The 56,620-nt window shown below is 60.3% G+C and carries 54 protein-coding genes and 1 other RNA gene (1 of these 55 running past the window's edge); 32 read left to right on the top strand and 23 right to left on the bottom strand.

The features are described 5' to 3' along the window. The 4 genes in view from GIW57_RS07165 to GIW57_RS07150 are tightly spaced (at most 11 nt apart) and all read left to right on the top strand, a layout consistent with a single transcriptional unit that may run on beyond the window. Positions 1-2,418, top strand: the 3' portion of a protein-coding gene (locus GIW57_RS07165; RefSeq protein ID WP_236509701.1) for a TonB-dependent receptor. The gene continues 135 nt to the left of window position 1, outside the view; only the last 2,418 of its 2,553 coding nucleotides appear in the window; its start codon lies off the left edge, out of view; its stop codon occupies positions 2,416-2,418. Next, positions 2,418-3,536 (top strand): phytase, encoded by a 1,119-nt coding sequence (locus GIW57_RS07160; RefSeq protein WP_236509699.1) that lies wholly within the window; start codon positions 2,418-2,420, stop codon positions 3,534-3,536. Before GIW57_RS07165 ends, GIW57_RS07160 begins: the two co-directional genes overlap by 1 nt. Before the next feature lie 11 nt (positions 3,537-3,547). Next, positions 3,548-4,897 carry a metallophosphoesterase family protein gene (locus GIW57_RS07155; RefSeq protein WP_236509715.1) on the top strand — a complete coding sequence of 450 codons (1,350 nt, stop codon included), beginning with the start codon at positions 3,548-3,550 and terminating at the stop codon, positions 4,895-4,897. Between the two features lie 10 nt (positions 4,898-4,907). Further along, positions 4,908-5,060 carry a hypothetical protein gene (locus GIW57_RS07150; protein WP_236509698.1) on the top strand — a complete coding sequence of 51 codons (153 nt, stop codon included), beginning with the start codon at positions 4,908-4,910 and terminating at the stop codon, positions 5,058-5,060. A gap of 76 nt (positions 5,061-5,136) precedes the next feature. Here GIW57_RS07150 and GIW57_RS07145 read toward each other — a convergent pair whose 3' ends face one another. Continuing rightward, positions 5,137-5,718 carry a hypothetical protein gene (locus GIW57_RS07145; RefSeq protein WP_236509696.1) on the bottom strand — a complete coding sequence of 194 codons (582 nt, stop codon included), beginning with the start codon at positions 5,716-5,718 and terminating at the stop codon, positions 5,137-5,139. A 112-nt stretch (positions 5,719-5,830) separates the two neighbouring features. Here GIW57_RS07145 and GIW57_RS07140 point away from each other — a divergent pair, with 112 nt between their 5' ends. After that, entirely contained in the window at positions 5,831-7,246 is a 1,416-nt protein-coding gene (locus GIW57_RS07140) for a deoxyribodipyrimidine photo-lyase (RefSeq protein ID WP_236509694.1), read from the top strand. A 141-nt stretch (positions 7,247-7,387) separates the two neighbouring features. Beyond that, positions 7,388-8,083, top strand: coding sequence for an OmpA family protein (locus GIW57_RS07135; RefSeq protein WP_100464910.1), 696 nt, complete (start codon positions 7,388-7,390; stop codon positions 8,081-8,083). Between the two features lie 164 nt (positions 8,084-8,247). Here the strand turns inward: GIW57_RS07135 and GIW57_RS07130 are convergent, their stop codons facing one another. After that, positions 8,248-9,279, bottom strand: coding sequence for a LysR family transcriptional regulator (locus tag GIW57_RS07130; RefSeq protein ID WP_025878839.1), 1,032 nt, complete (start codon positions 9,277-9,279; stop codon positions 8,248-8,250). 147 nt (positions 9,280-9,426) lie between these two features. On the opposite strand from GIW57_RS07130, the gene GIW57_RS07125 reads away from it, so the two are divergent. The 6 genes from GIW57_RS07125 to GIW57_RS07100 all read left to right on the top strand — a co-directional run bounded on the left by GIW57_RS07125 (position 9,427) and on the right by GIW57_RS07100 (position 17,250). Continuing rightward, positions 9,427-9,654 (top strand): hypothetical protein, encoded by a 228-nt coding sequence (locus tag GIW57_RS07125; RefSeq protein ID WP_089240403.1) that lies wholly within the window; start codon positions 9,427-9,429, stop codon positions 9,652-9,654. After that, positions 9,651-10,421, top strand: coding sequence for an SDR family NAD(P)-dependent oxidoreductase (locus GIW57_RS07120; protein WP_191078093.1), 771 nt, complete (start codon positions 9,651-9,653; stop codon positions 10,419-10,421). Before GIW57_RS07125 ends, GIW57_RS07120 begins: the two co-directional genes overlap by 4 nt. Positions 10,422-10,512: 91 nt before the next feature. Further along, on the top strand, positions 10,513-11,736 hold the full coding sequence (locus GIW57_RS07115; RefSeq protein WP_100464915.1) for an efflux RND transporter periplasmic adaptor subunit: 1,224 nt from the start codon (positions 10,513-10,515) through the stop codon (positions 11,734-11,736). Between the two features lie 127 nt (positions 11,737-11,863). Continuing rightward, positions 11,864-15,034, top strand: coding sequence for a multidrug efflux RND transporter permease subunit (locus GIW57_RS07110; RefSeq protein ID WP_100464918.1), 3,171 nt, complete (start codon positions 11,864-11,866; stop codon positions 15,032-15,034). Between the two features lie 63 nt (positions 15,035-15,097). Beyond that, positions 15,098-15,835 carry an SDR family oxidoreductase gene (locus GIW57_RS07105; RefSeq protein WP_089240412.1) on the top strand — a complete coding sequence of 246 codons (738 nt, stop codon included), beginning with the start codon at positions 15,098-15,100 and terminating at the stop codon, positions 15,833-15,835. Further along, entirely contained in the window at positions 15,829-17,250 is a 1,422-nt protein-coding gene (locus tag GIW57_RS07100; protein WP_025878845.1) for an efflux transporter outer membrane subunit, read from the top strand. Before GIW57_RS07105 ends, GIW57_RS07100 begins: the two co-directional genes overlap by 7 nt. Before the next feature lie 43 nt (positions 17,251-17,293). Here GIW57_RS07100 and GIW57_RS07095 read toward each other — a convergent pair whose 3' ends face one another. Next, on the bottom strand, positions 17,294-17,671 hold the full coding sequence (locus GIW57_RS07095; RefSeq protein WP_236509692.1) for a VOC family protein: 378 nt from the start codon (positions 17,669-17,671) through the stop codon (positions 17,294-17,296). A 139-nt stretch (positions 17,672-17,810) separates the two neighbouring features. On the opposite strand from GIW57_RS07095, the gene GIW57_RS07090 reads away from it, so the two are divergent. Then, complete coding sequence (locus GIW57_RS07090) at positions 17,811-18,074, top strand: hypothetical protein (RefSeq protein ID WP_089240416.1); 264 nt, start codon at positions 17,811-17,813, stop codon at positions 18,072-18,074. A gap of 18 nt (positions 18,075-18,092) precedes the next feature. On the opposite strand, the gene GIW57_RS07085 is transcribed toward GIW57_RS07090, so the two are convergent. The 6 genes from GIW57_RS07085 to GIW57_RS07060 all read right to left on the bottom strand — a co-directional run bounded on the left by GIW57_RS07085 (position 18,093) and on the right by GIW57_RS07060 (position 23,386). Then, positions 18,093-18,947, bottom strand: a complete 855-nt coding sequence (locus tag GIW57_RS07085; protein ID WP_236509690.1) for an endonuclease/exonuclease/phosphatase family protein — start codon at positions 18,945-18,947, stop codon at positions 18,093-18,095. Between the two features lie 135 nt (positions 18,948-19,082). After that, positions 19,083-19,325 (bottom strand): hypothetical protein, encoded by a 243-nt coding sequence (locus tag GIW57_RS07080; RefSeq protein WP_100464926.1) that lies wholly within the window; start codon positions 19,323-19,325, stop codon positions 19,083-19,085. A 40-nt stretch (positions 19,326-19,365) separates the two neighbouring features. Continuing rightward, positions 19,366-19,596, bottom strand: coding sequence for a hypothetical protein (locus tag GIW57_RS07075; protein ID WP_236509689.1), 231 nt, complete (start codon positions 19,594-19,596; stop codon positions 19,366-19,368). Positions 19,597-19,682: 86 nt separating this feature from the next. Further along, the gene (locus GIW57_RS07070; protein ID WP_100464929.1) at positions 19,683-20,387 is read right to left on the bottom strand and encodes a PA1136 family autoinducer-binding transcriptional regulator; all 705 of its coding nucleotides are present in this window, start codon (positions 20,385-20,387) and stop codon (positions 19,683-19,685) included. A 5-nt stretch (positions 20,388-20,392) separates the two neighbouring features. Further along, positions 20,393-21,265 carry a glyoxalase III HchA gene (gene hchA, locus GIW57_RS07065; RefSeq protein ID WP_236509687.1) on the bottom strand — a complete coding sequence of 291 codons (873 nt, stop codon included), beginning with the start codon at positions 21,263-21,265 and terminating at the stop codon, positions 20,393-20,395. 114 nt (positions 21,266-21,379) lie between these two features. After that, on the bottom strand, positions 21,380-23,386 hold the full coding sequence (locus tag GIW57_RS07060; RefSeq protein WP_236509679.1) for an alpha/beta hydrolase: 2,007 nt from the start codon (positions 23,384-23,386) through the stop codon (positions 21,380-21,382). Positions 23,387-23,526: 140 nt separating this feature from the next. On the opposite strand from GIW57_RS07060, the gene GIW57_RS07055 reads away from it, so the two are divergent. Beyond that, the gene (locus GIW57_RS07055) at positions 23,527-23,982 is read left to right on the top strand and encodes an isoprenylcysteine carboxylmethyltransferase family protein (RefSeq protein WP_100464941.1); all 456 of its coding nucleotides are present in this window, start codon (positions 23,527-23,529) and stop codon (positions 23,980-23,982) included. A gap of 36 nt (positions 23,983-24,018) precedes the next feature. On the opposite strand, the gene GIW57_RS07050 is transcribed toward GIW57_RS07055, so the two are convergent. The 5 genes from GIW57_RS07050 to GIW57_RS07030 form a co-directional block, all read right to left on the bottom strand. After that, positions 24,019-24,462: a hypothetical protein gene (locus GIW57_RS07050; protein ID WP_100465720.1), complete on the bottom strand. Its 444-nt coding sequence runs from the start codon at positions 24,460-24,462 to the stop codon at positions 24,019-24,021. A 114-nt stretch (positions 24,463-24,576) separates the two neighbouring features. Further along, entirely contained in the window at positions 24,577-24,900 is a 324-nt protein-coding gene (locus GIW57_RS07045; protein WP_236509677.1) for a HEAT repeat domain-containing protein, read from the bottom strand. A gap of 23 nt (positions 24,901-24,923) precedes the next feature. After that, positions 24,924-25,280, bottom strand: a complete 357-nt coding sequence (locus GIW57_RS07040) for a TM2 domain-containing protein (RefSeq protein ID WP_100464947.1) — start codon at positions 25,278-25,280, stop codon at positions 24,924-24,926. A 303-nt stretch (positions 25,281-25,583) separates the two neighbouring features. After that, positions 25,584-27,263, bottom strand: coding sequence for an ATP-dependent helicase (locus tag GIW57_RS07035; RefSeq protein WP_236509675.1), 1,680 nt, complete (start codon positions 27,261-27,263; stop codon positions 25,584-25,586). A 26-nt stretch (positions 27,264-27,289) separates the two neighbouring features. Then, the gene (locus GIW57_RS07030) at positions 27,290-29,131 is read right to left on the bottom strand and encodes an AAA family ATPase (protein ID WP_236509674.1); all 1,842 of its coding nucleotides are present in this window, start codon (positions 29,129-29,131) and stop codon (positions 27,290-27,292) included. Positions 29,132-29,900: 769 nt separating this feature from the next. Here GIW57_RS07030 and GIW57_RS07025 point away from each other — a divergent pair. Beyond that, complete coding sequence (locus GIW57_RS07025; RefSeq protein ID WP_236509673.1) at positions 29,901-30,488, top strand: hypothetical protein; 588 nt, start codon at positions 29,901-29,903, stop codon at positions 30,486-30,488. Positions 30,489-30,637: 149 nt separating this feature from the next. Here the strand turns inward: GIW57_RS07025 and GIW57_RS07020 are convergent, their stop codons facing one another. The 3 genes from GIW57_RS07020 to GIW57_RS07010 form a co-directional block, all read right to left on the bottom strand. Next, the gene (locus tag GIW57_RS07020; RefSeq protein WP_236509671.1) at positions 30,638-31,408 is read right to left on the bottom strand and encodes an NYN domain-containing protein; all 771 of its coding nucleotides are present in this window, start codon (positions 31,406-31,408) and stop codon (positions 30,638-30,640) included. A gap of 80 nt (positions 31,409-31,488) precedes the next feature. Continuing rightward, positions 31,489-32,040 (bottom strand): hypothetical protein, encoded by a 552-nt coding sequence (locus GIW57_RS07015; protein WP_236509669.1) that lies wholly within the window; start codon positions 32,038-32,040, stop codon positions 31,489-31,491. A gap of 430 nt (positions 32,041-32,470) precedes the next feature. After that, on the bottom strand, positions 32,471-33,868 hold the full coding sequence (locus GIW57_RS07010; RefSeq protein ID WP_236509667.1) for a site-specific integrase: 1,398 nt from the start codon (positions 33,866-33,868) through the stop codon (positions 32,471-32,473). Positions 33,869-34,666: 798 nt separating this feature from the next. On the opposite strand from GIW57_RS07010, the gene GIW57_RS07005 reads away from it, so the two are divergent. Together GIW57_RS07005 and GIW57_RS07000 are read left to right on the top strand one after the other, a co-directional pair. Next, a complete protein-coding gene (locus GIW57_RS07005) occupies positions 34,667-34,999 on the top strand; it encodes a hypothetical protein (RefSeq protein WP_236509665.1) in 333 nt (110 codons plus the stop codon). Positions 35,000-35,141: 142 nt separating this feature from the next. Next, entirely contained in the window at positions 35,142-35,531 is a 390-nt protein-coding gene (locus tag GIW57_RS07000; RefSeq protein ID WP_071228008.1) for an H-NS family nucleoid-associated regulatory protein, read from the top strand. 71 nt (positions 35,532-35,602) lie between these two features. Here the strand turns inward: GIW57_RS07000 and GIW57_RS06995 are convergent, their stop codons facing one another. Continuing rightward, positions 35,603-37,804, bottom strand: coding sequence for a hypothetical protein (locus tag GIW57_RS06995; protein ID WP_236509663.1), 2,202 nt, complete (start codon positions 37,802-37,804; stop codon positions 35,603-35,605). 523 nt (positions 37,805-38,327) lie between these two features. After that, the gene (locus tag GIW57_RS06990) at positions 38,328-38,675 is read right to left on the bottom strand and encodes a helix-turn-helix transcriptional regulator (RefSeq protein ID WP_236509661.1); all 348 of its coding nucleotides are present in this window, start codon (positions 38,673-38,675) and stop codon (positions 38,328-38,330) included. A gap of 132 nt (positions 38,676-38,807) precedes the next feature. On the opposite strand from GIW57_RS06990, the gene GIW57_RS06985 reads away from it, so the two are divergent. From GIW57_RS06985 to GIW57_RS06975, 3 genes are read left to right on the top strand one after another with little or no spacing between them, the layout of a single operon-like run. Then, positions 38,808-39,251 carry a hypothetical protein gene (locus GIW57_RS06985; RefSeq protein ID WP_236509654.1) on the top strand — a complete coding sequence of 148 codons (444 nt, stop codon included), beginning with the start codon at positions 38,808-38,810 and terminating at the stop codon, positions 39,249-39,251. A gap of 10 nt (positions 39,252-39,261) precedes the next feature. Then, positions 39,262-39,561 (top strand): hypothetical protein, encoded by a 300-nt coding sequence (locus GIW57_RS06980; RefSeq protein ID WP_236509653.1) that lies wholly within the window; start codon positions 39,262-39,264, stop codon positions 39,559-39,561. 37 nt (positions 39,562-39,598) lie between these two features. Beyond that, entirely contained in the window at positions 39,599-40,123 is a 525-nt protein-coding gene (locus GIW57_RS06975) for a hypothetical protein (RefSeq protein ID WP_236509651.1), read from the top strand. Between the two features lie 1,367 nt (positions 40,124-41,490). Here GIW57_RS06975 and GIW57_RS06970 read toward each other — a convergent pair. Next, positions 41,491-43,038, bottom strand: coding sequence for an adenylate/guanylate cyclase domain-containing protein (locus GIW57_RS06970; RefSeq protein ID WP_236509649.1), 1,548 nt, complete (start codon positions 43,036-43,038; stop codon positions 41,491-41,493). A gap of 133 nt (positions 43,039-43,171) precedes the next feature. Here GIW57_RS06970 and GIW57_RS06965 point away from each other — a divergent pair, with 133 nt between their 5' ends. The 3 genes from GIW57_RS06965 to GIW57_RS06955 all read left to right on the top strand — a co-directional run bounded on the left by GIW57_RS06965 (position 43,172) and on the right by GIW57_RS06955 (position 46,557). Continuing rightward, positions 43,172-44,092 (top strand): TIR domain-containing protein, encoded by a 921-nt coding sequence (locus GIW57_RS06965; RefSeq protein ID WP_236509647.1) that lies wholly within the window; start codon positions 43,172-43,174, stop codon positions 44,090-44,092. 2 nt (positions 44,093-44,094) lie between these two features. After that, entirely contained in the window at positions 44,095-44,796 is a 702-nt protein-coding gene (locus GIW57_RS06960; RefSeq protein ID WP_236509640.1) for an adenylate/guanylate cyclase domain-containing protein, read from the top strand. A 192-nt stretch (positions 44,797-44,988) separates the two neighbouring features. Then, on the top strand, positions 44,989-46,557 hold the full coding sequence (locus GIW57_RS06955; protein ID WP_236509634.1) for a MobA/MobL family protein: 1,569 nt from the start codon (positions 44,989-44,991) through the stop codon (positions 46,555-46,557). Between the two features lie 457 nt (positions 46,558-47,014). On the opposite strand, the gene GIW57_RS06950 is transcribed toward GIW57_RS06955, so the two are convergent. Next, a complete protein-coding gene (locus tag GIW57_RS06950; RefSeq protein ID WP_236509632.1) occupies positions 47,015-47,455 on the bottom strand; it encodes a hypothetical protein in 441 nt (146 codons plus the stop codon). Positions 47,456-47,755: 300 nt separating this feature from the next. Continuing rightward, positions 47,756-48,148: a transfer-messenger RNA gene (gene ssrA / locus GIW57_RS06945) on the bottom strand. Positions 48,149-48,434: 286 nt separating this feature from the next. Between ssrA and GIW57_RS06940 the strand changes: the two genes are divergently transcribed. Further along, complete coding sequence (locus GIW57_RS06940) at positions 48,435-49,076, top strand: hypothetical protein (protein ID WP_229295571.1); 642 nt, start codon at positions 48,435-48,437, stop codon at positions 49,074-49,076. Then, positions 49,066-50,202, top strand: coding sequence for an XRE family transcriptional regulator (locus GIW57_RS06935; RefSeq protein ID WP_236509630.1), 1,137 nt, complete (start codon positions 49,066-49,068; stop codon positions 50,200-50,202). The genes GIW57_RS06940 and GIW57_RS06935 overlap by 11 nt, the downstream gene beginning before the upstream one ends. A 56-nt stretch (positions 50,203-50,258) precedes the next feature. On the opposite strand, the gene GIW57_RS06930 is transcribed toward GIW57_RS06935, so the two are convergent. Beyond that, positions 50,259-50,648, bottom strand: a complete 390-nt coding sequence (locus GIW57_RS06930) for a tyrosine-type recombinase/integrase (RefSeq protein ID WP_236509629.1) — start codon at positions 50,646-50,648, stop codon at positions 50,259-50,261. Between the two features lie 55 nt (positions 50,649-50,703). On the opposite strand from GIW57_RS06930, the gene GIW57_RS06925 reads away from it, so the two are divergent. From GIW57_RS06925 to GIW57_RS06895, 7 genes are all read left to right on the top strand, one after another. Further along, the gene (locus GIW57_RS06925; RefSeq protein ID WP_236509627.1) at positions 50,704-51,759 is read left to right on the top strand and encodes a PLxRFG domain-containing protein; all 1,056 of its coding nucleotides are present in this window, start codon (positions 50,704-50,706) and stop codon (positions 51,757-51,759) included. Between the two features lie 99 nt (positions 51,760-51,858). After that, entirely contained in the window at positions 51,859-52,212 is a 354-nt protein-coding gene (locus GIW57_RS06920; RefSeq protein ID WP_236509625.1) for a hypothetical protein, read from the top strand. Positions 52,213-53,190: 978 nt separating this feature from the next. After that, positions 53,191-53,961: a hypothetical protein gene (locus GIW57_RS06915; protein WP_236509623.1), complete on the top strand. Its 771-nt coding sequence runs from the start codon at positions 53,191-53,193 to the stop codon at positions 53,959-53,961. Positions 53,962-54,022: 61 nt separating this feature from the next. Then, entirely contained in the window at positions 54,023-54,271 is a 249-nt protein-coding gene (locus GIW57_RS06910) for a hypothetical protein (RefSeq protein WP_236509617.1), read from the top strand. 223 nt (positions 54,272-54,494) lie between these two features. Further along, positions 54,495-55,112 (top strand): hypothetical protein, encoded by a 618-nt coding sequence (locus GIW57_RS06905; RefSeq protein ID WP_236509615.1) that lies wholly within the window; start codon positions 54,495-54,497, stop codon positions 55,110-55,112. Positions 55,113-55,460: 348 nt separating this feature from the next. Further along, on the top strand, positions 55,461-55,892 hold the full coding sequence (locus tag GIW57_RS06900; RefSeq protein WP_100464950.1) for a GNAT family N-acetyltransferase: 432 nt from the start codon (positions 55,461-55,463) through the stop codon (positions 55,890-55,892). A gap of 141 nt (positions 55,893-56,033) precedes the next feature. After that, a complete protein-coding gene (locus tag GIW57_RS06895) occupies positions 56,034-56,606 on the top strand; it encodes a hypothetical protein (RefSeq protein ID WP_236509613.1) in 573 nt (190 codons plus the stop codon). The last annotated feature ends 14 nt before the right edge of the window (positions 56,607-56,620 follow it).

Raw genomic sequence — 56,620 nt, 5'->3', positions numbered from 1 at the left:
GTACGTGCGCAGCTGGAATCGCAGGTACGCGCGGTTGACCTCAAGCGCAGCAGTGATGCCATTGAAGACGCCGTGTCTTCCGACGCGCTGGGCCAATACCCGGACAAGAACGTGGCCGAGTCGCTGCAGCGCCTGCCGGGCATCAGCGTGACCCGCGACCAGGGCGAAGGCCGTTTCGTGGTGGTGCGTGGCCTGGACGCCAACCTCAACAGCGTCAGCGTCGACGGCATCGCCATCGGCACCCCGGAAGATTCCAGCCGTGCGGCGCCGCTGGATGTGATTCCGTCCGATTCGACCGAGCGCTTGCGCGTGGTCAAGTCGCCGACCCCGGACATGCCGGGCGACGCCATCGGCGGCGCGATCCTGGTTGAATCGGCCTCGGCCTTCGATCGTGACGGCCGCAGCCTGCGCGGCAAGATCGAAGCCAGCCACCAGCAGCTGTCCGGCGAAACCAGCCCGAAGGCCGCTTTCAACTACAGCGAAGTGTTCAACGACACCTTCGGCGTGGCGCTGGGCGTGAACTACCAGAAGCGCAAGTTCGAATCGGACAACACCGAAGTGGAGTACGACGGCGAAGACGATGCCGCGCCGGGCGATGTCACCGCGATCAACCTGCAGCACCGCAAGTATGAGATCGAGCGCAAGCGCATCGGCGCCAACCTCAACCTGGACTGGCACCCGAACGATGACAGCAAGTACTACCTGCGTGCGCTGTACAGCCAGTTCGATGATGCCGAAACCCGCCAGCGTGTGATCTTCAATTTTGACGACGCGAAAATGGTCAAGACCGCTACCGACCAGTATCGCCTGGATGGCATGCCGAAGGATTCCATCGACAAGCGCATGCGCTACCGCACCAAGGAAGAGAACACCTTCGCGGCCAGCCTGGGTGGCGAGAACAAGCTGACCAACGCGGTGGTAGATTACAAGCTCGGCTTCACCCGTACCGAAGAGCGGGTGAACGATGAAATGGAGGCGCGCTTCAAGCTCAACGGCAAGGCATTCAACGGCACGCTGGACCAGAGCAGCCGCCTGCCGAGTTACAGCTTCGACAATGCGCAGTGGCTGGACAATGCGAACTACGCGTTCGATCGCATCGTGCTCTCGCCCAAGCAGGTGAACGACAAGGAACACAGCGCGCAGGTGAACGTGCGCTTCGACGGCGACAACAGCAGCATCAAGTTCGGCCTGCTGGGGCGCTGGCGCGACCGCGACGTCAACGTCGACGAAAGCGAACTGCGCGTCGGCCCGAAGATTGCCCTGTCCAGCTGGACCACCGGCTCGCCCGATCACCGCCACGGCACCCTGGGTGACGGCATGGATTCGGATGCCATGCGCGCGTACTGGGCGGCCAACGGCGGCCAGTTCAGCGCCCGTCCGCAGGACGTCGGCGCCAATGCGATGACCTCGCTGGAAGAGGACTACACCGCCAGCGAAGACATCTTCGCCAGCTACGCCATGGGCACCTGGGATGTCGGTGCGCTGCGCATCATCGGCGGCGTGCGCGTGGAAAACACCCGCTTCAAGGCCGAGGGTAACCAGGTCGATGTGGCTGCCAACGGGCGCAGCTACACCGTGACCCCGCGCGTGGCCAACAGCAGCTACACCAACGTGCTGCCGGGCCTGCACCTGCGCTACGACGCGGCCGATGACTGGGTGCTGCGTGCCTCGGCCAACAAGACGGTTTCGCGCCCGTCCTTCGGCGATATCTCGCCGCGCGTCGGCTACAGCCGTGGCGACGAGGAAGTGCGCCTGGGCAACCCGGAGCTGGATCCGTACGAGTCGAAGAACATCGATCTGTCGGTGGAGAAGTACCTCGGCAGCACTGGCATCGTCTCGCTCGGTCTGTTCCACAAGTCCATCGACGGTTACATCGTCGAGACGGTACGCACCAACGATCCGGCGTACGGCGGTTTCGACGTGAGCCAGCCGATCAACGGCCGCAAGGCCACGGTGCGTGGTGCGGAGCTGAACTGGCAGCAGCAGCTGGCCTTCCTGCCCGCCGGCCTGGACGGCCTGCTGGTGGGCGCCAGCGGTACCTGGCTGGACACCGAATTCGATGCGGGCATCGAGGATCGCGTCGGTGAGGACTTCACCTTGCCGCGCGCCTCCAAGCACGTGTACAGCGCACACATCGGCTATGAAAAGTACGGGCTCAGCACGCGTCTGGCGGCGGTGTACCGCAGCGAGTACCTGGACACCATCGGCAAGGGCCGTGCGTTCGATATCTACGTGGCACCCAACACCCAGCTCGACTTCTCGCTGGACTACAAGTTCAACGCGAACGTGAGCCTGTACTTCGAAGCGCAGAACCTGCTGGACAAGCCGTTGGAGCTGTACCAGGGCACGCGCTCGCGCACCCTGCAGCTGGAAGAGTACGGCCGCACCTACGCCGTTGGCCTGAAGGTGGCACTGTGATGGTGCGCGGCATGACCCTGGTGGCCGCCTCGCTGGCAGCCGTTCTTGCCGCCGGCTGCACGCCGGCAGCGGACAAGGCGCCGGCAGCGGCTGCAGCGACGGGCGCCGTGGCACCCGTCGAGCGCAAGGTGGCGACCATCGCCGAGGCGTTCCTGACTCCGATGACCCCGGCCGACAACATCGATTCGCCGGCCTCCTGGCAGGCAACGGATGGCAAGACCTGGCTGATCGCCACGGCCAAGGCCACCGACAAGCTGGTGGTCTACGACGGCAGCAATGGCCAGCATCTGCGTGACGTCGGCAGCACCGGCACCGGTCTGGGCCAGTTCGATCGTCCCAATGGCATCGCAGTGACCGATGACCTGCTGTGGATCGTCGAGCGCGACAACCACCGTGTGCAGGTGCTTTCACTGCCGGACTTCGCTCCGTTGGCTACCTTCGGTGCCGACGACCTGCGCAAGCCCTACGGCCTGTGGGTCGACCGCCGAACCGACGGCTACAGCGTCTACGTCACCGACTCCTGGGACAACGGCGAGGACGCACAGGGCAAGGACATCCTGCCGCCGCTGGCGGAGCTGGACAAGCGCGTGCGCCAGTACCACGTGACCCGCGAAGGCTCGAAGATCAATGCAACGCTCACCGCCAGCATCGGAGATACCAGCGAAGCCGGCGCGCTGCGCGTGGTCGAATCGATCTGGGGTGATCCTGCCAATGATCGCCTGCTGATCGCCGAAGAGGACGAAAGCTACGCCAGCGAATTCAAGGTCTACACCCTGGCCGGGCGCTTCACCGGCACTACCTTCGGCCGCGACGTGTTCAAGGCGCAGGCCGAAGGCGTGATGCTGCGCACCTGCGGCAAGGACGGCTGGTGGATCACTACCGAGCAGGGCAAGCAGCGCAGCGTGTTCCATCTGTTCGACCGCCATACGCTGAAGCCGGTGGGCGCGTTCCAGGGCAATACCGTGGCCAACACCGATGGCATCTGGATGATGCAGCAGCCGACGCCGCGGTTCCCGCACGGTGCGTTGTATGCGGTGCACGATGACCAGGGCGTGGTGGCCTTCGACTGGGAGAGCATTGCCAAGCAGTTGGCCCTGCCGCTGGAGTGTGGTTCGTGAGCGCGCGTTCGATGCGCTTGCTTGCGATCGGCTTGTTGTTGGCATTGCCATCGCTGGCGATGGCGGCGGCCGAGCCCAACACCCAGGTGCCGTCGGGCAGCCGTTACTACGCAGCCGCATCGGTGCCGGACCGCATCGTCGCCTCTCCGTCGGTCGACCCCAGCCACGGTTTCGCGGTGGCCTGGCGCACCGATGGCAGCGTGCAGTCGCCGCTGCTGGAAATCGCACTGGCCGACGATTCGCCGGCCATCGAGGGCATCCGTCAGGTGCGCGCGAAGACCCAGGTGCTGCAGACCGAGAACGGCCTGTCGCATCATCATCGCGCCGATATCGATGGCCTGCAGCCGGACACCCTGTATGTCTACCGCGTACAGGGCAATGGCAGCTGGAGCGCGTGGAACCAGCTGCGCACCCTGGCCGCTGCCGACCAGCCGCTGACCCTGCTGTACTTCGGTGATACGCAGAACAAGAACGTCAGCCACGTCAGCCGCGTGGTGCGGGCCGCACAGAAGGCCGCACCGGATGCGCGGATCAGCCTGTTCGCCGGTGATCTGGTCAGTGGTGGCGACAACATGGACGACAGCGAATGGGGCGAATGGTTCGCCGCCACCAGCTGGCTGGCGCAGGAGACGCTGGTGGCGCCGGCGATCGGCAACCACGAGTATTTCGAGGAATTCGAGGACACCCCGCAGGAGCGCCGCGTACTGGGCCGTCATTGGCCGGTGACCTTCGCCCTGCCGGGCAACGGTGCCAATGCGGCGGCCGGTACCAGCTACTGGTTCGATGCGCAGGGTGTGCGCGTGGCCGTGGTCGACGGCACATCAGCGCTGGATCTGGGAACCGCCAAGGCGCAGGCGCAGTGGCTGGACAAGGTGCTGGCCGGCAACCGGCAGCCATGGACCATCGTGCTGCTGCACCAGCCGTTCTATTCACCGCGCGAAGGCCGCGAAAATGCAGCCCTGCGCAAGGTGCTGCTGCCGGTGGTGCGACGCCACAAGGTAGATCTGGTGCTGCAGGGGCATGACCACACTTACGGCCGTCGCGGTGAAGGGCAGGCGGCAACGCCGCAGTACGTGGTGACCGTGGCAGGGCCGAAGCAGTACCGGCTGTCGGACGAAGCACGAAGGACGATGGAACCTGTGGGCGAAGACACCCAGCTGTTCCAGGTGTTGCGTGTCGATCCGCAGCAGCTGCGTTACGAGGCGCGCACGGTCACCGGACGCCTGTACGACGCCTTCGAGCTGAAGCGAGATGGCAGTGGCAGCAAGCAACGGGTGGAATTGCAGGAAGGGCGGATTGCCCCGCGTGACTGCGCACGTGCGCAGACCGCCAAGGGCCGCACCGACCGCTGCTGGGAGTGAGGACAGACCGATGAGCACGCGCTCGCGCATCGTTCCGATAGCCGCCATTGCCGTTGCCCTGTTGCTGATGGGCAGCGCGGTGGCTGCTGCGGATTCGGTCCTGCACCCGTTCCTGACCGCACTGCTGAAGCAGGCGCCGCTGGAAAGAAAGACGGGCGGGTAATCAGGGAAGGCATGAAGTAGATCCACACCATGCGTGGATTGAACCTTCCCGTACACCATCCACGCATGGCGTGGATCTACTGCATCGCGTCCAGGAACCGTTCCGCTTCGTCCGTGCCGCCCAGCACCGCAGCGACAGCGCGCAGCGCCGCTTCGCGATGTTCGGGACGGATGCCGCCATCATCGTCATCGCTGTACAGATCCTCATCGGCCTCGAGGTAAACGCTGCCGGCCGCCGCCAGTGCGGCCATCAAGGTCGGTACGTCGGCGACGAACTCGTCGGTGTCCCAGTGGCCCGCGCCATGACGGGCGAACAACACGCGGCCATCGTTGATGTCGAGGATGAGGGGATCGGCGCCGCGGTCGGCGATCACCAGCCAGTGCGCCGGCCAGCCGCCGATCGGTTCGCCATCGATGCCGTTCCAGCGGTAGCCGGCCTGATAGGCCCACAGGCGATGCAGCGGCGGCAGCCACACCTCCAGCCCCGGAACGGTGATGCCGCTGGGGCCTTTGGCAGGATTGAACACCTCACCGAACGGGCCGACGCGTGCATAGAACGCTGCCAGAGCGCTGGGCAGCGGGAACGGCCCCTGCCACGCGTCGGCGGATTGCGCTTGCAGGGTGCCGAAGCGGGCAAACGTGGCGCGAAGATCATCCATGACGAGGGCAGGGCGGAGGCGGAAGAGCACGCAGCCTAGCAGAGCCGGTCGCACGCATCGCCTTCACCGTCACTGGCTATCATGGCTGCCCAGCAACAGAGAGGCAGTGCACGTGTCGGTAGCGTTGGTATGGTTCCGTCGGGACCTGCGGTTGCAGGACAATCCGGCGCTGCAGGCAGCGCTGGACGCGGGCCACGATGTGGTGCCGGTCTACATCCACGCCCCGCACGAAGAGGGCGACTGGGCGCCGGGCGCCGCGTCGAACGCGTGGCGCAACCGCTCGCTGGCGGCGCTGGATGCCGACCTGCGTGCACGCGGCTCCTCGCTGGTGCTGCGTGCCGGCGACAGCCTGCCGACCCTGCAGGCGCTGATTGATCAGACCGGCGCCGAGGCGGTGTACTGGAACCGCAAGTACGAACCGGCGACGCAACCGCGCGATGCCGCCGTCAAACGCACGCTGCGCGAGCAGGGCATCGACGCGCAGAGCTGCAACGGCAGCCTGCTGTTCGAGCCCTGGGAAATCGCTACCCAGCAAGGGCAGCCCTACAAGGTATTCACTCCGTACTGGCGCAACGTGCTCAGTCATTGGCGATTGCCTGCCCTGCTGGAAGCACCGCGCTTGTTTACCGCACACACGGTTGAAGGCCTGGCCCTGGACGCGTTGCAGCTGGCGCCGTCATTGCAGTGGGATTCCGGCTTCTGGGAGCACTGGCAGCCGGGCGAGGCCGGCGCGCTTGAGGCGCTGTCCGTATTCGAAGATGGTGCGCTGCGCGGCTATCGCGAGCAGCGCGATCTGCCGGACCGGGTAGGTACTTCGCGACTGTCGCCGCACCTGCATTTCGGCGAAATCGCCCCGTGGCGCATCGCACACGCGCTGGAGGGCCTGCGTAGCGCTGGCACCGATGCCGACATCGACGGCTACCTGCGTCAGCTGGGCTGGCGTGATTTCGCCTACCACCTGCTGCACCATTTCCCGAAAACGCCCACGGACAACCTCAATCCACGCTTCGATCGCTTTCCGTGGGCCAACCCCAGTGCCGCCCAGCTGCAGGACTGGCAGCGCGGCAACACCGGTGTGCCCATCGTCGATGCTGGCCTGCGCGAGCTCTGGCATACCGGCTACATGCACAACCGGGTGCGGATGATCGTCGCCAGCTACCTGTGCAAGCACCTGCGTGCGCATTGGCTGCACGGCGCGCACTGGTTCTGGGACACGCTGGTGGATGCGGACCTGGCCAACAACACGATGGGGTGGCAGTGGGTGGCCGGCACTGGCGCCGATGCGGCTCCCTATTTCCGGGTATTCAATCCCGTTACCCAGGCCGAGAAGTTCGATCCACAAGCGAGTTACATCAGTCGTTGGGTGCCGGAGCTGGCGGCGCTGCCGGTGAAGGCGCGGTTCGCTCCCTGGCAGCATCCGCAGCTGTTGGCCGAACGTGCGCCCGGGTATCCGCGCACGCCGCTGGTGGACCTGGCGGCAGGCCGGGATGCGGCACTGGCCGCCTACCGTCAGTCGGCGGCGGGGTAAAGCGCTGGCTGAGCGGTCCAGACAGCTAGCTGAACACGTCCCTGTCGACCGCTGCGATCATCATGCCGACATCGCGTCCGGCTGTTTATCCTCGTTGCCGCCCGCAAGCCGCCGGCCCGACCGGAAACCAAGGAGAACACCATGATCCGCAATACCACCCGCAACGTCGCACTGGCCCTGATGAGTGCGGCCGTCCTGTCGGCCTGCGCCACCGGCGGCTCCTATGTGCAGAGTGATCCGTACGGCAACCCGACCGAGCAGCAGAACCGCACCGGCCGCAACGCCCTGATCGGTACCGCCATTGGTGTGGCCGCGGGCCTGCTGACCGGCGACAGCGCCACCGAGCGTCGCCAGCACGCGCTGATCGGCGCGGGTATCGGTGCACTCAGCGGCGCCGCCGTGGGTCAGTACCAGGATCGCCAGGAGCGCGCGCTGCGCGAGCGCACCGCCAACACCGGCATCGATGTGCAGCGTCAGGGCGACAACATCACGCTGAACCTGCCGGACGGCATCACCTTCGACTTCGGCAAGTCGGCACTGAAGCCGCAGTTCTACGGCTCGCTCAATGGCGTTGCCGGCACCCTGCGCGACTACAACCAGACCATGATCGAAGTGGTCGGCCACACCGACAGCATCGGCAGCGACGCGGTCAACAACCGCCTCTCCAAGGAGCGCGCTGATTCGGTGGCGCAGTACCTGATCGGCCAGGGCGTGCAGAGCGTGCGCATCGAGACCCTGGGCGCTGGCAAGTCCTATCCGATTGCCGACAACAGCACCGATGCCGGCCGTGCCAAGAACCGCCGCGTCGAGATCCGTGTGATTCCTCTGAAGCAATAACGCGCAGCGTTATTGCTGTTCCGGCGCAGCCGGAACGAAAATGCCGCCCTTGCAGGCGGCATTTTTGTGGGTGCCGGGCTTGCCCGGCACGCCGATAGCGCATGTGGAGAGCCGTGCCGACCAAGGTCGGCATCTACCAGGATGGGCGCGGGTATTGTTGTGGATTACGCCGCCGACGCAGCCACCTTCTCCAGGATCCGCTTGCCGCTGCTCGCCAGCGCCGCCTCTTCCTGTTCCTGCTGCTGCCGCGCCAGCTTCGCACCGGGGCACTGCGCCAGCATGTAGTTGGCGTCGAAGTTGAGCTTCTCGACCAGGAAATCGACGAACGCGCGCACCTTCGGCGAGACCAGGCGGCCGCCGGCGAACACCGCATTGAAATCCACTTCCGGCCCGGTCCAGCCGGCCAGCACGCGGCGCACCATGCCCGACTCGACGAACGGCTTGGCCATCACGTCGCCGGTCAGCAGCAGGCCTTCGCCGCACACCAGCGCGCCATTCAGCGCCGACATGTCGTTGGCCGTCATCAGCGGTGTCACCGGGAAGTCGCGCAGTTCGCCACCGTTCTCGCCCAGTTGCCAGGTAAAGCGTGGCGAATTGCCGGTGTGGTACGGCTTGCGCATGGCCAGGATGCGGTGGAACTGCAGTTCTTCCGGATGCAGCGGCTCGCCGTAGCGCTCGATGTAGGCGGGGCTGGCGAACACCTGCGTGCGCAGGCTGCCAAGCTTGCGCGCCACCAGGTTGGAATCGGGCAGGGCACCCACGCGCAGGGCGAGATCGGCCTCGCCGGCGATCAGGTCCAGCTTCTCGTTGCCCATGTGCATGTCCAGACGGATCTCCGGGTACTGCGCATGGAACTGGCCCAGCAGCGGTGCGATCCAGGTGATGCCGATCGAATAGGGCACGGTGAAGCGCAGCCAGCCGCGTGGGCCCGACTGCAGCTGGCTGACCGCGCTTTCGGCTTCTTCAAGCTCGCGCGCGATGCGCTGGCAATGCTCGTGATAGATCGAGCCGGCCTCGGTGAGGCCGAGGCGGCGCGTGGTCCGGTGCAGCAGGCGCGCACCCAAGCGCGTTTCCAGTTCCTGCACCTTGCGGCTGACCGTGGTCTTGGGCAGGCCGAGCGATTTGGCAGCCGCGATGAAGCTGCCTTGCTCGACCACTTTGACGAAGATCAGCGTCTCGTTGAGATCGTGGGACATGGTCAGGAATCCTGGACGTCGGGGATGGGGCAATCGTGACAGAACGATTGGACCGGGGACGGGATGATTATTCCCCTTAATCAGGACTAATCAAGTAGGGGTTTGAGGTCTATCGTGGCGCCATTCGCTAATTGGAGCCCGTCCGCCATGAGCCTGCGCAACATTCTTGCCCGCTTCCGGATCGCCGGCCAGAACGCCCTGGACCTGGCGATGACCGTCGAATCCCGTCCTAGTTCCTTGGTACACAAGGACTTTCGTGAGTTTACCGCACCCATGCGTCAGCAGCGTGGCGGTGCCTTGCGCCTTGCCTCGCACAAGGGTGACCGACTGCGTCGAATCGGGACTATCCCGGATTTGGGAGGAAATGTCCCGTGAATGGGATTCTGACCCCCGAAGTCCTGGTTCTCGGCGGCACCGGTGCCGTCGGCCAGGGTGTAGTCGGCGCATTGCTGGAGGCCGGCAGCCCCGTGCTGGTGGTCGGCCGCGATCCGCGCCGCCTGGCGGCATTGCATGAGCAGTTTGCCGATGAGCCGGGCCTGCAGACGATGCTGGGCTCGCTGAGTGACGACAGCTCGGCGCGTACGTTGGCCGAACGCGTGGCGCAGCGTCCGCGTCCGCTTGCGGCAGTGATCGCGGCAATGGGTGGTCCGTACAACCGCGGTCGTGTGGTCGAGCGCGGCGGTGACGCACTGGCGGCGGCATTGCAGGCTGACCTGATGCCGCATGTGCACGCGGTGCGTCATCTGTTGCCGCTGCTGCAGGACAACGTGCACGCCCGTCGCTACGTGATGATCGGCAGCCCGGCCGGGCTCAAGCCCTGGGCCGGTTATGGCGAGACATCGATCACCACGGCCGCGCTGCGCATGTACGCGCAGGTGGTGCACCAGGAAGCGCAGGCCGTGGGCGTTCGCGCGCAGATGCTGGAAGTGTGCAGCCCGGTATGCACCCCGGCCAACGCCGCCAACGCCTGCATCGAATGGCCCAGTTCGCTGCTTGTCGGTCGCCGCGTGGTGTCCCTGCTCGACGGTTGCCGCGACAACCGCGCGATCGTCCGTTGCGACAGCAGTGATGCCGAACTGCCGCGCGGCCTGCTGCACCTGGAAATACCGCCGCTGTGGCGCGACACCGCAGGCGTTGCTTGACCTCAGCCTTGGTTGAGGTCGCAGGGTACGCCGCCGAAAGTTGATAGCAATTCTCAAATAGCTGTACCACCCCTCCGTACGGATGCATGCCATGACTTCCCCCAACACCACTCCACATCGTTTCCGTCATCGCCTGGCGATGGCTGGCGTGTCGATCCTCGCTGCCGCCGTTCTGGCTGCCTGCAGCGGTGGCCATGCCGAAGAAGCCGGCGCACCGCCCCCGCCGCAGGTCAGCGCTGCCCCCGTGCTGCTCAAGCAGATCAGCCAGTGGGACGAATTCAGCGGCCGTGTCGAGGCTGTACAGAGCGTCGAACTGCGCCCGCGCGTGTCCGGCTACATCGACAAGGTCAACTACGTTGAAGGCGAAGAAGTGAAGAAGGGCGCTGTCCTGTTCACCATCGATGCCCGCAGCTACCAGGCCGAGTACGACCGCGCCAACGCCGAACTGGCCCGTGCACGCACCCAGGCGGTGCTGGCCCGCAGCGAGTCCGAGCGTGCCAAGCGCCTGGCCGAGCAGCAGGCGATCTCCACCGAAACGGCCGAACAGCGTCGCGCGGCCGCCGACCAGTCCGGTGCGGCAGTGCAGGCGGCGCAGGCCGCGCTGGATGCAGCCCGCCTCAACCTCGAGTTCACCAAGGTGCGTGCGCCGATCGACGGCCGTGCCGGTCGCGCGATGGTCACCGCCGGCAACCTGGTCACCGCCGGCGACAGTGCCAGCGTGCTGACCACGCTGGTCTCGCTGGATACGGTGTTTGTCTATTTCGATGCCGACGAAAGCACCTTCCTGCGGTACGCGCAGATGGCACGCAAGGGCGAGCGCCCGAGCGAGCGCGACAGCGAGCTGCCGGTGAAGGTCGGCCTGTCCGGTGAAGAAGGCTACCCGCACACGGGCAAGGTCGACTTCCTCGACAACCAGGTGACCCGCAGCACCGGCACCATCCGCGTCCGCGCGCTGCTGGACAACGCCGACCGCCAGTTCACCCCGGGCCTGTTCGCCCGCGTGCAGCTGCTCGGCAGTGGCCAGTTCCAGGCCATGCTGATCGACGACAAGGCCGTGCTGACCGACCAGGACCGCAAGTACGTCTACGTGGTCGACAAGGATGGCAAGGCCCAGCGCCGCGACATCCAGCTTGGCCGCACCGCCGAAGGCCTGCGCATCGTCGAGCAGGGTCTGGCCGCCGGTGACAAGGTGATCATCGATGGCGTGCAGAAGGTCTTCATGCCCGGTATGCCGGTGCAGGCGAAGGCGGTGGCGATGCAGCCCACCGCTGCGCCGGCGCCGGGTCGCGATGCAACTGCCGCACTGAACCACTGATCCGCCGTCTCCTGATTCGCGTACCCGCTTAGCTGCCGGTGCCAGCGGCAGCCGTCACTGCCTTCACCAGATTGGTGAGGGGCAGGGCGGCTGTTGCCCGCCGACGGCCTTTTCCAGGAATTCTTCCATGGACTTTTCCCGTTTCTTCATCGACAGGCCGATCTTCGCGGCGGTGCTGTCGATCGTGATCTTCGCCGCCGGCCTGATCTCGATCCCGATGCTGCCCATCGGCGAGTACCCCGAAGTGGTGCCGCCGTCGGTCGTGGTGCGTACCGTGTATCCGGGCGCCAACCCCAAGGTGATCGCCGAAACCGTGGCCACCCCGCTGGAGGAGGCCATCAACGGCGTTGAGGGCATGATCTACCTCAAGTCGGTGGCCGGCTCTGACGGCGTGCTGCAGATGACCATCACCTTCCGCCCGGGCACCGACCCGGACGAAGCGGCGGTGAAGGTGCAGAACCGTGTCGCCCAGGCCCAGGCACGACTGCCCGAGGACGTACGCCGGCAAGGCGTGACCACCCAGAAGCAGTCGCCCACCTTCCTGATGGTGGTGCACCTGACCTCGCCCAACGGCAAGTACGACACCCTGTACCTGCGCAACTACGCCCGCCTGCACGTCAAGGACGCGCTGGCACGTATCCAGGGCGTGGGCGACGCGCAGATCTTCGGTGGTGGTGACTACGCCATGCGCGCTTGGCTGGACCCGGACAAGGTTGCCTCGCGCGGCCTGACCGCCAGCGACGTGGTGCGCGCCATGCGCGAGCAGAACGTGCAGGTCTCGGCCGGCCAGCTCGGCGCCGAGCCGATGCCCAACAGCCAGTTCCTGACCCTGATCAACGCCCAGGGCCGCCTGCGCAGCGAGCAGGAGTTCGGCGACATCGTGCTCAAGAGCGGCGTAGACGGTGAAGTGGTGCGGTTGTCGGACGTGGCCCGGGTTGAACTGGGTGCCGGCGATTACACGCTGCGCTCGCAGCTGGATGGTAAGAACGCGGTAGGTATCGGTATCTTCCAGGCCCCCGGCGCCAACGCGCTGGAGATCCGCGATGCGGTGATGGCCAGCATGGACGAGATGCAGAAGACCATGCCGGCCGACGTGAAGTACGAGGCGGTGTATGACACCACCATCTTCGTGCGCGACTCGATCAAGGCGGTGGTCTCGACCCTGCTGGAAGCCATCGCGCTGGTGGTGCTGGTGGTGATCCTGTTCCTGCAGACCTGGCGTGCCTCGATCATCCCGCTCATCGCGGTGCCGGTGTCGATCGTTGGTACGTTCGGCGCGCTGTACCTGCTGGGCTTCTCGATCAACACGCTGAGCCTGTTCGGCCTGGTGCTGGCGATCGGCATCGTGGTCGATGACGCGATCGTGGTGGTGGAAAACGTTGAACGCAACATCGAAGAAGGCCTGACCCCGCTGGCCGCTGCGCATCAGGCGATGCGCGAAGTGTCCGGGCCGATCATCGCCATCGCGCTGGTGCTGTGTGCGGTGTTCGTGCCGATGGCGTTCCTGTCGGGCGTCACCGGTCAGTTCTACAAGCAGTTCGCGGTCACCATCGCCATTTCCACGGTGATCTCGGCGATCAACTCGCTGACCCTGTCGCCGGCCCTGGCTGCCCGCCTGCTGAAGCCGCATGGCGCGCCGAAGGATGCCCCGACCCGCATCATCGACCGTCTGTTCGGCTGGGTGTTCCGCCCGTTCAACCGCTTCTTCAAGTCCAGCTCGGAAAAGTACGAGCGTGGCGTGTCGAAGATCCTCGGTCGTCGTGGCGCGGTGTTCGTGGTGTACGCGGTGCTGCTGGTCGGTACCGGCTTCATCTTCAAGCTGGTGCCGCCGGGCTTCATTCCGACCCAGGACAAGCTGTACCTGATCGCGGGTGTGAAGCTGCCGGAGGGTTCGTCGATCGCGCGTACCGATGAAATGCTGCGCAAGGTCGCCAAGATCGCCCAGGAAACCGACGGTGTGGCCCACACCATCTCGTTCCCGGGCCTGAATGCCCTGCAGTTCACCAACACCCCCAACACCGGTGTCGCGTTCATTCCGCTCAAGCCGTTCAGCGAGCGCCATGGCCGCACCGCCGCGCAGATCAATGCGGAGATCAACCAGAAGATCGCAGGCCTGCAGGAAGGGTTCGCCTTCGCCATGATGCCGCCGCCGATCCTTGGCCTCGGTAACGGCAACGGCTACCAGATGTTCATCCAGGACCGTGGCAACCTCGGCTATGGCGCGTTGCAGAACGCGGTGCAGTCGATGCAGGGTGCGGTTGCGCAGACCCCGGGCATGGCCTTCCCGATCACCAGCTACCAGGCCAACGTGCCGCAGCTGGATGCCGAGGTGGATCGTGTCAAGGCGAAAGCCCAGGGCGTACAGCTGACCGAGTTGTTCGACACGCTGCAGACCTACCTGGGCTCGGCCTACGTCAACGACTTCAACCAGTTCGGCCGTACCTGGCAGGTGATCGCACAGGCCGATGGCCAGTTCCGTGACAGCGTCGAGGACATCGGCAAGCTGCGGACCCGCAACGATCGTGGCGAGATGGTGCCGATCGGCTCGATGGTCACCGTCAAGGAAACCTACGGTCCGGACCCGGTGCTGCGCTTCAACGGTTACCCGGCCGCTGACCTGGCCGGTGAAGCCGACCCGCGTGTGCTGTCCTCGGCCGAAGCGATGAACAACCTCACCGCCATCGCCGCCAAGGTGCTGCCGGTCGGCATGGCTACCGAATGGACCGACCTGAGCTACCAGCAGGCGACCCAGGGCAAGGCTGCCTTCATCGTGTTCCCGGTGGCGATCATGCTGGCGTTCCTGGTGCTGGCCGCGCTGTACGAAAGCTGGTCGCTGCCGCTGGCGGTGATCCTGATCGTGCCGATGACCCTGCTGTCCGCGCTGTTCGGCGTGTGGATGACCGGCGGCGACAACAACGTGTTCGTGCAGGTCGGCCTGGTGGTGCTGATGGGCCTGGCGTGCAAGAACGCGATCCTGATCGTCGAGTTCGCCAGAGAGCTGGAGATGGGCGGCAAGGGCATCGTCGAAGCGGCACTGGAAGCCTGCCGCCTGCGTCTGCGCCCGATTGTGATGACCTCCATCGCCTTCATCGCCGGCACCGTGCCGCTGGTGCTGTCGCATGGTGCTGGCGCCGAAGTGCGCTCGGTGACCGGTATCACCGTGTTCGCCGGCATGCTGGGCGTGACCCTGTTCGGCCTGTTCCTGACCCCGGTGTTCTACGTGGCACTGCGCAAGTTCGTCACCCGCAACGGTGGTGGCCAGCTGGTGCAGCACGGCGAGCCGACCATCCACCACTGACATGGAAAACAGCGGCGCCGGCAACCACCGGCGCCCGCTTCCCCCTACCAAGGCAATGAATCCATGAACACCCATCAGAACAAGATCGCGCTGGTCACCGGCGCAACCCGCGGCATCGGCCTGGAAACCGTGCGCCAGCTGGCGCAGGCCGGCGTGCATACGCTGCTGGCCGGGCGCAAGCGCGAGACCGCTGTCGAACTGGCACTGAAGCTGCAGGCCGAGGGCCTGCCGGTGGAGGCACTGCAGCTGGACGTCAACGATGGCGCCAGCATCGCCGAGGCGGTCGAGCAGGTGCGCCAGCGCCATGGCCGTCTGGACATCCTGGTCAACAACGCCGGCATCATGATCGAGAACCCGGCACAGCTGCCGTCGGAGCAGTCGCTGGACACCTGGCGTCGCACCTTCGACACCAACGTGTACGCGCTGGTGGCAGTGACCCAGGCCTTCCTGCCGCTGATCAAGCAGGCCAAGTCGGGCCGCATCGTCAACGTCTCCAGCATGCTGGGCTCGCAGACGCTGCATGCCGATCCGACCTCGGGCATCTACGATTTCAAGATCCCGGCCTACAACGCGTCCAAGGCCGCGGTGAACAGCTGGACCCTGGCCCTGGCCCATGAGCTGCGCAGCACGCCGATCAAGGTCAACACCGTGCACCCCGGCTACGTGAAAACCGATATGAACGGTGGCAACGGCGAGATCGAAATCGCCGAGGGCGCACGCTCCAGCGTGCAGATGTCGCTGATCGGCGAGTCTGGCGCCAGCGGCAGCTTCACCTACCTGGGCGAGGTGCTGCCATGGTGATCCGCACCCTGGCGATGGCCGTCTCCAGCCTGGTGCTGGCGGGCTGTGTCAGCGTCGGCCCCAATTACAAAGCACCGGTGCAGGAGCCTGTCGTCCTGCAGGGCGCGCAGCAGCCGGTCTTCAGCACCACCTCGCCGGTGGCCAGCTGGTGGGCGCAGTTCGATGACCCGGTGCTTGAAGAACTGGTCCATGGCGCGCTGTCGGACAACCTGGACCTGCGCGTGGCTGTCGCCCGTGTCAGCCAGGCCCGTGCAGTGTTCGTCGAGAGCCGCTTCGACCAGGCGCCACACGTTACCGCTGGCGGCAGCTACGATCGCCGCAAGCAACCCGATCCGCAGCTGGGTGGGCAGCGGGTGTTCAGTGAAAGCTACCAGCTCGGCTTCGATGCGGGCTGGGAGCTGGATCTGTTCGGCCGCAAGCGCCGTGCTGCAGAGGCCGCGCGTGCCGACCTGGACGCAGAGCAGGCCAACCTCGCCGACGCGCAGGTGCTGATCGCTGCCGAAGTGGCACGCAACTACTTCGAGTTGCGTGGCACCCAGAAGCGCATCGCGGTGGCCCAGCGCACCCTGGTCAACCTGCGCGATACGCAGCGGCTGACCGAGGCTCGCTGGGAACTGGGTGCCGGCAGCGAGCTGGACGTGCAGAGCAGCCGCGCACGGTTGAAGGCCATCGAGGCCGACATCCCGCTGCTGGAAGTGGCCGAGACGCAGTCGCGCAACCGGCTTGCCGTGCTGCTTGGGCAGCGCCCGGAAGTGCTGACCGCCATGCTGGCACCGCACGAAGTGCCGGCGTTTGCCAAGGCATTGCCGCTGGGTGATACCCGCGAACTGCTGCGTCAGCGTGCCGACGTGCGGGTCGCCGAACGTCGCCTGGCTGCCGCCACCGCGCGTGTCGGCGTTGCCACCGCGGATCTGTTCCCGCGGCTGTCGTTGTCCGGTTTCGTCGGCTTCCTCGGTGGCGATGCCAGTGGCCTGGTCAACGGCAACAACAAGGCCTGGTCGCTGACTCCGTCGCTGAGCTGGGCGGCATTCGACTTCGGTACGGTCAAGGCACGCCTGCGTGCCAGCAAGGCCGAGGCCGAGGGCGTAGCCGCGCAGTACGAACAGGCGGTGCTGCTGGCGCTGGAAGACACCGAAAACGCGTTGACCCGCTACTCCAAGCAGCAGGCGCGGCTGGCCATCGTGGTCGAGCAGGCGCAGGCGGCGCGACGTGCCGAATCGCTGGCGCAGATCCGCTACCGCGAGGGCTCGGAAGACTTCCTGACCCTGCTTGACGCGCAGCGCACGCAGCTGGTGGCCGATGATGCACTGGCGGCCGCCGAATCGGAGGTCAACGTCAGCGTGGTGGGCGTGTACAAGGCACTGGGTGGCTGGGGACAGTCACCGCAGGCGCCGAGCGTGGCCCAGGCGCGCTGATCGACAGGGGACGGGAGCATCTGCTTCCGTCCCCTTCTTTCCGCTAGGGCCAGACGTTGGCCGGCACATCGTGGTCGCGCATGCGCACGATGCAGAAACGATGACCGGTGGGCGCTTCCATCACCCACCAGCGTTTGACGAAACCGACCCGGCGCGCACCGAGTTTTTCCAGCCTTTCGGCTTCGGCGTCGATGTCATCGCTCTCGATATCCAGATGCACCCGTGACGGGTGATCGACCCGCTGCACCTCTACGTTCAAGCCTGCCGGCGCACCTGTCAGGTCGGCGTACTCTGCGTCGCCTTCGGCACGGGCGGGCTCGGCCTGCAGGCCGAGCGCTGCGGCCCAGAAGCGGGCGCTGTCTGCGGCAGGCGTGTCCTGGCAATCGATGATGAATCCGGCCAGTCGGCTGCGGTGGGTCATGTGCCGTCTCCGCTCAATGAGGGTGCCGGCAGGGTAGCGCGTGCGCGGCCGCGCGCGTTCTCGCCGCCATGACGTTTCTGACTCTGCCGGAACTGCGGCCCACCGTGTAACTAGTGGGAAAGCCAAGGGAGGACGGGACATGAGCGAACAGAAGCAATCGGCCCAACGGACGCTGCTGGGCGATCCCGGCCTGCCGGGGGCCGGCCTGTCGGTGGCCGTGGTGATGCTGCTGGTGTTGGCGGCGATGGCTGCGGTGATCGGCTTCCTGCGCCTGCCCGATTCAATGCTGGGTATTGGCCTTGTCGGCATTGCGGTGTTCCTGGCCGTCGGTGCACGCATCTGCCAAGCGCGCGACCAGCACCAGGCGCTGTACCGCCTGCTGGGTAAGCGACCCCCGCCGTAGCGAGGGTCGCTGCAGTGCTCAGTGCTTCGGCCAGTCCAGTTCAACGACCAGCGGGAAGTGGTCGGAGGGCAGCACGCCATTGATGCGGCGGTCATCGGTGAGGAAGCTGCGCGCGTGGAAGCCGCGTACCAGCACCCAGTCCAGCTGCGAAGTCGCCGTGCCGGTGAAGTCGTGGAAGGTCAGGCGCGGACCCTGCGGCGACGTGACTTGGCGACGGGTGTCCTGCAGCACCCGGGTGAAGGCCTGGTAGGTGCCGCCGCCCGGTTCGCTGTTGAAATCGCCTGTCAGCACCACCGGCAGATCGGAAGGCAGCGCGGCCACGCGCGTGGCGATCAGTTCGGCGCCCTTGATCCGCCGCGGTTCGTCCTCGTCGCGGTAGGGCAGGTGGGTGTTCATGAAGTAGAAGCGGTGGCCGTCATCCAGGCGACGGAACACTGCCCAGGTGACCATGCGCGGGAACAGGTTGCCCCAGCTGATGCTGCCTGCGACCTCGGGGGTATCGGACAGCCAGAAGTTGCCGGATTCTTCCACCGCCAGCACCTTGCTGTCGTAGAACACGCCCATGTGTTCGTCGCCACTGCCACCGCGCCGGCCTTCGCCGAACCAGCGATAGTCGGGCAGGTGCTCGGCCAGGTAGTTGGCCTGCTCCAGCACCAGTTCCTGGGTGCCGATCACGGCCGGGTGCGCCTGCTGGATCACCTTGACCATCGCTTCGCGGCGATCTTGCCAGCGCTTGCCAGGGTCGGTGTCGGCAGGGGTGCGTACGTTGAAGGACATCACCTTCAACGGCGCGGGCGAGGCTGCCCAGGTAACGGCGGGCAGTGCAAAAGCCAGGAGTGCGCAGAGCGCGGACGTGCGGAAGCGAGACAACATCGTGGAATCCCTCCATTCCATGAAAGCGGTTTCATGGAGGATGCCACGGAAGGCAAGGGCAGCGGTATGCCGGGACAGGCGGCTGCAAGGGCCGGGCGGACGGCGTGCGACCGCCCGGCGGATGCCGCTGGGCGATCAGGGGTCGTACATCATCCCGTTCTCGTCGCGGTTGTAGTGGTCGCTGGCCACGCGGGTGCCATCGTCATAGACCACGTACAGCGTGCAACGCTGGTGGATGCCGAAGCCGGCACGGAAGGGTACGCACTCTTCCTGCAGGCCGACCTCTTCGGCGGCAGTTGCCGGCGCTGAAGGCAACAGCGCGGCAAGTGCCACGACTGCAGCGAAGGAAAAAGCGGTCATTCGATTGTGCAACGTCATTGATCACACTCCTTGTAGTCGTAGTCGGTGTCAATCCAGATCAGTCCGCCGGGAGGTACCACTGACCGTTCTGGTCAATCCAGTACACCCAGGTATAGGGATTTCCGTTTTCGTCGACGTCGTGGATTTCGCAACGCTGGTGATAGTGGGGGCCCATTTTCACTGGTACGCAGATGGCGCCGCCCGAGGGGTCTGCGTGAGCGTCCCCCATCGTCGCCATGCTGCCCACGACCAACATCAATGCGGCCATCGAGGCCAGTTGCAGTTTCATCAGCATCATCCTTGCTTCTGCAATCGCGCACATGCGCCTGGCCTGTTTAGCATGCGACCGCAGCAGCCGGAAGTGTCGCGCCTCGTTCAGTCCCCGATCTCGCCGCGCCGGCCGGCGGCCCGCACTGCCTGTGCGGTGGTCGCCACGCCGAGCCGCTGGCGTGCTCTGCGCAGGTGGTTTTCCACGGTGCGCGCGGACAGACCAAGGGTGGCGGCGATATCAGCCTGGCGACGACCAGCGGCAACCCAACGCAGGACCTCACGCTCGCGGGCGCTGAGTGCGCCGGCAGGCACAACCGCTGGGGCGACAGAGAGCCGATGCGCCGCACGGAAGGCGGCGGTGCCGATCAGCTCCAGCAGCAACCGTGTCGATGGGGATGCGTCGATCGTGCGCCCGCCCCAGCTGACCGCCCCTTCCAACCCCGTCGCACCGAACACGGGCACCTGCAGGCCGTGCAGCCCTTCGCCGCGCGGTTGCCGCACGACCTGGTAGCGTTCGCCGCGTACGCCCTGCTGCTTGCTCCAGAAGAACGGCGCATCGCTGTCCAGCACATGGCGATTGACCGGGCACGCATGCAGGTAATGCGCCACGTCAGTACTGGGGCCCTCACCGAACCAATCGCCATCGATCCAGTACAGACGCTGCGCGCCGCGCTCCAGATCCGTTCCGGTGGCGAACATCAGCGTCCGGTCATAGCCCAGCGGCGCGCCGATGCCGCGCAGCAACGCGCCGATGGCTGCAAGCGAACGTGCACGCTCCAGCACAAGCAATGACTGCACGGCGCTGTCCATGTCGGTCAGCGCGTGGCCAGCGCATCCAGCAGGGTGCGTGCGGCCAGCTTGCCCAACGCATTGCCGGCCAACGGGCTGTCGCCGGTCAGCAGCAGGCGGTCCTGCATCACGCTGCCATCGATGCCCTCGTTGACGATCTGCACGCCCTGCTGCGCCAGACGCTCACCGAAGAACCACGGCAGCTGGCCAGGCATGTAGCCGATATCCGGTGTCTGTCGGTCCATCGCATCGGGGAACGCGCAGATCCGATGGCCGCGGAACAAAGAACCGCCATCGGCTTCATCCACGCCGGCCGCCAGCAACGCAGCAGGGCCGTGGCAGAGGGTGATGATGTGGCGCTGATTGTCCATCGCCCACTGCAGGGTGGCTTTCACTGCACGGCTTTCCGGCAGGCCGATCAATGCACCGTGACCACCGGGAATGAACACCGCGGCATAGTCCGAACCGGCATCGAGTGCGCCCGCCACGTCGTCCAGGTGCAGGGGCTGGCGGAAGCGGGGCTCGTAGCGCTCGTACAGGCTACCGATCTCGCGGTCCTCGCGTGGGAACGCCCACCATTCAAACTTCACCGGATTGCCGGACAACGTGGCCACATCGATCCCGAAGCCGGCCTTGTCCAGGTGGTACATCGGCAGCAGTGTCTCGACCGGATGGTTGCCGGTGGAGAACAGGTGGCCGTTGGCGGTCGGCAGATAACGCTCGTCGGCGGCGATCATCAGCACCTTCCAGCGTCCGTCACGGCGGGCATCGGGATAGTCCGCAGCGGACAGATCGGTGGTTGCCGAAGTGAACTGGGACAGCGAGTACGGCGACGGGAAAAACGCATCGCGCTCGGCCGGATCGGGGCTGGGCTGACGGCTGGGCTCTGACGTGTTCATGTGGACCTCCTGCGGGGATGTCGGGCCAGCATAGGAGAGGGGATGCGTACGCACGATGAGGGATTTCCCGCAACCAGGATGCGAAGAAAGCGGCTTCGCCCGCGAATGCCGGCGTTACTTCGCCGGCAGAGGATGCGCCTCCATATCCTCATGCAGGATGCGGCGAAGCTCGACGATGGCCGGTGTAGCTTCCTGCACGCTGTGGCCGGACACGATCACCTTTTCCGAAACGGCATGTGGCAGGTGCGAGCTCCAGTACGGGACCAGTCCATCGTCGGTCTTTTCCAGCGGACCTTCTGCCTGGGTACGGGCGATGATCGAGTGGTAACGCACCTTCGGCGATATCGGCAGATCGGCCACGGCCTTGACGAAGGCATCGTCCTTGTCCAGGTTCTGGATGCTGTTCATCTGGTAGCCGTGCTTGTCATCGTTGCGCTCGACCTTGCCGTCGTTTGCCAACGTTGCGACATCCTCCAGCACGGTCAGCGGCAGGCGCACGAAGCGGCCCAGCCAGCGTCCCAGACGCGTGCCGGCAACATCGGTGCCGCGATGCGGGGTGGCGATGAACACCACCCGTGAAATTTCCGGTTCCGGCTGGAATGTCAGCACCGGCGCGCCCTTCGTGCGCAGCAGTTCGCGCTGCGCCGAGGTCATCTGCGCGGTCGCCAGCAGGGTGTCGACCAAGTGGTCACCGGAGGAGGACACCATCAGCCGCGAAATCACACCGCCCATGCTGTGCGCGACCACCACCATGTCGCGTGATGCGAGTGCCTGGCCGCTCGGGTCGTAGTGCCGCAACGTGTCGTGCAGGATCCGCCGGATCTCATCGTGGCTGAGCGCGATCGGCATGTTGGTCGGGTAGTAGAACTGCCAGATCTGGAAGTCGCCGCGGATCTCATCGTCGCGCATCAGCTCGTTGGCCACGTTGACCCATGCTTCCGGGCTGCTGGCCAGGCCATGGATCATCAGCAGCACGCGGCGGTTCGGATCGTACGGCTGCATCATGAACAGATGCGGTTTTTCGATGCCGCCCTTGCCACCGAACAATGTACGCAGCGATTGCCGGCTGAAGTTGGAGCGGGCCAGCCACAGCGCGTAGCCGGCGGTGAAGTTCGCCGCCAGCGGCACCTGCTCGCCATGCAGTTCCACCACCGCCACCTGGTAGGGGTCGTGGATCTCCAGTTCCGGCTCGTCGTCGTGCAGCACTTCCCACAGGTTTTTGCCCGAGAAGCGCAGCAGCACGGTCATCGACGGCGACGGCATCTCGCTCCAGTCGCGCTCGGCCGCCGGTGCGGTGCCTGCAGCGGCCGCCGCCAGCCCAGTGCTGGCCGGGTCGGCCATCACCGCCACCAGTTCGGCGCCGAAGCCATCGCGACGATGCACACTGCGCAGGGTGCCGGTGAAGGACATCGATGCCGCCGGTACCAGCTCGATCGGTTCGCGCGTGTCCGCGGCCGCGCCATCGTCGGCAGGCGCCAGCACGAAGGTCCAGCGACCCAACTGGAATCGCCCGTTGTCGTTGCGCACCTGCTTGCTCGAATACGCCTCGAACAGCAGCACGGCCGATTCCTGCACGGCCAGGTTGTAGTAGTCGCGCACCTGGGTCTGGCGGTCTTCGAAGCCACGCTGGTTGGCGGTACGTTCGGTGAAGAACAGATACGCATAGGACTGCCGTGCGATCTGCATCCACGCATCCAGGCGCGGTTGGAAAGTCGGGTCGGGCTGAGCGGTCGCGGCCTTGCTGCGCGCCACCGACGCCGATTCGCGCTTCGGCGCCGGCATCGTCATCGCGTACTGCACCCACAGTTCGGCCAGCGACGAGCGCTTGTCTTCCTCGCGGACGACGATGCTGGCCTCCATCGCTTCGATGCACGGCAGGCCCGGCTTGGCGCAGGCACCTTCGTCCAGGCCTGCCACGCGCAGGGTCTCCATCGTGGCCGCGCTGAGCTTGCCGCTGGTGAGGATGTCACCGCGCTTGAGCGCGATGTACTGGCCCGGCGTGACCGTGCCCACCTGCACCGATGGGCCGAACTGGCGCAGCGTCGCGCACCCGCTGAGGGTCAGCAGGGCAACGAGGACGAAGGTGGTGTGGGCGATGAAGCCGATGCCTGTTCTTGCCATGTGGACTCCCTGCGCTGGCGCCACTCTAGCGGCAGGCGTGTCAACGTGGAAGCAGGGCGCAGCGGGGTCATTGCCGGCCGATGTGCGGCTCCGGCATCGGCGTGTGACACTGGTTCGGACATCCGATGCCGGGACGGCCGATGCGATTGCTGGAAACCTGTATTCCCCCACCTCTTGTAATGCTGCTGTGCGGTCTGCTCGGTGTCGGCATCAGTCGCTGGCTGCCCGCAGCGGAATTGCCCACGCCATGGTGGGCTGCGGTGGCGGTGATGGCTGCGGGGCTGGTGATGAACCTGTTGCCCAAGCTGGCATTCCAGCGTGCGGGTACCACGGTCAATCCGATGCGGCCGGCATCATCCACGGCGCTGATCACCAGAGGGGTCTATCGCTATACGCGCAACCCCATGTATCTGGGACAGGCGGCGTTCCTGCTCGGAGGCATGCTGTATCTGCAGAACCTCCTGGCACTCGCAGTAGTGCCGATGTTTATCCTGTACATCACGCGCTTTCAGATCCATCCGGAAGAGCGTGTTCTCGGCGAACGTTTCGGCGCCCAGTACAGCGCGTTCCGGCAGAAGGTCCGGCGTTGGTTGTAGCGTCCGGATCGGCTCTTCAGTTGTTCATCGGTCCGTTCACGGATGGATCTGGCAGGTCACCGAGGCCGAATAGCCCTCGTAGTCGTCAGCGGCGCCGACATGCAGGGTGTGACGGGCGTCGGTCTGCTTGATGTACGACGGTTCCTCCGTCTGGGCGGCATCGTCGACGGTGGTCACCGACCACGCTTTGGCCAGGCGCTTGTGGTCGACGTTGTTCAGGTACACGTGCAGGCTCTTGTGGACATTTGACACGCTCACATCCGCGCTGGCCACGGTTCCACCGAACAGCGCCACCGGTTTGTCCTTCGGCTCGAACACGCTACCTGGGTCGCGGGTCAGGCCGGCGTCATGGAATGCCTGGTCCACCTGCGCTTCAGTGAAGTCGGAACCGGCCTTGCAGGCCAGCAGGGCTTCCAGTGCAGCTGTGCTATTCGTAGTCGGCGCGGCGAGTGCACCGTTCGCGGTGGCCAGGCCCAGCATCAGGGCAATCAGCGGCTTGTTCATTGCAGATCCTTCTGTGTCGCGGAGGAGCATGGGCGCCGGCACGGAGTCCGGGCAGACAGCCGGAAGTGTGGGGTAGGGCAGCGTTGTCGGCTAGGCCCCCATGCTGGGCTGCCAGGAGGTTCCCCGATCAAGCGCATGCAGTGCCAGTTGCGCCCAGTCGCGCACCTCTTCCAGCGGATGTTGCAGCTGAGCCTGCAAAGTCGGGATGACGGCGCTGTCGCCTGATTCGCCGAGCAGTTCCAGCAGTTTTCCGCGCGAGTAACCATCGTGCGCAGCCGCCAGGCGGGCGAGCAGGTGCGGTACCGCAATGGCCGCGGCCGGGCGAAGACCCCAGTAGGCGTCTTCGAAGGTTGCCGGGTCCTGATCCAGGATCTGGTCGAGCCAGCAAACAATGTCGATTCTCTCGAGATCCATGGCAGTTCCTCCTGGGCCAAGGATTACACCATCTGCACGCCAGAGGCGTCGGTTTCCACCGTGATCATTTCCACCAGCGCCCACAGGCCGGTGATCATTACGCCGATCAGCAGCCACCCCAACAGCAGCGTGATCAGTAGTTGGCAGATCGCGCGTCCGTGGTAACCGGCGTAGAAGTTGTGGGCGCCGAAAATGCCCAGGAACAGGGCGAGGAGGATGTAGATTGCCCGGTTCCTGGCGATAGGTAGGGATTGCGATGCCGGTGCCGCATAGACGGCGTCGATCGGCCGCGGAATGGCCGGCGGGGCAGTTGCATCGCAGAGTGGGCAGGCCGTCGTATCGCTGTAGGCCTTGCAGTTGCATTCGGTGTTTTTGATCATCGCCACGGTGCTTCTCCCTGTCGAGGCGGCGGTTCTGGACCTGATGGGGCCAACAAAAAAGCCAGATCCCAATCGACGGGAGATCTGGCTTTTCGTGCCCCGAAGGGCGGTACAAATGGTGGAGGTGGGCGGAGAGGTCTCAAACCCAATGCAACCAACTGATATTAAAAGGTAAAGGAGACCTGAAAGAGCCGTGGCGAGATACCGCAAACGATACTGAAGACTATCGTGCATCTAGTTCAATTGCACGCTGTAACGACTGCTAGGTCAGCGTCTTTTGCCATCTCCACCAACGCTGGTAGCCTAGTCAACCAGCGGCCGAGATTGATGGGGGCGCACCAAGGTCACAAGACTTCTGGCGCGTGTTATGCCTACACGCAGGAGCCGTCGGCTTCGCTCGAATGGCTCTTGTTCCGTCCGTTCATCCAGAAATGCGCCCTTGAAGGCGCCTTCGACCAACACGACCCCATCAAATTCCTTGCCTTTGGCTTTATGAATATTCATTAGCATGCACCCCTGCGGGTCCCGCTCCGCTGCGGAAAGTTTGTCTTGATCGAGTGCGCGCCGTACAAGCCGTGATACGCCCAGGTAACTTCCCTGATTGAGCCAGCGCTCCGCCAAGCTACCTCCAAGAGTGGCGGATGCTCGGAACAATGGAATAAGCCGAACATCCCTTGAAATGTCAGAAAGTGCATCAATGCCGCTGATAACCGCGCGTGCGAGCTTCCAATCTCCGACTGGGTCCCCCTTCAAAATCAACGGGCCTCTATAGCTCTGTTCCAACTGCCGCCCCGCCAGGATTCTGGGCGATTGGCCTTGCGTAACCTTGGCAGCGGCCTCGGCAAACTGCCCTGCTTTTCTCCAAGAAGTCTGCGTCTGCTCTTCTGCATGCTTCAATTTGTAATAGTTCGAAACCGCCATTAGTGTGCGATTCAAGCCGCTAGCGTCAGGTGAGCATGGCCATTCCAGAATTGAGGCTACTACAAGCGCAGCAGCCGCGGACAATTCCGCATCCCAGACCACACTGTGAGTCAGTGGTGAGAGCTCTTGCCCATTATAGGTGTGAGGATGAGAAATAATCTCCGACAACTCGGCGACCAACGCGTTGCTTCGAGCCAGTACTGCGACAGTTGGGCTAACCACATCACGTCTTCGGAGCTCGCTAAATGTCCACATCACCGCAGCATGCACGGAGGTTTGAAATGTGTTAGGCCGGTAGTGATGTAACTTTACGTCTCGACTTTGAGGTAGCGGAGCCCGATTGTGGAGAATCGCGTCAGCAAACCCTAGGATCCCGGAATTGGGGCTGCGATGATTGTCCCCGCCCAAGTCGAATATAGTTGGTGCCAATCGTTCGATCAGCAATTTCACACGTCTAGGGTCCACATTTGCGCGGTAGTCAAATATTCGCTGATCCGGGTCAGCCAAGCAAAAAATGTCACTGGCGTGACTAAACTGTTGGACTAATCGCCATTGATCTTCGTCCGTATCTTGGAACTCATCCACCACTATCATCGGATATCGATCTGATATGAGTTCGCGGACAGCTTGAGATCCTTCCAGTAAGCTCGCTGCTCCGCTTGCGAATAGGTCAAAGCTGTAGATACCCTCATCTTGTGCGAGGCGATGGCTTTCCTCTAACCAATTGCCCTCAAAATTCGACTTTCTGAGGCGCTCTTCCCTCGGATACAGCCAATGCAGTGGATGCCCATGCAGAAGACGTCCGTGGGAGCGCAGAACCCACATGCAGAATGCGTGGTAGGTCTGAACCTCAATGAAGGACCGTTCCTCAGAGGTGAGGAGTTCTCTACACCGTAGAAGGACTTGGCGGATGGCAGCGCGAGAAAAGCTAAGGAAGAGAATTCGTTGGCCGGGTCGAAGCGTTTTCGTGCGCGCTTTAGCTTTGAGCAGCGCAATGGTCGTCTTTCCAGAGCCAGGGCCACCCTCCACGAGCAAATGGCCGTCTTGGGCAAGGATGCCCATTCTCTTCTCACATAGATCAATGCGAATCAAGCATCTTCACCTGGAGCGAGTTGTGCTGGGGGCTCTCCCACCTCGGGGATGCCCTTGAGTGAATCATGAATCGACTGAAGTATGCCCCGGACCGTCTGAGGCAACTCATCTGCGTGCTCGCATTGGGCAATCAGCATGGCGGCATAGCCAAAAGCTTCGCCCTTTCTTGCCTTCAGAACCTTTCGCGCTAGTTCAAGAATATCGGCCTGCGAGGCCTCTGGATTGTAGGGGGCAATATCCGGGAAATCCTCTCGCTGCGACGCTTGGGCCATGAAGCGCTTTACCACCTCGAAAGGAGATTCCGCTAGGAGAACATTCTCAATCCCTTTTTCTGGCGCTTCCCAGAAAGTAGAATAACTCTCCAGCTTGGTCTTCGCATCATTGGTGAGTGGGTTGTTCGGCTTATCAAAGAAACCGAATGAGAGCTTTCCTAACGAAGCGAACACTGGGCCGAATCGCGGTACCGCCCCATCTCCATCAGCATTGAAGATGCTGACCCCGTCTAAATCGAGGTGTGAATACGCGTCAGCCCCAAGCGTCTGTTCCATGATCTGAGACGCAACGGGAAGCAACGATGCTTCTGTTGATCCCTCTACCACCAAGACGGCACGACTGAGAATAGCTTCGGCGAACTGCCGACTATTCGTCCGATAGGTTTTAGGCTTAAGGTCATCCGCATCGACAGGCTGCCCAGATAGGCTGCCATCGCCATTGCGGCTCAGCATGACGATTTGAGCTGGCTCAAATCGCTCAATCACATAGGGAGAGTGAGATGTGACAATGGTCTGTCCCATCTCAGATAGCACGAAGCGTGTGACTCGCCTTTGAGTATGAGGGGGAAGCGCAATTTCGGGCTCTTCCATTGCAAAGATGACGGAGTGCCGATCCTTTAGTTCTGCGATGAAGGTGAGCAGCGCGAACACAAGCAGGTTGACCGATCCGGTGCCAAGGCGATTGAATGGGACGAGGTGAGAGCCAGGCTCAGTTGCCACAAAGAGTCGCACTACTTCTCTTAGGTGCTCTCTTGTCAGGTCAGAAGCGAAGAATGCGGTTGCTTCGTCTCCCGGCGGCAGGTTCACAAATCTGCCCATCCGGGAGCGAATTTTGTCCCGAATCTCTCGTAACTGCTCAATGTCTCCAACGGCTGGGTCTAATGCTTGGAGTCTAGTCAATGTGTCCTGCCACATCTGCGGCGCCCCATCACCGCTCAACTTAAGGACGATGTCCAGAAGCGAACCTCTCTGAAGACTTAAGGCACGAGATCCGGTACGGATTGTTCGCAGAAAAACGAAGCCGCAAAGCCGTTTATGCTCTCGTGTGAAGCGCGTGAGGCCGGCGCCCAGTTCAGGTTCTTCATCAGGGTCTTCGGTGGGCTCTGGCTCTGGGTGGAGAAAGAACGTGTTCCCGACGAAGTCATCATCGCTTCTGTCGTAGCGACCCATGAAAACTAATGGCAATGCCCACACGACATTGGGAGCATCAGCGTCGTTAAGCGCCGCGCCGCCTTCATCGATAAATGACTTGTCCTCGTCATTCCACCGTCGAAGATGCCCGCCGAAACGCCGCAAGGCCTCTTCTGAGAGATCGAGGAGTATAACTTCGATCCTAATATCAATCGACGCACCTCCTTCGTCCAGATAGCGGCCTTGGAAGAAGTCATGCTCATCGATTATTGGCCGACGAAACAGGCGCTCCGGCCCCATGACGAGGTCTAGTGCTTCGCAGACAGTTGATTTGCCAACATTGTTGCCCCCGACTAGTAGGGTGTGGCCGTTGAAATCAACCCGGCCTTCGGAGATTCCGCGAAAATTACGAAGCTCTAAGCGTCGAACGCGCATGGGTGGCCCGCCTCATTCCGTGATGGCAGCAGCTTAATGCATAAGTGGTGAGGAGCGCCAACCCCTGCGCTATCAAGGGCTTGGCCCTAGAATTACCTTGTGTTACGGCTGAACTCTCGGCTTCCGTTGACTGCTTGACGCCCTTGATTTTGCGGCTAGATTTTCAACATGACCTCCAAATGCCATTCCGCTGACGCCGTGCTTATCAACTATCTCTTGGGCCTTGGTCTTAAGGTCGAACGCGCAGCACCTTACGACGAGGAGATTCAGGACATAGTTTGGAGGATCGGTTTTGCTGACGATGATGGCTCGGAGCCCCTGCCATTGGAATTCAGGTCTAGACAAGATGTATGGCGTTGGTGGCGTACAACTGCTGCTGATTTGGCATTCGCAAGTTCGTTTGCAGCTATGATCGGAAAAGCCTGCGGCAAGGGTAATCAATCTGCACACGGCGTGCGGGTGTGGGCGGAGAAGGGTTTCGGAGTTCGGCGCCCTGATTTGGTAACAATGTTGTTTTCGCTGCGCAGCTCAAGGCGTGTCAGGTCATTGCCCGGATGGACGCGAAAGGCCCGGGTTGACACCGAGAGGGCGGGATACCCGTGGTCGCTGGACCGGTTAATACTGAGATACACAGCCACTACGAAATGATGATTGGAATTCTTTGCATGAAATGAGAAGATCATGATTCCTGAGGTCGCTGGTGTGGACGGGTATGGGACTCAAGTATGCGTACGATTCTTCTGACGCTGGGCGTAGAGCGGTTAGCATCTTGGACTGGCTGGCTCGTCACCGTGGTAACACGCCGAGATGTTTGATCTGTAATGAAGATTTGTTGGTTAAAGGTGAGCACTCACTACAGGTGGATTGCTATTTTTCCCACCAGATGAATTCAAGTTGCCCTACGATTCTATCGAATCCTCCGACTTCGTACTTGTTAAATGCCCCGATGAGTCCTGGAGCATCGCACGCTTCGCGCGACTATGCGCGAGAAAATTTGTTGGGCGTCTATATGGAGATGCGTGGTCTGGCGAAGGGTTTGGGGTGGCTTGAACTTGAGACAGCGTGTGACGTTGCTAAACAAAAGAACGTTTGGGATCTTGTAGGAATCACCCCTGAGTTCCTGCCCGCAATTTTGCTGTCCTGCTTGGATGTGTGGACTCCTCGCGGATCAATCGGGCCCGTAACCTATTTTTTGGAGCCCAGCGCAACTCCCGGAAGTCATTGGAATTTTGGTGGCGCTAAGAAAAGTAGATTGTATGAGGTCGATATAAAGACCGGTGATATAAAAGTTCATCCGATTGGCGTGAAGCCACCGAAAAGTAATGTCATTTCTCGAATAGAGAAGCTGCTCATATGATTGTTCGTCGCCAGTTGACCTAATTCAGAGTGAAGCTCTTGGCAGTCGAATGTACAACTGTGGATTTTCCAGACGACTGCTGGGATCTGAGCCCCGCCGAGGCGGGGCCTTTTGGGGTGCAATACGCTAAACGGCAATGATGATCTGCGTCAGGCTGTCTCTGGCTTAGGTGCCAGGCTCACCGACCACTGCCCATTCTCTTCCTGCTTGAGTGACAGGAGATCGTAGGTCTTCACCATGTTGAGAAGACCGGAATGTCCATAGATGCCAGGCGAGAAGCCGGAATCTGCTCGCTTCAGGTATGAGCCTAAGGAGTTGAGGCTTACCTTGCCCTCTGGCGTGCTACCGGCAAGCAGTGAGACAGCCTCGATGACGAACCGAGGGCGACGCTTCGGGAGCGGTGCGCTGCCGGTGGTCTTGGCTTCGTTACTGTGGTCAGCAGGATGCGGCGGGTCCTGAAGATCAGACGGCTCTGGCGATGAGGCTTCTTGGGCGGACCACTCGAAGAACTGATCACAGGCATTGCGCAAGGCGTCGGGGGTCTTTGCTTCGCCGACGATCAAAACGGTGGCGCCGCGCTCTCGGAGCTTCCTGCAGAGGTAGGCGAAGTCGGAGTCGCTGGTCACCAAGCAGAAGATGTCTGCGCGCTGATCGAATAGCGCCTCCAGTGCATCTAGAGCCAGGGCGATATCGGAGGTGTTCTTCTTCGCTGCGTATTGGAACTGAAGGCATGGGGTGAATGCCTGGCGAACCAGGGCCTCTTGCCAAGAGTTGCCTAAGGTAGTGCGATTGCCATAGCCCCTCCGAAGCGTTACGCGCCCGGCCTGTGCGGCCATGAGTAGCGCGAAATCCACGATCTCGGGAGCAACGTTGTCGCAGTCAATCATTACTGCGACGGTCGAATCCTGCGGTTGAGCCATGAAGGTGTCCTATGTCTTTACGCTGGTCTAGTTCGAAGTCCAGGCGCAGCGCCTATTGGTCGGAAGGCAACGCTCTCGTTTCAGGCTTGAAGTCTGGCCGCTAAAGCGTAGGTCGGGCTCGGATAGTCGGCGAACAGCTTGATGCGGATCATCGAAGCGCTGGAGCCATCACCGCCCGTCAATGGAACGTCTTGGAGAAGGTGCAAGCACTGACGATCAGATGGAAGCGGATCCTGCTCTGTGCAACCAATCCAGTTTCGCGCATCCCATCGCTTGCCAAGAATGATGGGCACCAGTGGGCTTTGCTCAATAGGAAAAGCGCCGTGCACCGCGACCTGGTAGCCGTGTGCAATCTTGGCCAGCATCTGGACGAATGACCAGATGTCCATCCTGTCCTGAAACTGGATGCCGACAGAGGTATGCTCGCGAACTGTCTCCCCCTCGCCAAGTCCCATGGTCAGCGTATCCATGGCGGAAACCTCTATGCCCTCTGCAGAAGGATCGGGCGGAAATTTTGGGTCGAGGAAACCGGGCAGAGGAAGGACGGGGAGGTGCATGACTTTGACGCTTTGATCCCAAGGGACATCGTGCTCAACCAAGGAATTGTCGGCGCGTATGAAGGTCTGTTTCATCGATTCCGTGGCGGGCCGTCGATGAGATTTTCGACCCTTTATTCCCAAAGATTGGCGGCCGCGATCCAAAAACCCGCGAAGCACTTTCATTTCGAACTGGGACGTAAGCTTTGCACACGGATCGCAGCTTGAATCTGGCAGCACGAGAGTTCCACCAAGGCCCTTCGGCACGATGTGCTCTTCGGTCAAGCGCCCTTGTGTAGCACCACAATAGATGCAGGCGCCAACTGGCTTGAAACGATGGGTAACAGGTGCCCGCAATCGAGTTGAATCCATTTAGCTACCAGCTCCTTCTGGGACCAGAAATGTCAGGGGCACGGTTCGGCGGCGTCCTAGCCTTGCCCATAGGCCTCGAATGTATCCCATGTAGCAAGGCTAGTCAGCGTTGAGGCTGGACTACCTCCCGGCTGGGCTGATGCTGCTTCGATGCTTAAGGATAGAACCTCCTCTGGTCCTTCAAGCAGCGCTTGAACTGCCCCTTGGCATAAACAGGAAGCACTACCGCAGGCCTGTATTTCTCCAAGGTCTCTATCTGCTTCCTGCGCATCACGGCGGGCTTCTTGTGGAAGTAGGCCTCGTGAAGCACGGGCACGCGCTTGCTGACAGAGTGGCCCGTGATCAGAGCAATGTCTTCGTCAGGGACGTTCTGATGGTGGAGCTCTGTCGCGATGGTGTGTCTGAAGGCATGGAACCCGACACCTCTAGGAAAGCCAAGGTCTTTCATGTAACGGCTGAACTGGCTAAGCGCTGCCAGGCTGTAGCGGGCATTGGTCTCGCCGGTCTTACGGTTCACACCAGCGGATAGGTGTGGGAAGAGGCGAGGGTGGCCGCACTCTCTGATGTCATCCATGAAGTCCAGGAAGCCTGCGTCAAGCAGCGGCTTGGGGATAGGGATGGTCCGGATAGATGCCTTGCCTTTTAGGCTTTGCCGACTCCTGAGCCTGGTCCGGTGCGCCAAGTCAGGATCCACAGTTTTCTGGATGCGGATACACCAGACATCGCTCTCCTGGACGATGTCGGCGACTTTTAGCTGAGCGACCTCGTTGATGCGTGCGCCTGTGTAGAGTCCGATCATGGGAAGCCACCAGCGATGCGGATACTTGCTTGCCCAGGGAATGAACGTCTTGGGGTCGAAGATGCGCCGTAGGTCGTCTTCATCAAAGAGGCGCTCAGGCTTGTTGGGATCCGTGACCAGGTCCTTCTTGATCTCTGCGAACGCAGCCATGGGGGACGCATCAATGGCTTTGGTCTTGACCAGCTGATTGAAGAAAGAGACAAGGAAGCGTCGATGCCGTTCGAGCGTTGCAGGGGCAAGCTGAGGAACATTTAGCTCCTTGCCGCAGGCAATGGCTTCGTCATAGCTGATACGTTGATATGCGGGGTCAGAGAAGAGGCCTGGGGGCGACCAGCGCATGAGGTCCCAGAGTCGGTAGATGTGAGGGTGGTCAATGCGCGAGACCGGGATGTCCCCGCAGGTCATCTGGAGAAACCGCAGCGTGCGTGCTGTGGAGTCGATGGTCTCTTGTGCGAGGCAGCGGCGTTCCCGGTCCCCCAGGTAGTCCTTGATCTCTACTGACAGAAGTCGGGCAGGGTGGCCTGCGGAGAGTGGATCAAGGTAGCGCGTTCCTGCGGCATTGATGCGAGAGCGTCGAGAGCGCTCCATAGCCGCGTTGAGGATCTCTTGCGCATGGATGGCCGCTTCGCGTCCGGTGATGACCAGCTCATCAATCCGGAAGCGCCCGATCCTGATGCCCTTAAGGTGCAGCGCGTCATCGGCGTCTGGATTGAAAGGGAAGTCTTGAAGGAAGTTCTTTACTGTTTTTGGCACGGCACTGTCTCCTTGGATGATGAGAGCAGTGCTAAGGCCCGGCTTTGATTCGTCAAACGAGATCTAGAGTGTTGCCGCGTTGCTTAGGCATTCGCCGAAACGTTGAAATTAGCGCGAAAACGTTTAGAGGAAATTAGTGGGGTATGCACTGCGAGGCGCTGTGGCGCAAGGGTTTTCCTTGGATGACCGCTTCTATCTTGCAGTCATTTTTGTACTGTACGATTTTGAGTGTGCTTACGCCTAAGCGTGCTTTCTTACAGAATAGGCATTTGGAATTTGTGACGAGAGTATCGTAAAGACAGTGTCGACCCAGCGTGGGGTGATCCACATTTTGGAATTGCATGAGGGCTTCATGGGGCGATTTTTATGAACGTGGTGCGCTTGTTAGCCTTGACCGCCTGCAGTATGCGCCGCTACTGCAGTTGATCATTCAAAGGGCAGACTAGCGAGTTCCTCTTTTGCAATGCCAGTGTTGCCTACAGAAGTCCCATGGCATGTGGAGGGGCTGGTCACAAATCAATCTTGTAGTAGAATCAAAAGGCATCGATCTGATGGAGGTTTTATGAATAGCGACATCGATAAGGATGAGCTCAATCTAGCCACCAGGGACTGGTTGGAGAAGGTTGTAAGACCTATCGCTGAGCAAACCTTGGCTGGGCAGCGGACTAGGTATGAGCTGGACAGTCCCGAGGTGCTTGAAGAATTCAGAAAGGAATTTAAGCGCCAGCAGACCTTGAAATATCCAGCGAAGCCCAGGTCGCCTATGTAGGGCGCTCTCATGGTCATGGAGGACGTGATATGACCTACAAAGTATATTTTGAAAAATACTTTAACCAGTCCTTGACTGCGTTGATTTCTCGCTCTCTTGCCGATCCCGAGCGAGCAGAAGATCGCTTTCTTGAAGTTAAGTCCTTTTGCCGTAGCTTTGATGAATTACCCAATAGAATGAAAGGGGTCAGGTCGGCCACGGATCCGTTGAGATACACTTGGTTTCCCAGTGGGCGACCCTCATTGTATTTTCTCGCTGCTGTAGTTGATGAGGCGAAACTGGAAGTTACGTTCGTTGCCGCAGGGGATGCAGGGCGTGGAAAAGCAAGTTTTGAGAGTGAACTTAAGCGGTCTGCAGATTAGATGTTCTCTTGTTTGTCACTGCGTAGCCTTCTTGGGAATAGAATTTTTAGCTTGTTCGTGATGATGGGGCAGTTGCGCTGTCATCTCCTATGCCATTTGTAGCCCATCAGTCTGTTGAATTAGAAAAGAAGGTTCTTTAAAAATGACCAAGCCGTCACTCGATTCCATTGCCTCCGCCAAAGCCAAGCTTGCTGAAGAGCTGCGCAAGCTTGAGGAACAGGAAGTTCAGCTTCTCCAAGAGCAGGCCGCTGATGCCTTCGCCGAGGTCGCGAACCTCGTTTCCCAATACGGTAAGAGCTTCTCTGCGAAGCAGCGCGCCGAGATCGTCAGCATGCTGGCGGCTGATGTGCCCAAGAGGGGAGCTGCGGCGAAGAAGGAAGTTGCGCCCAAGTATTGGCTTCCCCACACCGGCGAGACTTGGACCGGTCGGGGCAGGACTCCTCGTGCTTTCGCTGCTTGGGAGGGGACTTCCGCTTACACGACCTGGAAGGCCTCCCATCCCAACGAGAAATTCCCGGCGTTTCCGGGATGAAAAGACACAAGCCCCGCGATGCGGGGCTTCTGGCTAGCGGGCGCTGTGTTTTGGCTCGGATACTCTACGCTTCATTTATGGCCGGAAGTTAGCCTCTCTGCGACTTCTGCCCAAGTGGCCTTGGTTATCATTGCAAATCCGGGGCTATAGTCCGCGAGATAGACCCCATCGTCCGTGTCTGTTAATTCAGGAAATATTCTGCACTCTTCAGGAAGTTTGCCAATTCCGAAGCGGCCTGAAGAGTCGATATTTACCGCAGGCCTCTTGTCGCCGCGCTTAAATATAGTCGCGATTCCGTTCTTGATCGCGGTCATGTCGACATTCGCTATTGCTAACGGTCGGAGAATATGGAGAACGGGATTTAGGAAAGAGTCAACTGCGTCCGCACATAGGCGAAGTGTGCGAAGCAATACTGGAAAAGGAAGCTTCTCCAGAATTGTCCTAATGCTGCTCTTCTCAAATTCGCGCGGATAAAGGGCTGCCACCTGTTGCAGATAGTCTCTCGCCTCGTTCTTGGCCCGATCTCCTATCTCATTATCTTCCGCGCGATTCATTAGGGCGAGTACAGTCTGTTCACAGAAATGAATTGCGTTACTGCTAGCCTCCTTAAGTTCCTTGGGTGCACCCGCTGTAGTCGGCGACTGTGAGAAATACTCATAAGCAAACCCAAGGCTGAGGCCAAGGATGAAAGAGCCCGAATGTATTTCATGGTCATCGCCTATTAGGTCCTCGTGGACCCATGCGACGATTTTGTCAATGTGATCTTCGACTTTGGTGAAGTCGTTGGTTAGCGGCGGCGGCGGCTCAAGATCTTCGTAGGACACCGAAAGCTGAGCTAGCTCGGCCATCAGCAATACTGCTTCGGGCAGGATCCATTTAAAACGCGCCGAATACACTGTTAACGCTTCTTCATCGCGAGATTCTTCCGAATCTTGCAGGATGGCGTTCATGTTTACGCAGGTCGTTGCCAGCGATCCAAGGGTGATCCCCGCCTCCAGCAGGTCGCGAGATAATACCTTGCCTTCGGCGAATGGCGGCCTGTCAGTCATATATTCGATCAGCGGGACTGCAACTATCGGGTCGCGCCAATCAAGTTTGGATTGTGGCAAGAAGGTAAGGAGAATATTGCGAACACTTTTCTGAGATATGAAATCTCTTGCGAAGTCCCCGGGGGCTCCCCAGAATTCATAAATCACTGGTTGGGATCGTAGTCTGTGCGCGCTAACTTTCTGCTTCCAGTTGCTGTGATTCTCAATCTTTACATCATATTCCTCGGATAGCAGATCTATTGAGGTCTTCGGGATTTCATAACCTCCTCTGGGCATTGATCCATAGGATAGATCGTTCTCTTCTAGGAAATAAGAGGAAATCTTAGAAACCTTTGAGCGTTCATTCGCAGACGATCTCGAAGCGAAGACCCCGTAGTCGAAGGTGCACAGTGTTATTACCCATTGCAGTGGGAATGGAGATATATCTCTCCAAAGTAAAAGAAAGCCATGGGATCGCATGCGGTCCCCGCTTCTGGCAATAGTATCAATTGCTGTTTGGATGAGTCTTGGAACTTCGATGTCGGTTGAAAGCGATTCTTGCTCGTCCTTTTCATAGAGAACTAAGTCGTAGCATTGAAGCGCATCGTCGGGGATGGTTGTGGAGCCAGTGAGACTCCAGGCTTCCACAATCTTGCAGCGAAGTTCTCTAGGAACTGCGTCGTAGTCGAGACTGAGCGCTAAGCACTGCTTTCCTGCCCAAGTTGTGAGGCCTGCCAGCCCGTGCGACATGAGATCTGACCAGTCCTTGGCAACTAGGACAAAGCAGATATCCATGTTGGACAAGAACGGGAAGAAGTTCTGAAGCTCATGCTCGTAACCTGCCAACTCCGAGATGGCTTGGCGCTCCGGCCCCTTGTCACGCTTTACTTCGAAGAGAACTATCACCCTCGACTCGGGGTTGTAAGCAATGATGTCAGGTCGAAGCACCTCACCCTTGTCTAGTGAAATGCTCTTGTCTATCGAAACTATTTCCAAATTGCGGAGCTGTTCCAGCACAAACTTTGATGATCTAGCGCTTGCCAGTCGGCTTGCGTAGTCAATTGAGAACTTCGGTATTACGTAGGGGTCGTCAATTGCAAGAGTGACTTCCTCAATGCTCTCTTTGCCTAAAATTGTCTCATGTAATTTATCAGACTCAATCAGGTCGACCAGCCAATTCGTAACTTCAGCTTCATTGCTAAGCTTTCGGCCCATCGGGGGCTTGATCTTCTTTGTTTTTGCCATCGTATCCTCCGTGATTTGATTACGTTCCTAATTGATTTAGACCTTTGTAGCCTTCCAGGTCCGAAGATCGAAAAGTAAAGCTGCGTCACCGGCCTTGTTCCACACAGTTCGTCCAAGGTTCCAGTAAAAAACGTGTGTGGTGGTCCCTTGATCGTTCTCAAGTGTCGTGCTTTTGCCGTTTCGAGTTGCGAGCTGTATCCAGTCTCCCTTCTTTGCGGATTTCTTTGGAAACCAGAAAAGATGACGAAGCTCATTCGATATGTGATTCTCGTCCGTATAGGTGGTGTCACAAACGAGGTAATAGCTAAGATTTTCTATGTCCTCTGTTACCTGGATCCATAGTGATTCCTCTTGAAGGTTTCCCTTCGAATGGACGCTGTGCACATTTAAGCTGCTCATTGCAATCCTCAGTAGTCTGACCTGGCCAACAACAGTGTCAGTGATTCTTTTGCGCAGGCCTAGCTTATTAAATGAATGAAAAGTAGCTTCGTTGAGAGTGTGGGCTTTCTGCTGGCTTCTCGGTTCATTCAGAAGAGTCATTCCTGTCGGAAAGCTTTCTCAGGAGCTGTAGTGCTTCTTTTTGGCGCTTGGGATTAAGCTGAGACAGCACCAGGATGGCCTCAGCTACAACATCAGATGCAGCAAGGAAGTAGGCCGCAGGAAGTTCTAGAAGCTCCGCGAGCTTCTCGATTGTCTCCAAATCCGGCTTGTGCATCCCTCGTTCATATCGGCTGATCCGAGGGGCCGTCGTATTTGAGTCATCTACTCCCATGAGCATTTCGCCTAGCTGAGCTTGGGTCCAGCCTTTGGCGACGCGTGCTGCGCGTAGGCGATGACCAAGGGCTGTAGGCGTGGGCTGAGGGGCGGGCATCCGGCAGAAACAAACACGTTGACTCTCCAGAGTTTGACCGCATAAGCTTATCCGGTCATTTGCGTTCAACGCAAAATTGGATACGGAGGCAATCGTATGGATATGAGGTGCTGGGCAGCGGTGGGTCTCTTCGTGTTCGCCGCTTCTGCTGAGGCTGCGCCTAGCCTGTCGTGCCAACTACAGAGCGGCCAGTTCAGGGTGGATGGCGGAGGGAAGCCCAAGGTCTCCGCTTTCATCTGGGCCACGGGTCATGGCTCTGCAACGCCTACTGGCCCCATCCGAACCAGCATCGGCCGCATCGAACCCGTAGAAGGCCGGGGCTACAAGCGCGCTATCAAGCTCGATGGCAAGCCCGTTCCGTTGCCTCCGGACGCACAAAGCGTTATCGGCTTCGGCAAGGTCTACGACTTCAAGGATGCCATCGCTCTGGCTTACCTCGGCGAGCGTGAGGAGGACTCCTCTGCGCGGCCTAGTCAGATCGTGATCGTCATCGACACGGCTGGGTCAGTGATCGATAGCGAAGTCCTGGCTGGCACTGCAACCAATCCGGGCAGTCATTGCCTACTCATCGACTGAAGGAACACACATGAAGAAGCTTTGGATGGTTCCCATCGCTGCGCTGCTGGTTGCTTGCTCTGGTGGCCCTGGTAGTGGCGATGTTGAGAAGGCCTTGACCGTGTATTTCAAGGAAGCAACTGGAACGACGATGACGTTTGAGCGGTTGAAGGTGGGCGAGTGCTCGCGAGGGGACAGTTCTGGCTACGCGTGCAGCGTCACTGGAACTGCGCGGTATCAGCTGGGCACTCGCACTGAGCAACAGCAGCTTGTCGGGACTTTCGTCATCGACAAGGTCGATGGCACTTGGACTGTCGTAGACCGTCGCTGAATTCAAGCCCGCCGCCAACCCTAGGTAGGAAGCTCGTATGTGGACCTTGTTCAAGGTAATCCGCTGGATCATCACCGGTCTCGCGCTCTGGTGGCTGTGCGGTGTGGTGTTCGAAGAGGGCACGACGGCCGATGGGGCCTTGTTCGGGCTGATGCTGTTCGGGCAGCTGGTCTTCTGGCCCCTTGCGCTGCTGTGGGGCTTGCCGTGGCTGTTCCGTCGCCGAACGCCCAAACTGAAGAAGCATAGGCCTGAAGAGTTTGAGCCCACGGTATCCCATGACCACATTGCCTTAGATCTCGGCAGGGACGCCATCTGGGTGCGAGACCCCGGGAAAGGCGAGCGCTATCTGCGGCGGTCTGAAGTGCTCGCCATCCGCACTGGGGAATACAACTACAAAGGTGTGGTCACCCATCGCCTGGAAGTCCAGGTGCGGGACGTTGTTCACCCGCTCTGGCTGGTTCCTTTCGTGCGCCACTCTGATCGTTGGCTCAAAAGCACTGCAGTCAATGAATCTGAGCGGGACGAGTGGTTCGCTAGGATGAAGGCATGGATTGAGCAGTGAACTGCTCGACCTTATCTCAAGTGTTCATCCCGGCCGCTGCGGAGATGGCAGCAGAACGATCAACGCGACCCATGGCACAACGGCGAGTAGCGTTGATATGTAGGCTTGCCGGAGGGAGTGAAATTTACAGGTGAGGATCTTCGAGTTTCGCCAGCATTGATTAAAGAGATCATCTGCTAGCTCCTCAGGGCTCCGACTCTTGCATGCTTGTCGAAATTCACTCTCTCGCATCTGAGCGATGCTACGAAAGTAGAGCAATGATGCCGTGCCGCCCTCTAGATGTGGGAACGAGCCGTTCCAGAGGTGTCGGAAGCTAAAGGCCAGCGCGGCAAAAAATAGAGTCGTGAAGACCGCAGCTGCGGCGGTCATCTCGCTCGGCGTAGGAAGTCGAGTAGCAACGAGCGCTAGCATGCCCAGATCGATGCCCAACACCACCGACAGCTTCGTATCGATTCTTGAGAAGAACCCAAGAACAAGGTTCAGCTGTTGCCAACCAGTGCTAACGCGCCCGCTTTGGGCGTTTGGAGGGCTTGGGAGGTTGGTAGAATTTTGATCGTCGGACATATGGCTTAGCAGTAGGTTTGGTTAGTTGGTTTAGGCGCGAATGCGCATCCCTCAGCCCACAGGAGATCAGCGTTCCGCAGCAAGCAACGCCCTGATTTGCAAGATCATCCATGAACTTGTCTTCGGAAACGCGCCAAAGGTAGTAGCTGGATATGTAGTTTTCTAGATGCTTGGCGTGATCCTGGCATCTCGAAATCTCGATCTTTCCTGACGGATCGCATGGGCAGCAGGTGTGTCCTCCCACCAATGATCCGCCACGCTTCGTGATCCGTGCTAGGCGTCTGCCATCTCCCCATAGTTCAATGCGTGGCCCTCTGAGATGCTCATCGAGGCGCACGGTAAAGTCTCCCCGCCTCGCGCGACCCGAGAAATCAGGCCCCAACTTCTCTGCTGCAGCCTCAGCGGCTGCCTGATGGACAGCAGCATCACCATGGGCTCTGTCGTACTCTTGACCTGCCCATTTGCGTCGGTAGCTTGCGTTGATCTGGCGAGAAAGAAATCGCACAACAGCAGACCACCATCGGCGTGCGGCTGCTTCGTCGCGGACTTCGCTAGGGCTGTCATCTTTCCAGCCCAAGCAGAATGTTCCGCCCGGATTGATGTGGCGATCCGGGCAGCACTGAGGCAGTTGGGACGAGGCTTTTTTCTCTTGGACAAAGACGTAATAGCCATGGATGGTGAGCAATAGAGCAAAAGATCGAGTCTTCCCGCTGGGGAGAGAGATCTCAATCGTGGCATCTACTGCACCGGCTCCATTGGAGAGCGTAGCCCCGAACTCGGGGGCCACGCTCCTTAGCAATGACTCAACTTCGCTCATCGTGGGCGAGCTTCGAATGTGGGCGAAGTGGTTGCGACAAGGACGGGACCACCGCAGGACGCGAAGAGGCATATGCATCTTCAAGCGCCGCCTTTGCCACCTTATCGCCAGAGGCCGAAAGTTCTTCTACAGCCGCGTCATAGTCAAGGTTGTCAGCCGTCCTGGAGCTGCCAAAGAGCGTGCGAACTGCGTCCGATCCAGCCTTGTATGCAGCAGGGCCGATCCTGCTCTCGGTGCCCTTGCATAAGCGCTGCTCTGCTTCGGAGGCGATTACAGCCCGTCCCGTTGCGCATCGAACCCGCTCCCCCTTCATGCCTAGTCTGCTTAAGCTAAGCGGGCCGTATTCAAGGCCAATCGCAAGACCTAACTCCCCAGTGTCTCCACCTTCAGACTTCAGATGTTCAATGGCAGATAGAAAACTGCTGCGGAGGGCCCCGACGCATTGGACGGCGGTACTCACAGTCGCTTCGGCATCCGTTGTGTAGGCCGTCCCCTCAATCAACATTCCATGAAGGCAATCGCCGATGAACCTTACGCGGCGCCCGCCGAAGTCACTGTGCGTGACGGAGTCCAGTTCCGAGCGGACGACATGCAACGTGCGGACCAAATTCTCCGGATTCTCTTCAAGGTGCTGATCCACAAATGCCGAGAAGCCATCGATATCAGCGTATACGGAAACGCCCTCGAAGTTCTTTGAGTTCCCGGGGGTAAGAGCATCAAAATTCAGATCCGACAAAGGCGGGGTTGGTCTGCTGAACTCAATGCTGCCAATGGGGGTCTCTTCCTGCTCTTCCTTCCAAAGCTTGATGATCTTGTCTTTCGACGTTTCGAGCTTGGCCTCATCAACGCAGGTGGCTATCTGCTCGTCAGTAAGGCGGGTAGAGCGGTCCTTGTCACCGTCCAGTGCGGGGAAGCCCATGACGGATCGCGCTGAGTTTGTGAGGTAGATGCCTTCTGTGCTGGCATGTCCAGCGCACTTGGCAGCGTGATTAGCAGGACTTCCGAGGAAAAGGGGCTCGCGGCCTCCGCGCCGACCGTTGTTGACCGCCAGAGCCAAGCCGCTATCAATACCTACGCGGACACGTGCATTTGGAATGTGCTCGTCGGCATCCCCTGTTTCTGCCAGGACTTCGTCAACTAGTTTTGCGATGGCGACGGCTTTGGCCACCCGTCGGCGCTCTTCATCTTCCCCGTAAGGCTTAGCGACAAGGGCATGCAGGCGCTGGTTATGGAAGTCGACGCGCTTGGCGTTGCTCTCTTCAAGAATGCGATGGACAGCGCGATAGTGCTGGTTGAGGAACTTTAGGGTGCGCTTGTGACAGGTAGTGCCCTCATCCTTCGTACAGGCCAGGATTTCGTCAATGTTGACGATATCGATGTAGACGTGAGCCGCATGAATGCGATACGCCCGCCTTGCTGGGATGCTCTCCAGTGAGGTGTCGCGCTTGTAGTCGAATATTTCCACATCTCGCACTTCCTCGTAGCGAGACTTGATTCGCTTTTCCGCGCGGTCTTCCTTCCAGCTATGACCCATCTCAATATCCTCTCGTCCAGTAAAGGTAAAGCTAAGGGGGCACTTCGCTGAGGCCCAGGCGTCGCCCCATGCACTGGCGGCGGCTCGTTGAACCTGTATATTGTGTCTTGGTTCACACTTTCAAGGGGGCGAAGTGGCCACTGGACTTATTGATCGATTCCGCTCAGATGGAGGGCGGAGGCTGCTCGCTGCATTATCTGAAGTTCGACTACTCGCCGGGATCGGCGGCTTGCCTGAGTGGCTCTTGGACCGGGGGGAGCTGCTAGAGGTCCAGCCGGGCGAGTCATTTGTCGAGCAGGACGGGGTGGACACCGAAGTGTTCTTTATCGTTGCTGGGTCTGTTGATGTAGTGATCAATGGAAAGACCGTCAACATCCGCCATACAGGAGATCATGTGGGCGAGATGGCTGCGATTGAGCCAGCTCAGAGGCGCGCAGCAACGCTGGTGGCCCGGGAGCTCAGTGTTCTGCTAAAGGTCGCTGAAAGCGATTTCATTGAAATGGCGGACGGTCACCCGATCATCTGGAGGCGGCTGGCCGCCACACTTTCGAGGAGACTTCTGCAAAGGAATAGCCTTCTCGCTAAGCCTCGCAACCAAGTCCGGGTGTTTGTCATGTCTTCGGTGGAGGCGCTTCCGGTCACCCGCCTCTTGGAACAGCACTTCGAGCACGATCAGTTCTTGACCATTGTCTGGGGGCATGGTGTGTTTCGCGCGTCAAATTACACGTTGGATGACTTGGAAAAACAGCTGGAAATTTCTGATTTTGCTATCGCCGTTGCACACGCGGATGATCTGGTGATTAGTCGTGGAGACGAGTGGCCTGCGATGCGTGACAACGTTGTGTTTGAGCTTGGTATGTTTATTGGATTTTTAGGCAGGCAGCGCGCTTTCTTGATGGAGCCTAGGGAAGATAAGTTGAAGCTTCCGAGTGATCTTGCGGGGCTGACTACGGTTTCCTACCGTTATGTGCCTGGGGAGGATGCCAGAGCGAGGCTAGCTCCGGCTTGCAACCAAATTCGCGACATCATTCTCGCTATGGGGCCACGAGACTAATCATGGCGCTTCTCGAAGACATGCAGGGCACTGTTGCAACAATCTTCAGCAGTACTTGGGACAGGCGAGAGGGGCGCGTGGTTCCGGATCCGGAGGATCTGCGACTCGGCAATGACGCTGTTGAATTTTCGCGGGCTACCGTGCTGTATGCGGATCTCCACGGCTCTACGAACATGGTCGACACTGAGGAATGGTGGTTTAGTGCGGAGGTCTACAAGGCATTTCTGCATTGTGCTGCCAGCATCATCAGGGCCGAGGGTGGCGTGATCACTTCTTACGACGGTGACCGTGTGATGGGAGTCTGGGTAGGAGATCGTCAAACGACACCGGCAGCGATTGCAGGTCTGAAGATCAACTACGCTGTGAACGAAATCATCAATCCTGCGCTTAAAAAGCAATATCCGGCATTGAACCGAACCGTCAGGCAGAGCGTCGGCATCGACTCTAGCGCGCTTCGTGCTGCCCGCACTGGCGTCCGAGGTGGGAATGACATTGTTTGGGTTGGGCGGGCCGCAAACTATGCGGCAAAGCTGACTGAGTTGGATCTCGAACCCAAGACTTGGATCACCGCCGACGCGTTCAACTTTCTGTTGGACGAAGCCAAGTTTGGTGGCCAGTCAAAGCAGTTGATGTGGAAAGGGTTCAGCTGGACCGAGCAGGGTGGCATTGCTATCCATGGTTCGACTTGGCAATGGAAGGTCTAGCGGCCGCCGTCTCTGTGGCGAAAAATCCGTCGCTTAGCCAAATCAACAATCCAAGCAAGAGCGCACTTAGGCATTGCCCTTCGGGCAATGCGTGCGCAAGAGGCTGTGCCCCTTGACCCCCTAAAAATCGCTTGCCAAAGCCTAAATCGTAGGCATAAAGGCAAGTGCGGGGGCCAAAAACAAGGAGCATCAATGGCCATCTATCACACAAGAGTAAAGACCTTCAGCCGTGCCCAAGGGCACGCATCCACCGCCGCCGCTGCCTACAGGGCGGGGCTGCTCATCATCGATGACCGCACCGGTCTACGGCACGACTACCGAAGGCGAGGGGGCGTTGTCGAAACCCGGTGTCTGGCGCCGGATGAAGCGCCTGACTGGGCTTTCGATCCTCGGCAGCTCTGGCCCGCAGCCGAGGCCTCAGAGCGCCGAAAAGACGCTACCGTTGCCCGCGAGTTCGAGGTGGCGCTGCCACACGAACTGAGCAAAGAGCAGCGTTCCGATCTGGCGGCTGAGATTTCGCGCTGCTTGGTCCAGCGTTACAGGTTCGCTGTCCAATCCAGCATCCATGAGCCGCAGACCGCTGACGGGCTCAACTATCACGTCCACATCCTAGCCACGACCAGGCGTATGGACGCAGAGGGACTGAAGGACAAGACCAGGGAGCTGGATGGTGGCCCCTCAGGTCGAGGGGAGGTCGAATGGATCCGCGCAATGGTGGGGGAAGCCATCAATGCTCACTTAGCCGCTGCCGGTGTCTCGGCCCGTGTCGATCACCGCAGCTTGAAAGAGCAGGCGGCTGAGGCCGTAGAGCAAGGGGATGAGCTCACAGGGGTGGAGCTTTCTCGCGCTCCTGGGATTCACATGGGCAAAGATGCGACCGCAATGCATCGCCGAGGCATGGATACAGATCTGAAGCAGGGCAATGACGGGATTGCAGAGGCTAACAATGCTGCTTGGGATCGCGCCGTGGCCCAGATGGCAGAAGAGGGCAGGTTGATGGACCCCGCGTCCGATCAGGCAGTGCCGGTTGGCTCGCGCCAGGTTCCACTGGGCCCCGCCATGGGACCAGTGCTGTCTTCCGACGTGGTGAGCCCTGTGGTTGAAGCGGTGGAGGGAGGCCTGCCAGTTGAAGCGGTTGCCGATGACCGGGAACAGCAACCGCACGCCATCGCATCAAGGCAGGCCCTGCAGGAAGTGTTGGGGGTGTGGGCGGAGGCGTGGATAGAGGCGCTGCGAGATAGGCTCAAATTCACGGGCAGGTTGTTGCGCAGCATCACGGCTTTGATATCGGCTCACGGAACATTGCCCAGACTACGCGTTGATCTAGAGGAGCTACTCGCGCGACTGAAGAAGTTGAAGCGGGATGCTCTTCGCTTCAGGCGTAGGCTGAAAGCTGAAGATCGTGCCCAGCACGTATTGGCCCAAGCAGAATTTGCCTTGGAGAACTTCGAAAGCCAGAACCCGCGTCCAGGGCTCCTGAATCGCTCAGACTGGTCGCGGCGTCGGGCGCGCCGTGTCAGAGCTTTTGAGTTGGGACGCGAGGAGTATCAACGCGCTCACGAAGCCACTGGCCCCAAGGCTCAGGAAGACTACAGCCGTCGAACAGGCGAGTCGTTGTCGCAGCTGGAGAACTGGAGTGAAGTGTTGCTTCGGAGATATCCGGTGGAGGATGCGCCCACTGACGCTCCTGCAGCCCCCATTCCAGCTGACCCTTTGCTCCTAATGAATCCAGTCAAAGAGCCCGGAGCGCGGTTGCACTGATAGACAAGCGAAGGCCCCGGCGAACCGGGGCTTTGGCCCACCTCTGGTTTCGCAAACTCAGTGGTAGGTAGGTCCGCGAGTGGGCTTGGATGCCGCGCCACGGCGCTCTGAGATCATGTCGCTCAGCTGCACCTGATCGCGCTCTACTAGGCTCTCCCTGACTCTCACTGTAGGTTTCAGGGTGTGGTCGTCAGCAGGAGGCTTCGGGTGCATGCATCGGTTGATCAATTCGTCGGCGATTTCGAGGGCATGGATGATGTCCTCGATCCGCTCCTGCGTGTCTCGGGTCCGGTCTTGGGCAATCAACGGGCACAGCACTCGACTAGCGATAGCCAGCTTTCTTTCTAACTGCATATGAAGCTCCTAACATGGGGGAGCTTTCATAAAACCATCATTTGCGTTGATCGCAAGGCTTTGACCCCGATCCTAGGCCGCTTCCGCCAGTTGATGGCGTTGCCTAATCATTGTCGCCGCGATCCACCGGGCGCTGCGACGCCTTCGATGGCTTCCTCACGCGACTTGCTGGCGTCTTGGAGTGCGCGCTTTTGGCGAGAGCGACTGCTTTTCGTTCACGTGCAGCCGCATTGACTGCCCTCCGCTTCGCTCTCAGTTGCGCTTGCCTGAGAGACTGCGCTGCCTCTCCCGGCTGATAGACCGGCAGACCTTCGGGAACGGGGAGAAGCGCTACCGCGTCTGCGCGCGATTGGAGCGTGGGCACAACCGAGAGTTCAGGCAACGCCAAGCCTCTGATCGTTTCCAGAAGTGCTTGAGCATCTTCTCGCCCATTGACGTTCAGACCGGTGAGCTTAGTCCCATTTGGCAGCTGGATGTTTCCGGTCCACTGGTTGATGGAGCCGCTGACGACTTTCAGCAGGTCCTCTCTATCCTTGTCATCCATGCGGCTACCCCTCCAGCGCTCGAATGCTTCGGAGAGTGCCACAGCCATGCGGGCCGCGACGAGGCGGGCAAGGTCAACAGCAGACGGAGGAAGGCGGCGGACCAAGAAGCGTGAGCCGATAGCCTCGCGCAGGTCTACAGGAACAAGAAAGCGGACATGAAGTCCGCTAGGTCGGCGTAGAAGATAGGGCTTAGGCAAGGGGCGATACCTCAAAAGATCCTTTTGGAAAGATCGTTTTTCGGTATCGCGCCCTGCCAAAACCCAACAGAATCAGCAAGATACAGCTGAACTGCTTACAGATGGTGGAGGTGGGCGGAATTGAACCGCCGTCCGAAGGCACTCCATCCCCAGCACTACATGCTTAGCTCACCGTTGAATCTCATCCCCGAGCAGCACGGTGTGCAAAGCGCACCCGGGAACCAGCCTGTTGTGTTCTTGTGCCGGACTGACAGGCAGCCGCCCAGCGCGATTCCATGATAATGACTCTACGCTGCGAGCATGGACACAAGCAGTTTCGAGGCTCCGCCTAAGTCGGCAGAAGGTCACGCACCGCAGTTTTTAGGCTGCGAGGGCGACCGGAGCGTAGTTGTCGTCGTTGGCAACTAGAGTTTTGCAGCTGGATTTACGAGGAAAGCTACCCCCTCGGCATGCGCCAGGCGACTTCACAACCCCCGTCGAAACCAATGCACCCCCGGTTTCTTCAAGTATTGCAAGGCTTCTGGGGTCAATGCTGGCAAAAAGCTGGCACTGAAAGCTGGCACTGACCCTGCCTAACGACGCGAATACTACGGCAATCTTCCTGAACAGTCACGGGCCAAGATGGACGCATTCAGTTTTCAATCGCGGTTCCGAGGCCTTCCATAGCCTATGGCAGAAGGTTCGCAGAACGTTCTTGTTGACAAAGTCTGGTCTTTAGTGGAAATTTGCGGACACTAGGAGTGTCAACCAGTCCCTTCCAAACCAGAGGTTTTGTCAACTAATGGATACTGTTCAGATTCTGGAGCACTGTGGCGTTACCGAGCGTCACTGTGAAGCGCTAGGGCAAGCGGTCCCTGAAGCCTATGCGGCTCTGGCTAAATTGGCTGCCTCCACTCCGATGCTCGGCGGCTTTGTTCAAGGTCGAAGAGGTCTTAGCTATTTGAGAGACATCTCAGTCCAGCACGCATTGGAGGCGAAGGCAGCGGAGACGAGGCTCTTCTTCACCTCTACTGCGTGGAATCGGCACCGCAACTACTGCTTCTTGCAGCTCCAAGTTGGGCAGACCATCTTCACCACCCATTACGCAGGTGCCAACGGGAGCCGAGCGGTCCGCAAGGCCGCATCGCGTGCCGAGCTTGTGATGCGCACGCCTGATCTGTTCGCGGCTACCGGGGAAGAGCCCGACATGAGTCTTGTGGAGAAGAGTGCCTACGTGCAACTTGTGCACGCAGGCGTGACCAAGCCAAAATTCGTGTTGCTGCAGATCCCGAACCGTGATCAGCATGCATCGAGACTGGCGCCTCTGATTTTGGATATGCAGTCCCCTCTGAAGGGAGCTGTTGAAGAGGTGCAAGATAGGCTGAATGAGGCATTTAAGCGCAAGGCCGTAGAGCGCGCAGAGCAGGGTAATCGTGCAAGCTAAGTTTGAACCACGGCGTCTGAAGCAGGCCCGCGCGCTGCGTCGCATGACGCTGGCTGATCTGGGCGCGCGCACGGATGTGACGCGCCAGGGATTGAGCCAGTTTGAGAACGGGGATCGCGTGCCCGCGCCTGAGACGTTGCTGCGAATCGCCGCAGAATTGGATTTCCCAATCGAGTTCTTCTGGAGGGGTGTGGGGCCAGTCGAGCGCAGCCCGCGCTCCTTGGTTCACTATCGTTCACTTCGCCGGACGCGTGACACAATCCTGGATAAGCAACGTGCAGCTGCGGTCTTGGATATGGCAGCTGCGGTTATGGATGCGATGCAAGAGCATGTGGATTACGCTGACGCAGACATTCCGAAGATCTCGCCCGATGTCGACCCGTTATCGCTGAGCGGCGATGAGGTTGAAGAGGTTGCTAATGCGGTCCGCAAAGAGCTTGGCTTGGGATTGGGGCCAATCTCCGATGTAACGCTGTTGGTGGAGAACCGCTCGATACCTGTGATGCATTTTCCATTGCCTGACGGAATGGATGGACTGTCGGCATACTATGGTAGGAGGCCTTTCATCGTAGTTTCATCCGACGCGACGCGGGATCGCTCGCGCTTGAACGTGGCGCATGAATTTGGTCACCTGGTTCTCCATGAGTCGATCTCTGTCGAAGGTGAGCTCGACATCGAGACGTTCCGGTTGGTTGAAGATCAGGCTTGGCGGTTTGCGGGTGCCTTGATGCTGCCGGCTGAGTCGTTCCTAAAGGATGTCTATAGCACCTCTTTGGATGCACTCCTGTTGTTGAAGAAGAGGTGGGGGGTCTCCGTCGCCGCAATCATTAAAAGGCTGCAGGTACTCGGGATTCTTAACCAAGATCAGGTTAAGTATCTGAACATTCAGAAGCGCCAGAGGAACTGGAGTCGCGCAGAGCCGGGCGACGATGCTCAGAGGGAATCCTCGCGGCTGTTCCGTCGTGCTGCTGACTACTTGTCAGCTGAGGCGGGTATCCCGCTCCATCAGTTCGCTGCAGAAGCTCGGCTTCCTCTGCCAATCCTGGCAAGTGCTTTGGAAACGACTCCTGCGGAGTTGATTCCTCCGCGGATGGAAAATGTGGTGCAATTCCGGCCTAAGGGTTAATCGGCTCCGCCTAGACTAGATCGGAAGAATGCCGCTGGGGGCTAGCTCTTTACCTCTCACACTGGATTGGCTGCTGCAGAAGCGGCCAACCATACTTCGGCAGTCTTAGCACCAGCATCAGGGACCATGGAGGGGATCCAGCGCCCGTACTTCTTGGCTGTGATCGTCCAGTCTCGGTGACCCATCTGCCGCGCCACCCACATCACGTTCTCACCGGCGCTGAGCGCCTGGGAGGCGAAGGTGTGTCGCATCTGATACGGGTACCGGTACCGGACGCCGGCCTTGCGCAGCGCGCGCTGCCATTCGCCGGCGCGGATGCTCTGATCTGACCCCCACCGCGCGCTCGTCCTGGGATCGTGGAAGACGAACTCGCAGGCGGTGGCGGTGTGGGCCCGCTGTGCCTTCAGGGCGTCGATCGCCGGCAGCAGCAGCTGCACCTCGCGCACGCCGGACTCGGTCTACCGCCTGGCGCGCGCGGATGGCAAGTCGTTCGACGAGGCGGTGAAGTTTGCCCGCGACGCGATCTTCGACACGCACTTCGACTACAGCAACGCCAACCGCGCCCGCTTCATGCAGAGCGGCACCGCCAAGGTGCTGCTGATGTTCCGGCAGTACAGCCTGAGCATGACCTGGGCGCTCGGGCGGATGGTGTGGCAGGCCACCAAGGGCCAGGACCCCGAAGTGCGCCAGGTGGCACGTCGCAACTTGACCGGCCTGCTGGGCATGAGCGCACTGTTCTCCGGCGCCATGGGCCTGCCTATGATGGGCATGATCATGGGGGCGCTTAATGGTATCCAGGCCACCTTCGGGGATGACGACGAACCGTGGGACGCAGAGACCGAGCTGCGGGCTTTCCTCACCGGCATGCTGGGGCAGGGCGGGGCGGATCTACTGCTGCACGGGCCGGCCGACAAGCTGACCGGCGCGAACATTTCCGGCCGAGTTGGACTGGACAGCCTGTGGATCCGCGACGCCGATCGCGAGCTCGACGGCCGCGGCATGTTCAACAACCTGCTCGAGCAGGCCGCGGGGCCGATGGGTGGTGTCCTGAAGAACGTGCTGGTCGGCAAGCAGCAGGTCGACGAGGGTCACATCATGCGCGGCGTCGAGACCATGCTGCCCAAGGGACTCAAGGACATGATCAAGGCCGGCCGCTACGCCACCCAGGGCGTGAACACCCTGCGCGGCGATCCCGTCGTGGCCGATCTGTCGCCCTGGGAGATCCTGCTGCAGGCCAACGGCTTCGCGCCGGAAAAGGTGTCCAGGCAGTACGAGACGACCCGCGCGCTGAAGAACTACGAGCAGCACATCCTCGATCGTCGCAAGTCCCTGGTGAATGCCTTCGCCATGGCGCTGCGCAATGGTGGGGCGGGGGACAGGGCATCCGTGTTGGCCAAGATCCGCGACTTCAACAAGGTCAATCCGGAACTGGCGATCACTTCGAGCGGGCTGCAGCAGTCCATCAAGAACCGTGCCCGCTACAGCGCCAGGGCCGAGGCCGGCATCATCCTCAATCCGAAATTGGCCGCTCGCCTGAACAAAGCCGTCACGGAGTAACTGCTGCAACTTTCTGACCTGATCGGATCTGCTTGGATGAAAGCAGTGTGAAGACGCCGGCGATGGTGCCGGCGCTACCGATACAGGGGTCAGTAACCGATGGACAAGAAGGACTTGCGGGTGGTGGCCATTGGAGAAGGAAAGCAGGAGAACGGCCAGCCCATGGACAGTGGTGCTGGTTTTCTTTCCCCTGCAACAGGCTTGGAGGTGGGGCCCAAGGCATCCAGGGGGCGGCACTCCCGCCGCCAGACACTGGAGAAGGGCATGGAAGATGAGCGCCATAGGGCTCAGGTGGTCTCGATGGAGGCCTTCAAGGCAGGCCGGGCAGGGCGGGTCCCCGCGGAGGTGCTGGAGATGTATGACGAGCTGACCCGCGACCAGCACGCGCTGGTGCGGACCTCGACCTTGCTTCTGGCAGCTCTGCGGAGGCGATTGGGCCTGCCGGACCTGTAAGGTTCACGGGGCCGCCGCGGCGGCCCTTCAGCGGCCGAGGACACTCACGGCGCGACAAGGCCGGCGTACTGCCCATGATCACTGGAGGGATGAACGTCGTCACGGGACGAAAGCACACGGGGCAGGGGCGTCGCGCCAATCATGTGTTGACGCGGCCACTTAGGACTGTTAAGAAATAAACGTCGCGAGTAAAGAGGGCAAAGTAGCAAGGGGTGCGAGGAAGGTTCTTAGAGTTGTTGACAAAGACCTACTAAAGCAAGGAATGCACATGAAAGGCAAAATTGTATTGCTGGCATTGACGATGAGTGCGGTGTTTTTCTCAGCCTACTCCCAGACTGTCACTCTGCCGCCGGTTAAGGTTACTGCGCCAAAAGTAGGAGGGGGGCAGTTTAGCTGTCTCGGAACCGCATGTGCCGGCGCAGTTAATCAGGAGGCATTCGCAGCCCATCAGCGGTTTCTAGAAGAGCACGCGCGATATCCGGATGAGCCGCCAGAACTCGATCAGGGTCGAGTCTGCAGGGCGATGCGCGCAAGTCGCCCTTCAAACTGTGATTATGGATCCCCACCATCTGTTCCTGGATTTAGTCCCGGATGGAGCCCAAATGGGTGTGGAACGGGGCCTCGTGCAAATTGGTTTCTGGATAGCGCTCTTTCTCAGTCTAATTCGTCAACCTATTCGGGAGATCTAAATGCCCCGTTTGCAGGCGTGAGCTTTCTCGCTGCATGTAATAGCCATGATGCCTGTTGGGGCAGTGCGATGCATCGAGGCACCTGTGATATTCAATTCCGAGGAGCGATGGAATCCGCTTGCTCAGGGCAGTCAAATCCCGACTCTTACAATGTTTGCATGGGGTATGCCGGGATGTACCACGGCGCCGTTTCGACTACGAATGGGTCAAACGAAGCGTATGCAAAGGCGGTTAGTGAGAATTCCTGTGCTGCCTGGGTTCATGACATGAAAGCCAATGGATGTGCACCATGAGTACTAAATTTGGCGCGAAATTTGCGATTTTTTCCGCAATATCGGCAAGTCTATTGATTGCTTGTGGACAGCCTCCAGAACAGGTGGTTGGTAAGGCTGAGTCGCGTTCCAGTGATTCTGCATTTGGATCTAAAAAAGCAACTGAGGGGGGCGGGTACTCCACGTTCAAGTGGGATGGTGATGGCTCTTCATTATCTTTCGAGCAGCGTAAATATCTGGCCGATCTTTCGATTCGATATAATGGGATTTTTGCGGGCCTAGACGGAAAGCCCGAAAGTGAGGTCGATGCGTTGGGTTTTCCAACCTCCAAAGAATGGCTGGATGCGAAAGATCTCACCGACGATGAGCTTCTAAATAGGGCTAAGCAGGGGGATGTTAAGGCGAAGGCGTTTTATGTTGATAGGGGGCTGGTTAAGCTTGAGAGCCTGTTGTCATCTTCTGGAGCTGAAAATATTACTGAGGTATTTCAGGCTTCGCCCGCTGCTCGTGATGAATATCAGAAGTTGGCGATTGATACGCAAGTTGCCGCTGCCGAGATTCTTAAATTTCATCCCAGTCCATTTGCCGCATACTTGTTCGGGCAGACTAGCGCCGTGACTGGTGGGATGCAGTTCCCTATTGCTGCCTCAATAGCAGTTGCCGGTGACTTGGGCGACACGAGGTCACCAGAATTGCTTCAGGCCTTTTCGAATAAGGTTGGGGCAATGGATTCAAGTGCCGTAATGAGTAGCTACAACAATATGCGGAATATTGCGGGCTTGAAGTGAGGGGCGTATGAAAATATTCGTGATAGTGGCTATATTTTATTTGACAGTCTTGATTATGTCGATGCCCGCCCTTGTCCGCTCTCGGCAGGGTTGGGAGTATCGTGCCAGCGTCGCGGCGTTGCTGCTTTTGTCTATCGCTCCGGTTTTTGCGGCTTTTTTTGCTGTGAATAGCGCGCCTTACTTTAATTTATATATTCCTATTGCAGTTCTGGCTGGCTTGCTCTATGTGGCAAGCTTCTTGTCGTCGGTGGTATCTATTTTCCTGTATTTCAATCGGGCTCGCGGCTCTGTTTATTGGCCGGAGAAGTAATGCCATCGCAGGCGCGAGAGTTCACCGATCGGAGGCCGGTAGCCACTGTTGCGGCCAGAGCCCGCCAACCAGGTTTGGTTGGTGGGCTTCCTATTGATCCGACGGCCCATTGCCAGGTGATCAAATGCCTGATGATCAAGGACGACAAATGCACGAACGGCCGAACTGATCAATTTGTCAAATCGTTCAGGCAAACTTGTGGCAGGACGCGGGGGATCTGAAGATGCTGGAAGCTCTTTTCCTGGCGACTGCCAAGGCGGCGCCGGCGACCACTTCAGCGGCGAGTGCTGGCGACGACTGGAAGTGGCTGGTGCCGGTGGCCACGCTGATCCTTGGCTTCGCACTGAAGTGGTTGCAGGACCACTTCACTGACCAGGGACGAAGGCGGCACGAGAAAGACCTGCGTCGGGAACAGCGATACGACGCGCTGCGGATGCGGCGGCTCGACGCTGAGCGAAGCAATTTGTTAGCAATGCAGCCCCTGGTTGTGGCGTTGTTCCGAGCGGGGAGCCGACTCTACGAAGCAAAGAACCAGTCGATGGCGCTAGGGCGATCCTGGGCCGACACTCCGGTGGATGCGGAGCTCAAGCTTGAGCCAGGTCGCATAGCCTCCGAGCTTGTCCCGATTCGGGCGCGCCTTCATTCAACAAATGTCGTCGCTGAGTTTGATGAATTCATCGACTTCATGTGGGATGCACTTTCTTCCGACACGATAGACGAGGCTCGCGACAAATGGCGCATAGTCCAAAGCGCATTCAAGCTTGTTTCCGGGGCCATTGGTGAGGCCACTCGCCATCTCGAAGACGAGGATCGTCTGCTCGGCGATCCGCCGGCCAACTGAGAGAGGTGCCTTGCCAGCTTCAAAAGCTGGCAGAAAAGCTGGCACTACGCTGCCAATCGATGCCCATTTCTGCCCATGTGGCAGGCATGAACGAAAAAGCCCATCAAGCTAAAGCATTGATGGGCTTCGATATTTATGCAGCTTGGTAACCGGCGGAGATGGCGTCACGGGGACAATGCACCCCCGGTTTCTTCAAGTCCTGCAAGGTACAAGGCCTGGTTCGTGTCGCCACGATCAGTACCCGCCTAACGCTGCACATGCTACGCCAAAAAACCTGAACAGTCACCCGGCCCCATGGGGCGCCTGCTAGCATCGACGGTTCGTACAGTCGCCCATGGAAAGGACGGGATGAAGCTCGAAATTGCCGTGACCGACGCCCCCGGCACCCAAGCACTGGAGCTGATCGCCGATGGCCTGGATCAGTTCAATCTGGAGGCCGTCGGCCATGCCGATCGACGCACCTTGGCTGTGCTGGCCACCGATCCGGCCAGCGGTGAAGTGGTGGGTGGCCTGAGCGGGCGCACCTCGCTGGGCCTGTTGTTCATCGACCTGTTCTACCTGCCGGCCGCACAGCGCGGCAATGGCCTGGGGTCGCAGATGCTTGCCGCCGCCGAAGAGGAGGCGCGCAGGCGCGGTTGCCGTTCCGCCGTGCTCTACACCATCAGCTTCCAGGCGCCAGACTTCTATGTGAAGCATGGCTGGACTGTGTTCGGCCAGGTGCCGTGCGATCCGCCGGGCACCAGCAGGATCTTCCTCAGCAAGGACCTGTCTGTCGCTTGAGCGGCAGACGCACGGTATCCGTCACGTCAATCCGCAACATGTTGTAGAGCTTCCGTCATAGCGGATTGCTAACGTCGCGGGCACGAATTTGCGACACACTGGCCACGACCATTCGAGCCAGCACAGAGACGGAGACGGCCGGTGACCGAAGCAATGCAACAGCGCAGCCTGCGTCAGCTGGTTGGCCCGGTAGGGGCCGATTACCAGCGGCGGGCACTGCCGCCCGGCTGGGTCTGGGCGGTGCTGGCGGTGTTGCTGGCTGGAACGTGGGCAACCGAGCTGCCGGCGACGGCGGCAGCTGCGCTGATCGCCAGTGCAGTGGTGGTGCACTGGCCGCGGCGTGGCCGCCTCCATTGGCTGGGCTGGCGGCTGCCGGCGCTGGCGGTGCTGGCCGCGCTGTTGTGGGGCCCGGATATGCTGTCACAGTGGTTCGAGCACGGCCTGGCCTTGACCCTGATGTCGCTGGCCAGCCTCAGCATCGGCGTGCATGTCTGGCAGTCGCGGCAGTTGGCGCGGCAGCTGCAGGCGTCCGCCGATGCGATGGATGATGCCCAGCTGCTGGCCTTGCTGCCGGTTGACGCCGCGCGGCTGGCGCAGCAGTGGAGGGCCGGTGATGATCGCCACGCGCCGGAGCTGTCGGTGGTGATGCACCTGGCGGTGATGCACGCTGCGCTGTCACCGCGCCTGCGCGGGCAGGGCCTGCTGGCGGGCTGATCTGCGTCTTGTAG

It is taken from the genome of Stenotrophomonas sp. PA-6-5C (assembly GCF_021605635.1).
In the GTDB taxonomy this organism is placed as follows: domain Bacteria; phylum Pseudomonadota; class Gammaproteobacteria; order Xanthomonadales; family Xanthomonadaceae; genus Stenotrophomonas; species Stenotrophomonas lactitubi.
The sequence above is the reverse complement of the archived record's forward strand: the minus strand, read 5'-3'. Positions and strand labels throughout refer to the sequence as shown.

Coding starts and splice junctions, on each gene's coding strand:
- GIW57_RS07160 (WP_236509699.1), top strand. CDS start 2,418: ATGGTGCGCGGCATGACCCTGGTGGCCGCCTCGCTGGCAGCCGTTCTT.
- GIW57_RS07155 (WP_236509715.1), top strand. CDS start 3,548: ATGCGCTTGCTTGCGATCGGCTTGTTGTTGGCATTGCCATCGCTGGCG.
- GIW57_RS07150 (WP_236509698.1), top strand. CDS start 4,908: ATGAGCACGCGCTCGCGCATCGTTCCGATAGCCGCCATTGCCGTTGCC.
- GIW57_RS07145 (WP_236509696.1), bottom strand. CDS start 5,718: ATGGATGATCTTCGCGCCACGTTTGCCCGCTTCGGCACCCTGCAAGCG.
- GIW57_RS07135 (WP_100464910.1), top strand. CDS start 7,388: ATGATCCGCAATACCACCCGCAACGTCGCACTGGCCCTGATGAGTGCG.
- GIW57_RS07130 (WP_025878839.1), bottom strand. CDS start 9,279: ATGTCCCACGATCTCAACGAGACGCTGATCTTCGTCAAAGTGGTCGAG.
- GIW57_RS07125 (WP_089240403.1), top strand. CDS start 9,427: ATGAGCCTGCGCAACATTCTTGCCCGCTTCCGGATCGCCGGCCAGAAC.
- GIW57_RS07115 (WP_100464915.1), top strand. CDS start 10,513: ATGACTTCCCCCAACACCACTCCACATCGTTTCCGTCATCGCCTGGCG.
- GIW57_RS07110 (WP_100464918.1), top strand. CDS start 11,864: ATGGACTTTTCCCGTTTCTTCATCGACAGGCCGATCTTCGCGGCGGTG.
- GIW57_RS07105 (WP_089240412.1), top strand. CDS start 15,098: ATGAACACCCATCAGAACAAGATCGCGCTGGTCACCGGCGCAACCCGC.
- GIW57_RS07100 (WP_025878845.1), top strand. CDS start 15,829: ATGGTGATCCGCACCCTGGCGATGGCCGTCTCCAGCCTGGTGCTGGCG.
- GIW57_RS07095 (WP_236509692.1), bottom strand. CDS start 17,671: ATGACCCACCGCAGCCGACTGGCCGGATTCATCATCGATTGCCAGGAC.
- GIW57_RS07090 (WP_089240416.1), top strand. CDS start 17,811: ATGAGCGAACAGAAGCAATCGGCCCAACGGACGCTGCTGGGCGATCCC.
- GIW57_RS07085 (WP_236509690.1), bottom strand. CDS start 18,947: ATGTTGTCTCGCTTCCGCACGTCCGCGCTCTGCGCACTCCTGGCTTTT.
- GIW57_RS07080 (WP_100464926.1), bottom strand. CDS start 19,325: ATGACGTTGCACAATCGAATGACCGCTTTTTCCTTCGCTGCAGTCGTG.
- GIW57_RS07075 (WP_236509689.1), bottom strand. CDS start 19,596: ATGAAACTGCAACTGGCCTCGATGGCCGCATTGATGTTGGTCGTGGGC.
- GIW57_RS07070 (WP_100464929.1), bottom strand. CDS start 20,387: ATGGACAGCGCCGTGCAGTCATTGCTTGTGCTGGAGCGTGCACGTTCG.
- hchA (WP_236509687.1), bottom strand. CDS start 21,265: ATGAACACGTCAGAGCCCAGCCGTCAGCCCAGCCCCGATCCGGCCGAG.
- GIW57_RS07060 (WP_236509679.1), bottom strand. CDS start 23,386: ATGGCAAGAACAGGCATCGGCTTCATCGCCCACACCACCTTCGTCCTC.
- GIW57_RS07055 (WP_100464941.1), top strand. CDS start 23,527: ATGCGATTGCTGGAAACCTGTATTCCCCCACCTCTTGTAATGCTGCTG.
- GIW57_RS07050 (WP_100465720.1), bottom strand. CDS start 24,462: ATGCTGGGCCTGGCCACCGCGAACGGTGCACTCGCCGCGCCGACTACG.
- GIW57_RS07045 (WP_236509677.1), bottom strand. CDS start 24,900: ATGGATCTCGAGAGAATCGACATTGTTTGCTGGCTCGACCAGATCCTG.
- GIW57_RS07040 (WP_100464947.1), bottom strand. CDS start 25,280: ATGATCAAAAACACCGAATGCAACTGCAAGGCCTACAGCGATACGACG.
- GIW57_RS07035 (WP_236509675.1), bottom strand. CDS start 27,263: ATGGGCATCCTTGCCCAAGACGGCCATTTGCTCGTGGAGGGTGGCCCT.
- GIW57_RS07030 (WP_236509674.1), bottom strand. CDS start 29,131: ATGCGCGTTCGACGCTTAGAGCTTCGTAATTTTCGCGGAATCTCCGAA.
- GIW57_RS07020 (WP_236509671.1), bottom strand. CDS start 31,408: ATGGCTCAACCGCAGGATTCGACCGTCGCAGTAATGATTGACTGCGAC.
- GIW57_RS07015 (WP_236509669.1), bottom strand. CDS start 32,040: ATGAAACAGACCTTCATACGCGCCGACAATTCCTTGGTTGAGCACGAT.
- GIW57_RS07005 (WP_236509665.1), top strand. CDS start 34,667: ATGACCTACAAAGTATATTTTGAAAAATACTTTAACCAGTCCTTGACT.
- GIW57_RS07000 (WP_071228008.1), top strand. CDS start 35,142: ATGACCAAGCCGTCACTCGATTCCATTGCCTCCGCCAAAGCCAAGCTT.
- GIW57_RS06995 (WP_236509663.1), bottom strand. CDS start 37,804: ATGGCAAAAACAAAGAAGATCAAGCCCCCGATGGGCCGAAAGCTTAGC.
- GIW57_RS06990 (WP_236509661.1), bottom strand. CDS start 38,675: ATGCCCGCCCCTCAGCCCACGCCTACAGCCCTTGGTCATCGCCTACGC.
- GIW57_RS06980 (WP_236509653.1), top strand. CDS start 39,262: ATGAAGAAGCTTTGGATGGTTCCCATCGCTGCGCTGCTGGTTGCTTGC.
- GIW57_RS06975 (WP_236509651.1), top strand. CDS start 39,599: ATGTGGACCTTGTTCAAGGTAATCCGCTGGATCATCACCGGTCTCGCG.
- GIW57_RS06970 (WP_236509649.1), bottom strand. CDS start 43,038: ATGGGTCATAGCTGGAAGGAAGACCGCGCGGAAAAGCGAATCAAGTCT.
- GIW57_RS06960 (WP_236509640.1), top strand. CDS start 44,095: ATGGCGCTTCTCGAAGACATGCAGGGCACTGTTGCAACAATCTTCAGC.
- GIW57_RS06955 (WP_236509634.1), top strand. CDS start 44,989: ATGGCCATCTATCACACAAGAGTAAAGACCTTCAGCCGTGCCCAAGGG.
- GIW57_RS06950 (WP_236509632.1), bottom strand. CDS start 47,455: ATGGATGACAAGGATAGAGAGGACCTGCTGAAAGTCGTCAGCGGCTCC.
- GIW57_RS06940 (WP_229295571.1), top strand. CDS start 48,435: ATGGATACTGTTCAGATTCTGGAGCACTGTGGCGTTACCGAGCGTCAC.
- GIW57_RS06920 (WP_236509625.1), top strand. CDS start 51,859: ATGGACAAGAAGGACTTGCGGGTGGTGGCCATTGGAGAAGGAAAGCAG.
- GIW57_RS06915 (WP_236509623.1), top strand. CDS start 53,191: ATGAGTACTAAATTTGGCGCGAAATTTGCGATTTTTTCCGCAATATCG.
- GIW57_RS06910 (WP_236509617.1), top strand. CDS start 54,023: ATGCCCGCCCTTGTCCGCTCTCGGCAGGGTTGGGAGTATCGTGCCAGC.
- GIW57_RS06905 (WP_236509615.1), top strand. CDS start 54,495: ATGCTGGAAGCTCTTTTCCTGGCGACTGCCAAGGCGGCGCCGGCGACC.
- GIW57_RS06900 (WP_100464950.1), top strand. CDS start 55,461: ATGAAGCTCGAAATTGCCGTGACCGACGCCCCCGGCACCCAAGCACTG.